This window comes from Bowmanella yangjiangensis, assembly GCF_018531185.1.
Taxonomy (GTDB): domain Bacteria; phylum Pseudomonadota; class Gammaproteobacteria; order Enterobacterales; family Alteromonadaceae; genus Bowmanella; species Bowmanella yangjiangensis.
The window spans coordinates 1,322,713-1,380,383 of sequence record NZ_JAHDJU010000001.1 but is presented as its reverse complement, the minus strand read 5'-3'; the positions used below and the strand labels follow the sequence as shown (position 1 = coordinate 1,380,383).

Here is a 57,671-nt window from a genome sequence, read left to right as displayed (position 1 = left end):
AAATGAGGCCGCATTATGCCCCTGCGAACCGTGAAGCCTTAAGGAGAGCCTGGTGCAAAAGCTGCAGCTATTGGCCAAACGCGCCATCCCTGCCCTGATATTGCTGTACATCAGCACCCTGCTGGCGCAAAGCGCCCATCCCTTGCTGATTAAATGGTCCAGCCAACTCAGTTATCTGCCGTTGATCGCGCTGGCGATTGCCGGCCTTATCGCATTGCAGTTTTCCCGCAGTCGTATGGCGCTATTCAGCCTGATGCTGATGCTACCTTACGCCGCCCAGTTGTGGCCCGAGATCACCTGGCTGCACTTACAGGCCCCGCCACTGTCTTTACTGCTGATGGCCTGCATGGTGTGGCTTATCTGGGATAAAGACCGCGGATTTGCACTACCCAATGCATTATTGAGTGTCGCCCAGATAAGTCTGGCTGCGGTTGTTATTTATTTTGTATTCCAGCAACTTAGTGCTCAACCACTGGATTGGCTGGCAAATCTAATTGCCTGGCTTCCGCAGCACCATCTGTCGGCCTTCAGCCCGTTGGAAACGGGGCTATATGCAGGCTTACTGATTATAGCCCTTGTCCGGGTTGTACTAAATCCAAGCAACAACCATTGTGCGCTGTTTGTCAGTCTGTTGCTGCTGCCCATGTTGCAATATCCCGGTAAACAACAACTTTTAGTCGGGCAGTTAGCCATAGTCGCAATAGCCATCGTGTTCTTAATCGGCGTGATCATGGACAGCCACAATATGGCTTTTCGTGATGAGTTAACCGGTATCCCTTCACGTCGCGCCTTAATGCAATATGTGCAAACCCTGGGCAAAAAATACGTTGTGGTGATGGCGGATATTGACCACTTTAAGTCATTTAATGATACCTATGGCCATGATGTGGGCGATCAGGTACTGCGCCTTGTTGCCAGCCGTATGACCCGAGTTACCGGCGGAGGCAAAGCCTTTCGTTACGGTGGTGAGGAATTTACTATTATCTTCCCACGCAAAGAGCCTGGCGAGATTAAGGCCCATCTTGAAGCCCTGCGCGAAGACATTGCCAATTACCAGATGGTGATCCGAAGCCCGGACCGTCCGGCAAAGAAAACCAAACAAACCGCTCAGTCTCGCCGCAAGGCCAAGCAAAAACCCGCGACTTCATCAGGCAAGCAAAGCGTGCAGGTGACCTGTAGTTTCGGCGCAGCGCAGCGCAGTCAAACCAGTAGCGAGTTTATGGCCGTAATGAAACAGGCCGACCTGGCCTTATATGACGCAAAAAAAGCCGGTCGGAACTGTGTCAAGATTCGCGCCTGAATCAGGGCGCGGGGTTTTTAGGGCTGTCAGAAACAGCAAAATAGCGGGACAAAAACTCGGCCTGCAAGCCTATACTCGCTGCCCAGTATGGCCAGTTGTGACCTCCAGGCTGTTCAATGTAAGTGTGAGCAATGCCTTTATCCAATAAAGCCTGATGCAAACGCCGGTTGGCAGCCACAAAGAAATCTTCCACACCGCAATCTACAATCAAGGCCAGGTTATGTTGTTTAAAGCCGTCAATCCTATTAATGATGGCTTTTTGCATCCAGACATCCTGATGCACCAATGGATCCCCGAATACCTCATTGAGTCCCCATTTGCCTTCAAAGCCACGAGGATCAACACCACCACTGGTGCTGCCAGCGGCAATAAACTGCGTGGGATAAGCCAGCGCAATATTCAACGCGCCGAATCCGCCCATACTCAACCCTGTGATAGCCCGGCCACTTCGCTGAGCTAAGGTACGATAATGACTGTCCAGGTAGGCAGGTATCTCCTCACCAATATAGCGCTGGTAGTTACTGTTGGGTTTAAACGAGCTGTCCACATACCAGCTGTTGATATTGCCGTCCGGCATCACAATCAGCATCTGATGTTTATCGGCCAGGGCTTCAACCTCTGTGCGCTCGGCCCAGTTTTTATAGTCACCACCATGGCCATGCAACAGATATAACACCGGGTAAGATTTAGTAGAATCTTTGTAACTGTCAGGCAGCACCAAAGTGGCTTTATGGGCTTTAGCCATACTCTGACTGGGGATCTCTACAACCTCAACCTCATATGCCTGCGCCGCTGAAAACCACAGGCCTGCCAAAAATACCGCGGAATGTTTGAATAAGGTTTTCTTCATATGACAACTCCTTGTTGCAGTGAAATTACAGCAATTCCTTAGCATAACTTTCGGTATGTATATCCAGCACTTCAACCGATAACGAAAGCTGGGTCAGATTCAATGCCATGACCCTTGCCAAGACCGCATTGCTTAAGCGGCTTTTCTGCTCATCAGTCCGGCCGGATAAAATTCGCAGGCTGATATGAATAAAATCCGCAACTTGATCCCCAACCAAATAGTAATCACAGGCTAGAGCACGGCTTTTAATGGCGGAGGGCGTAAACAAATCGGAGTCTACGGCGCCCTGATAAACAGCCTGTAATATGCTTTCCGGCATAATACGGGCTTCTAAAGCCTTGGAATATTCAACAATACAATGCGGCACGTGGAGATCTCAGGTCGAAAAACGGAGCCACAACATAAATCCAATGACAGCGTTTGGCAACTGACATAAGCTGTACGGCCGCGGATCAAAAATCAAACAATTAGGATCGCTATGCCGCAGCTGGAAAAACTTCGCCACGCCCTAGGTCGTCACTTACAAATGGACGATTCTGCCTGGCATGCCGCCAGTGAACTGTTCAAAATCAAACCCTGGCAGGCCGGTGAACATATTTTCCGCGCCGGTGAAACACCCAGACGCCTGTATTTTATTCTCGAAGGCTTTGGTCGTTACTACTACCTGACACCACAAGGCAAAGAGTGCAATAAGTCGCTGACCCGTCCTGGCAGTCTGTTTGCCAGTATGCACAGTTTGATCGCTAATCAACCCAGCCCATTTTCCACTCAGGCGCTAACTGACAACTTCACCGCCTGTATCAGTTACCGTGACATGACAAAACTGGCGGACAATTACAGCGCTTGGAATCATTTAACCCGCATGTTGCTGGAAGGGCTGGCAATAAAAAAAGAGCGCCGTGAAGCCAGCTTTTTAATGCAGGACGCGCAGCAGCGCTATCAGGGATTCTTGCGTGAATACGGCAACGACGCCCAGCATTTCCCCCTCTATCAAGTCGCCCGGTACTTAGGTATTACCGATGTCGCACTGTCTCGCATTCGCGCCCGTATGGGCTTAACCGAGGTTAAGGAAAGCGCCTGAGGTCGTTGGCATACTGAGTCCTGTTTATCATTAAACGGGCAATTAAAATGCGAAGACTGTTACCCCCACACTTGTTTATGCTGTTGGCATTCGCCATGCTCCCCCTTTGTTATGTATTCGAGGGGCCTCACTGGCTGTCCTACCCTGTCAATCTCATCGGCATTCCGCTGCTGATTGGCGGTCTGGCCATCGCCGCTTGGCATAAAAGGTTGTTTGCCCGTCAGCACACCAATGTTCAGACTTTTGGTCAGCCGGATAAACTCATTCAGTCCGGCCTGTATCGCTATAGCCGTAACCCCATGTATCTGGGCATGCTAGTGAGTTTAAGCGGCGCGGCGCTACTTTGCTTTTCCTCCCCAATTGCCTGGGTATTAGTAGGTATATTCTTTATGGCATTGCAGTATTGGTATGTGCCTTTTGAAGAGAAGCAAATGGTCATCCGGTTTCAACAACAATACCAGGCCTATTGCCGACAAACGCGACGCTGGTTTTAGCCACACCAAAAAAGCAAAAGAATCAGTAGGTTATAACACTAAGACAAGGTAACAACCTTGCCTTATCCAAGATACTCAGAACGCCCGGTGAAAACTCAGGTGCTGATACGTTGCCAGAAGCTAATATCGACCGACTCAGGGTCGAGCTGCTCCACCATTGCCAACGTTATCACATTTTCCATCCACATAGCACAGACCTGCTCGGCACGCGCCTGACTGTCTGCCAGCGCCAAATCCACATAGTGACCTTCCGGGCCTTTAAGCAGAAAATGCCCCAGAATCCCTTCCTGGCGAGACATAAACTCTTTGGTTACACGGGCATGACTGGCCAGCAACTGCGCTTCGCTCCCCCCCTGTTTAAGCTTAAAGCATGCCCATTCCAGACCGACAAACGAACTAAAATTTAGTGAATTCATTATTTCTCCTTAGTTGTGGAGAAAGCAGCTTAAGGTAGGTCTACTGACAGCCTTGTGTCAGTGGCTTAAACGCGTTTACCGACTAAATAATCAGGCAGGGAAATATGCTCGGGCACAGGCGAATTGGTTTGTGCTGACTCCAGGATAAGCAATTTGTCCACACGAAAATCACGATAGGCACTACGCAGAAAGCACCAGGCGCCCAAGGTCCATTTACCGCCCCAGTAAAACAGCCCTAAGGGCAAAATTTGTCGGTTGCTTCGCTGGTCTGAGAGGGACAGATATTGAATAACTAATTGCTGGCCATCGGCAATGGCCTGATAAAGCTTATCCCAAACATCAAAGTGGGCTCCCTGTACTGACTCTTCGGGCACTCGCACAAAGCGCCTGTCAGCTACTTGCCGCGTATGCGCTGTCGGAACCGCCGCCTCAATTTTCACCTGCAACGATCGGGCTGCCAGCCCTAACTGATGCCCTGAACGTGATGCCACTAACTTAACGCCTAGCATCAGTGCTTCCAGCTCCTGTGGGCTGAGTGTCAGTGGCGGCAGTTCAAAACCCTCTACTAGCTGATACCCCACGCCAGCTTCCCCATATACTGGGATGCCAGCCAACGACAGGTCATCCATGTAACGGTAAATAGTGCGTACCGATAATCCCATACGCTCAGCCAGCTGTGCCGCAGTGATGGGCTGATGGGTACGCAGCAAATGAGTGAGCTGAAAAAGCCGGTCGGATTTGTGCATCATGATAACGAGGACGCCAATGTATGGCTGGCATAATGCCATAAATCACTATTGGTGGAGATAGCTTTGACCCTATTGGTCCTTGGCGCGAATTAGATTGCCGAGCGAAGACTCTCTTTCTCATATCCCGGTATCATTCAAATACTGGGAGGTACCGCTTACTTGAATGGCTGATGAATGGCTGGCCCTTCCCCCTGATTAATATGCATCCTTTTACTATTTATCATTCATCCAAATCGTCAGTTTGTTTTGTCCAAGCGAATAATCCGTATATACCACATCAGCCCCATGTCCATCTGCAATACCTTTTAATGTTTCGAACTCTCTTTCTCCCAGATTCAACTCTAATTTACTGGAATAATAACAAGCAGAAAAAAACTGCTCAGTTGTCCAATCTGGTGGTAACTGCTTTGAGTTAATAGCCATAGCATGGCTCATATTTGATACTTCTGGAGAATACACATCGAGCTCTTCAAACTCAATTTTAAAAGCCACCAACCTATTAACCATGCAATCCTTGCTGTTTTCATCGGCAAGTAAAACCAGCTTTTTAGCGGGCGAACAACCGACCAAAATCAACAATAAAAAAACAATTACAACGCGCATTCCAAAACTCTCTATTTACATTTGTTCAATTTTGATATTTTGCACGACCAATACCATCCAGTAGCAGCTATTTACCTATTTTCTCGCCGAGGCAGATAACTTAACCACAATAACGCCATGATGAAAAAGGATACAGCACCACCACCGCCGGATGAATCTGTCGATACAGGCGGTTGAGTCGTGGCTTTTGCGACCGTAACCTGCACCTCGCTTTGCGCGGTATTGCCGTTGCTATCAGTCACCTGGTAGGTGAACTTATCCGTACCACTGAATCCGGCATTGGGTGTATAGCTATAGCTACCGTTTGCATTCAGGGTCAAAGCGCCGTTGCTGGTTGTTTGCATGACGGTATAGGTCAGTGTATCGCCGTCAATATCCTGATTGGCTAATTGCCCTTGATAGGCTGTTCCTGCTTTTGTACTTACTGTCTGTGCTTGTGGGCGGGGCGGATCATCAACGGCTTGCACGACAAAGGTAAGCGTTTCGGTTTTGCTAGCACCCAGTTTATCGGTTAGCACCAGTGTTGCCTGGGTTTCACCGAAAAAGTCAGAGCTAGGGGTAAACTGTATTCTGTGTTCGCCAAGAAGCTCCAGGAGCCCTTGCAGGCCTGAGACATCGCCTAATAATAGCGTTACCTCTGAACCTTCGTCATTACTGACATCCAAAGTAAAGGTTGTGGAAGTGTCTTCGTCGAGCACAAATTGGGTAATCTCGAGGCTAGGCGCCAAATTCTCAGCCTTGACCTCAATTGACACCCTTCCTTGGCTCTTGGCACCTTTATCATCAAGCACTTCAACGTCAAAATAATCTGCGCCAACAAAGTCGTTATTCGGCGTGTACTCAAACGCGCCCTCCGGACTTACCGTTACCTGACCATATTGAGGGGCTTTAGACAAACTAAAGTTTATTACGTCTTGCTCTGCATCAGATGCCGTAAGCTGTCCTGTCAGCGTTGAGTTTTTCACTGTCACTCCTGTCATCGGTGACATCACAGGCGCGTCATTGACCGGCAAAACGTCAACCGTTAACTCGTACTCATGGAAATTACCATGCTCATCAGACAGCTTAATAGACAGGGTATCCGAGCCAGAAAAGTTCGCATTAGGTGTATAGCTGAGTGATTTTTGCTCTGGCAAGAATTCCAAGCTCCCTGAATTAGGGGTAACAAGAACCTCAACATCAATACTATCCCCTTCCTTATCTGCTCCAGACAAGTCCCAAGTATATCTGTTATCCTCTTCAAGGGAGATAGACAAATCCAACAATTCTGGAGCTTGGTTAAATTGCCAAACTGCAACCTCATGTATGTTAGATACCAGAACATTATTTGTATCTTGATCATCTCTATCTTGGAAGATCAAATCAGCAAACCCTCCCTTCTTACTTACGACAAGTTCTAAATTTCCATCGGGTCTTATCTCGTATATATCTGTAGAACTGTCTGGGAATCTTTTTGCATTCTGAACAATTAGATATCCATCAAACAAAAAAGGCAAAGCGTAAATTTGACCATCTTGCTCTAGTACAACTTCAAGTTCAAAAGCATCATTAATACGGTAAATCACTGATGAAAAATTTGAATTTTCAAGAAAATTAACAGAGAAATATCTTCCTGAACTCACCAAAGAACCATTTCCCATTACAGGAAAACTATTTGTAGACTCAGGCAGCTTAACCGAGTTAACTAAACTAATTTCCGAATAGTCATCATTAAATTCAAAAAATTTCAACTGCTTTTCATCAGACCAAAGCATAACCATCAAGAATAATCGATCTGAAAATTCTAAAAACCTGTAATCTCCTCTTGCGACAAGAGATAAAAATTCATCATCAGATACAATATCTAAAGGAGTTTCCAATATCGAATAATCCGACTCAACATTATATCTTTGTATACCTGACTTTCCACATAAAGAAAACAAATAAGACTTAAAAACAACAGATCTATAGGATTCAAGATAATACTGACAATCGTGACGAACAGAAACTAATTCACTTAGACTACCAGTCTCTATATCACCATAACTCTTCGTTTTATAATAATCCATAGCTAGAATATTACCATTAGAATATCGCAGACTAGGAACTTGGCGAAAATCCAATATGTTATCAACTATCTTTATTTCACCCTTTGAGTCTGCAAGACTCAAAACATGAAGATTTCTTGACTTTTGCACATACTGTTTTCCATTTTTAAAGAAAGCACTTCGAACAATTCCGCCTTGATTAAAGTATAGTTTTGTTTCTCTTTCAGCCAAATATATTTCAAAAACACCAATATCATCGGAAACTCCAGCAAACCCATCGGATGTTTTAACTATTCTTCTAATATAATTATCTGGAAAATGAATATCTGGCAGTGCAATTTCACCAACGATATGGGTCTCACCCGAACTTAGCACTCTAATGGCAATAACAGAATCACCAACAAGGTAAACATTACTGTCATCGACAACAATTTTCCTATCCATATAATCAAGATTAAACTCGCTATAAAGCAAATTAAATTCATTTTCCTTAATAGAGTAAGAGCTCAGAATCCCTTGATACCTATTAAAAACAACAATATTATCCTTCCTTATAAATCTAACTTCCTCACCATAATAAAAAACGGATTCAAACTCATGAAAAACTTCAGTGTAATCATCATTATGCACACCCACTTTCAAATACCTAAGTGAGTTACTCACATCTTCATGGCTACGGACAAAGTCAGATAAATAGATATTCCCATCTTCATATTTAATATTACACTCGTATATAAATTGAATAGAAGTATCTACGTTTTTATAACCAGTAACTTCATACTTCCCTTTAGATTTCTTTACCGTATATAAACTAAACTCTGCGTCATTGGAATAGGCTTTTCTACCCAATATATAAAACTCTTCATTTGCTGAGGTAATACATGAATTATCAGAAAATCCTTGCTCAATACTAAAAATCAGCACCAACTCTCCAGATGCATCTATAGAATAGACTTCAGTTGCATTAATAGTGAGCACTACAAGTTCATCTTTAAATTTCCCTAGCCCGGTAATAAAATCCATCTCATAAGTAGATACCGGCGTCGAGTTTTCTGTAAGACGTCGGTCAAAAACATCAACATGGCTAGAAGATGATGCAATAAGAAAGTTTCCAATGCTCACCACATTCTCATATTCTGCAGTTCCCCAACGACCTTTCTCCACGAACGAAAAGGGCTGTGTAAAAGCTGTAAATGACGATAAACAGATAAGCAGGCCCAGCGCCAGGCCTAAAAAAGAAAGGCGCGTTAACATCCCTGTACTCCCTTTGAAGGTATAGATTTATTTTTATACACAGAAGTTATATAGCCTTGAGGTTATTTTGTGAACAGAAAGTTTTGGATAGCGAGGACGTTGGAAAGGGGTTGCCCTGGGCGTAAAAGGTAATATTCCAGAGCGATAGATAAGATGGCCGGCTAGCGTTGCTTCATCGCCGCTACGGCCAGGCCGGAGCCGATAAAGGTCACCCCTGCTCCAATATTCAGGGCGTTTACCACTTTGGGGCGGGCCTGCAGCCAATGGCTAAGCCGGGCTGCAAAGATCCCCATTAAGGCAAATCCAACGGCGGTTAACAGGGCAAACCAAGCGCCATAAACCAGCATCTGTGCAGTAACAGAACCGAGTTCAGGGTTTACAAACTGGGGCACAAAGGCCAGTACAAACATGCCGGGTTTAGGATTCAGCGCGGCGGATAAAAAGCCTGTACTGAAGATGGTGGTCAGTGACTGCTTTTTTACCGGCTCTAAGCTAAACAGGCTGCGTGAGCGAAGTACCTTAATCCCCAGCCAAATCAGATAAGCGGCCCCGACAATCTTCACCGCGTAGAACGCCAGAGCCGAGGTTTTAATCAGCAGAGTCAAACCAAAGGTAGCGGCCAGCACATGAAAAAGGATCCCAGTACCGGAAGATAAACCAGAAAAAATCGCCGCCAACTTGCCCTGACTCAAACCGCGGCCAATGGCGAGCAGATTATCCGGGCCAGGAGACAGTACCAATAAAATACAAGCCAGACTGTAGGTCAGCCACACATCGATGGGAAACATCATACCTTCCTTGTTAATGAATAGATTGGGTGGACCTTTTGAATAGGGATTTGGTTCCCGCGTTATGCTCAACCATCCACCTATGCTTCATATTCAGGGCTAGAGCGTAGGGCAAAGCCCACCCGAAGCAAACTAGCTTAGCTCAGTAAGATAAGAGATTCTTAGGGGCATAAAAAAGGCGCCTTTGGCGCCTTTCTATTGTCTCTTAGCGGTTCAGTTTAACCTTTTTGGTAGTACTGATTTGCGCATGAATTCTGCGGTTCGCTTTATGCGCCGCTTCATTATCGGCGTTGTCCAGTGGGCGGCTCTCACCGTAACCAACAGTTTGAATGCGATCAGCCGTGATACCGTATTGTTCCACCAGCAGACGTTTCACCGCATCAGCACGACGCTCAGAAAGTGTCTGGTTATAGGCCTCAGTTCCGACCAATGAAGTGTGGCCTTCAATAGTCACGCGGGTATCTGGATACTGCTGCATAAAGTCAGCAAAGTTCTTTACCTGTTGAGACTGCGGATTGGCAATTTTGTAGCTGTCATGAGCAAACAACATATCCAAGGCGCTGGAAACGGTTTTCTCATCAAAGACAGTACAACCAAAAGCATCCACTCTGTCTGTGCTTGGCGTATTGGCACAGCGATCCTGACTGTCGTTTACACCATCACCATCGCTATCCACCTCAGCCACGGTCTGAGCAGCAGAATTCGCACCAGCGCTGCTGCCACTGCTATTGCCGCCAAAGGTGTAAGCCAGGCCCAGTTTCACGCCAAAATCAGTGAAGTCCTGACCGAAGTCATAATAAGCTGCCGCTTCAGTAACCAGTTTCCAGTCCTGGCTCAGATCCCAGTGACGACCCAGGCCAAAGTTCACCAGACGGTAGTTCTCACCCAGATTCTGGTGCTTAAAACCAGCAAACAGGTAGGTTTGCTTTTTATCAAAATAATGCAAAGCATCGATACCAAAACGATCGCCATCACGATCGTTCAGGCCAGACTCGGAATCAAAATTCAAACGAGACCATTCCAAGCGGGCGCCCCACTCAGGGGTAAAACGAAAACCTAATTCGGCACCAAACCCGGACGCATCCTCAAAATTATCCATAGCGTTGGGTTTGTCGTTATCAACTTTATAGTACTCACCAAAGCCTGCAACCCAGGCACCGTACTGCGGTGCTTCCTGAGCAAGCAAGCTGGAAACAGGTAACAGACTAAGCAATGCAGCCTTAACAATGGCGTTCAATTTCATGATGATCCCTTTACAGTGCGCGTAATAAGCAGAAATACCAATTAACCAAGCCGGTATCAGCCTCTGTTGTAATAATTTTCGTGCAAAAAACCGACAAACCGAAAAATTCGGCGCGAGATTGTATCAAAGCTGACCACTAGAAGGGAAATAATTACAAATCAATAAGTTGTACATAACGTCTGCAGCGTCAGAAAGACGGTCTCAAAAAGCGCAAAAGACGATATTTTGAGCTATTCGTGCAACCCCTTAGCAAACACAACGCCTTTCCCATTCAAATGAACTTGGCTACCATAGCGCCCCTTCAGTTCGGAAACATAAGATGCAACTACTTCACGCCACTTTGTATGATCAGCCTCTGAGTCTGGAAATTCGCGATAACCAGCAGTATCTGAGCTATTCAGGTACGGTAGTCAGCACATCGTCTCATGAAGAACTGACCGAGCATCATTTTGTCGCTGCCAATGGCGTAAGGGTAGCACTGCAACTGACCATGCTTGCCGGTACCCCAAAGATGCGTTACCAGCTGAGCCTGGATGGTGAGGAGGTGCAAAGTGAGGAGTTTTTGCTACCTTCGGAGCCAGCCAGCAAAGGAACCATTGGCCTACTGGCGCTGGGGTTTAAGCTGTTTAAAAGTGCCAAGGTGGTGAAAGCTGCTCTGGCTGCTGCCTCTGTGGCTGGCTATAGCTGGCTGTTTAGTATCGAGTTTGCCCTGGTGTTAGTTGCCTGCCTGGTTGTACATGAATATGGCCATGTGCGGGCTATGCAATATTTCGGCATCAAAACCAAAGGCATTTACCTTATCCCCTTTGTTGGCGGGCTGGCGCTGTCTGATGACAAACTTACCACCCGCTGGCAGGACGTGGTGATTTCCATCATGGGACCGGTATTTGGATTGCTGATGTCGCTGGGTTGTCTGCTGCTCTATGCCCTGACCGGCCAGGAGCTTTTTGCCGGGGCGGCAGTCATAGGCTCATTGTTAAATCTGTTTAACCTGCTGCCTATCCTGCCTTTGGATGGCGGCCATGTGATCAAAAGCATCAGCTTTTCCATGCGCTCCTGGCTGGGCTTGAGTGTGTGTATCGCAGGTATGGCGCTGGGACTGGGTATTGCATGGATATTCGGGCTGGCACTGCTGGTTTTCTTCATCTTCTTTGGCGCGATTGAAATCTTGCTCGAATGGCGCACCCGCCACCAATCTGTGTTAGTTCCTTTGGACAGCTATGGCCGGATATTTTCCGCGCTCTGGTACATACTGACACTGGCCGGCCATGTTGCGGTGATTTACGCCTTTGCCGATGCAGAGCATCCTATTTTGCAGTTGCCCATGCAAATCCTGGCGAACTGATCGCAAAGGCCACTTCGGCCATCCCATTTTGAACTTAGTGCATGACATACAGCAAGGCATTGAACATCTATGACATTTGAAGCGTTAGGCCTGACACCGGCCCTGCTGCACAGATTGGCAGAACTCGGCTATCAAACCCCCACCGAGATTCAAAAGCTCGCCATTCCCGTGGTACTTTCTGGAAAAGATTTACTCGCCTCCGCGCAAACGGGCACGGGTAAAACCGCAGGTTATGCGCTGCCGGTTATTCAACGCTTACTATCAGGCCCCAGTGTACGGGCTAATCAGACCCGAGCACTGGTTCTGGTGCCGACCAGAGAACTGGCCATCCAGGTCAGCGACAATATGAAATCCTACGCCGGACAAAACCGTTTAAAAGTGCTGGCGGTATACGGCGGGGTGAAAATTAACCCGCAGATGCAGGCGCTGCGCTCAGGCTGCGACATTTTGGTGGCGACACCAGGGCGTTTGCTGGACTTACACCAATGCAATGCTATCGGTTTTAAACAGCTGCAGATTCTGGTGCTGGATGAAGCTGACCGTATGCTGGACCTGGGATTTTTACCTGAGGTAAAAAGGGTGTTGCACCTGCTCCCGGGTAAGCGCCAAAGCCTAATGTTGTCGGCAACCTTTTCAGAAGATATCCGCCAGCTGGCCGCCACCTTATTACAGGCCCCAGAGGAAGTATCGGTTCACCCGTCCAACAGCGCAGCAACAGAAGTTGAACAGTGGCTGATTCCCGTTGATAAGGCGCGAAAAAATGCGCTGCTGATTACCCAAATCCAGCAACATAACTGGCAGCAGGTCTTGGTGTTTTGCCGCACCAAGCAAGGGGCGGATCGCCTGACCAAAAACCTGACGGCGCAGCAAATCTCTGCCGCCGCTATTCACGGCGACAAAAGCCAGGGTGCCCGAATCCGTGCGCTCAACGATTTCCATCAGGGTAAAGTAAGGGTGTTGGCAGCGACCGATTTGGCCGCACGCGGACTGGATATCAAACAATTACCCGTCGTGGTCAATCTCGATCTGCCACATATCACCCAGGATTACGTGCATCGCATTGGCCGGACAGGTCGCGCCGGTGTCGCCGGTCAGGCGATCTCTTTGGTATGTGCTGAAGAGTTTGCTGAGCTAAGTGCCATCGAGCGGCTAATAGGCCAGCTAATCCCGCGTCAGCCCGTGGCGGATTTTGAACCCAAACAGCCCTTACCTGAGTCCAAGCTGGACTTACGCCCCCTGAAACCGAAAAAGCCCAAGAAGCCAAAGAAACCTAAAATCCCAAAACCAGAGTAGACGCGCAGATCACAGGCCACTTTCGCTTCATTTGGGCGATGAATTCGTATTCATTGCCCAAAATCTAGACAACCGGCTTTCCGTACTCAATATTGGCAGTAAGTTTGTTGGGTAAATGCGTATAGGCGACAAGTGAAACACATGCTGCGGTGGGGCGTCCTCTTAACGACGGTATGGCTGATTAGTCTGACTGGCCATACACAAGAGCTTACGGCTGGTGATTACCAGGAGCCCTATCGTCCTCAGTGGCACTTTTCCCCGCCATCCGGCTGGATGAATGATCCCAATGGCCTGGTCTATCACCAGGGTGAATATCACCTGTTTTACCAGTATTATCCCGATGCCACCCGCTGGGGCCCAATGCATTGGGGTCATGCCGTCAGTCGAGATTTAGTACATTGGCAACATCTGCCAATCGCACTGGCACCTGATGAGAAGGGCTATATATTTTCCGGTAGTATCGTGGCAGACACCCTTAATACCAGCGGTCTGGGTAAAGATGGGGTTATCCCTTTGGTCGCCCTCTTTACCTACCATGATCCAAAAGCAGCAGCACAAAACACTCGTAACCATGAATCACAAGGACTGGCTTTTAGCCTGGACAATGGCCGTAGCTGGCAAAAGTATGCCAACAACCCGGTCATACCCAACCCTGGCGAAACCCAGGATTTCCGTGATCCTAAGGTATTCTGGCATGCACCCAGTCAGCATTGGGTCATGGCATTATCGGTGACAGATCATGTGCAGTTCTGGCGCTCAAAAAATCTGATTGATTGGCAGTATCAAAGTAGTTTTGGCAAGGGACTGGGCGCCCAAGGCGGTGTATGGGAGTGCCCAGATCTGCTGCCCTTTACCCTGCCCGGCTCTGATCAGACCCACTGGGCACTGCTGCTGAACCTAAACCCCGGCGGCCCACAAGGGGGTTCGGGGATCCAATATTTTATCGGTGATTTTGATGGTAAGACCTTTTCTCTGGATCCGGACTTTGCCAACACCTTGCAGTCCCAGGAGGCCGTATGGCTTGACCATGGTGCTGATAACTATGCCGGCGTAACCTGGTCAGGGGTAGAAGACGGGCGCACCCTATTTATTGGCTGGATGAGCAACTGGTTGTATGGACAACAGCTCCCAACGCATCCCTGGCGAAGCAGTATGACTATGCCAAGAACGCTGGATATGGTCAGTACCGCACAAGGACTAAGGCTTAAATCTCGTCCAGTTGCAGAACTGGAATCCCTGCGCCAGCCCTTATCCCTGACTGAACATCGTGAGGCCAACCGCCTGACCATGCAAAGTCAAACCGACATCATGCAATCGGAATGGTGGTTTGAATTCAGGCTGCCTGAGCAGGAAAGCATCCTTGAACTTATCTTCAGCAATGAATTGGGCGAAAAGCTAGTGCTGGGGGTAGATAAAGGACAGTTTTACATCGACCGCTCTCAAGCTGGACGCGCGGATTTTTCTGAGGTGTTTGCCTCCAGGCATAGGGCACCGCTGACAATCTCAGACAACGCGTTGTCAATCAGACTGTTTTTGGATCACAGCGCCGTGGAAGTCTTTGTCAATGATGGACAACTTAGTATGACCGAAAGGTTTTTCCCTACGCGCCCTTACACATCCTTAAGTATTTCTGGTCGTGCTGAACTTAAGCAAAAGCAAAGCTACAAGTTGGCGAGTATTTGGTAATGAGGTTGAACTAAGGCAATCACCTTACCCTACCGAGCCTTAACGGGCTGTCTAATCAGTCTCTCTCGGTTATCTTGTCGCCACCGAAACGCCAACACGTCATATTTCGGCAATATAACTGTCATCCTATGGTCATTTCACCACGGTTAGATTTTGTTCTCTAAAAACAACAGCATGAGAACACGAATGACACTAAAACACGCGCTACTCACCTTAACCTTAATGTCGATACTGACAGGCTGTTCGCTGGATGGCGACGATGGCAGCCAAGGGCCTGCCGGCACACCGGGTCAGGACGGTACCCCAGGTCAGGATGGTAATGCAGGTAAAGATCTGCCCAGAGACCTGAACATTGACGTGGTTGGGCGTTTCAACACCGGCATCTACGGCAAGTCTGCGGCTGAAATCGTGCAGTTTCACGTTGCCTCTAAATCGGCGTTTGCCATTAATGCCGCCGACAACCACATTGAAGTTATTTCACTGGTCAGCCTGCCCACTGCCGCTGTAGGCAGTCCGGTGAATGACAGCAGTCTGTCATCCACCGCCTTTACCTTCCCGGATACCGTGTCAGTAAAAAATTCGGCAGGCACAACTGTAAATCTTCTTCTGGGTGAAGCTAATTCCATTGCCATTTATGATGACATTCTGGCCATTGCCGTGGCCGGTAAAGAGAAAACCGCCACAGGTGCAGTCTTATTCTACACCCTGGATGGCACAGGTCAGGGCAGTTTCGTAAAAGCCGTCGCGGCCGGTGCATTGCCGGATATGCTCACCTTTACGCCGGATGGCAGCAAGCTTCTGGTTGCCAATGAGGGAGAGCCCGACACGGATTACAACCTTGATCCCGAGGGTTCTATCAGTGTCATCAGCATGACTGGCGGCACGCCCGCCGATCTGGCAGATGAGATCAACCTCAGCACAGATATGACCTTCAGTTCGGATCTTCTCAGTGCTGAAGATTACGATACGGATGCTAAACGTCGCAGTTTACTTAGCGCCAGCGGGGTTAAGTTTGCCGGTCCACTCGGCACCACAGTGGCACAGGACCTAGAGCCAGAGTACATTGCCGTTGCCGCGGATAGCAAAACCGCTTATGTATCACTGCAGGAAGCAAATGCCATTGGTATCTTGGACCTGACTAAGATGAGCATTGAAGTCAAAGCACTGGGCCTTAAAGACTGGGGGTTATACGGCATTGACTTTACCAATGAAGATGAAGTGGCATCGTTCAGAACCCTCCCCAATGTATACGGTATGTTCCAGCCGGACAGCATCGCCACGTATAGCTGGAATGGCGCGACCTTTATCCTGTCGGCTAATGAAGGGGACTCCAGAGACTGGGATGCCTATTCAGAAGATATCCGGGTGAAGGATATTGTCGACCCGGACAAATTCAACCTGACATTCTCCACCGCATTACAGGCGCTATATGATGAAACCGGCGGTAAAGACGGTCTGGGACGTCTGAAGGTGACTTCCGCCAGGCTCGATCCCAATAACGACGGAGTCGTGGAAAAACTCTACGCCTATGGTGCTCGCTCTTTCTCAATCTGGGATCAAAACATTAACCTGGTATTTGATTCTGGTGACGATTTTGGCCGAATCAGTGCCGCCGTGTTAGGTAACAACTTCAACAGCGCCCATACTGAGAATAAGGGTGACAACCGCTCAGACGATAAAGGCGGTGAACCTGAGGCCATTGATGTGGGTGAAATTGAAGGCCGCACTTATGCCTTTATTGGCCAGGAGCGTTCCGGCGACTTGTTTGTTTATGATGTTACCAACCCATTTCAGGCAGCCTTTGTTGCCCATTACAATAATCGTAATTTCGATGTCGATTTTGAACTGGATGACGACTTGGATAATCCCTGCGATGAAGGCGAAGGCATGGATTGTAGTGAAGTACCCAATGCAGGCGATCTAGGACCGGAAAGTATCAAGTTTATCAGTGCAGAGCACAGCCCCAACGGCAATCCACTTCTGCTGATAGGTAACGAAGTCAGTGGTTCTGTAACGGTTTATCAAGTCACTGAAAAATAACCACCCAAAAGGCCAACAGCTTGCTGGTCTGTTGGCCTTACCGTACACCGCTTTGATACACTTAGGCCCAGAATGTTATGGTTTTGGGTTTTCTCTCGCTTGGATAACGATCTCAAATTACAGGCACAGCAACGTCTTCAGTATTGTCATCAGCTAGCTGAACAGCAATTACAGCGGCGTTTTCCCTTGCCCACCCTGAGCTTTGACCAACGCGGTCGAATTGCCGGCAGCGCTCGCCTGCAAAGTAACCATATTCGTTTGAATGCCGTGTTATTGGCGGACAATCCAGATGAATTTATGCATGAAGTGATCCCCCATGAATTCTGCCATTTACTGGTTTGGCAGTTGCATGGGCGAGGCTCACTATTTGGACGGGTGCGTCCACATGGCCCGCAGTGGAAAGGCCTGATGAAGTCTTTGTTTAACCTCAATGGCTCATCTACCCATCGAATGGATATCAGCAAAGTGGCAGGGCGGCAATTTCCTTATCATTGTCAGTGCGGCCCTGTGCAACTGTCAATTAGACGCCACAACCGCATTCAAAAGGGCGTTGTCTATCATTGTCGCCGCTGCCAACAAGCCTTGGTGGCGACACACCATTAAGCTTGATTCAACGACTAGGACAGAGATTTCAGACGGTTCTTGGCTTCAATCCACTGCGCCATATATTGGGTACTTTTAAGGCTGTGATGACGCAGCATGCTGCCAAAGAAATTAGCCTGACGCAGTGCCTCCAGATTGCTCGCAACATGCTCCATACAGGCCAACAATCTGGGGCCGTGCTCCGCCTGAGAAAAGCGCGCTGGTAACAATTGACCAGCATATTCGCTTAGCACCTGCCATTGTGCTTTATGTTGATAGAGACCAATGGCCTGCTCAGCAAAGGCCTGGGCATCATCTGCCACCAGCAATCCAGGCGGTAGCGCGCCATACATGCCCTCTGCCCCTACACTGCTGGTTACCGCCGGCGTTTTACACAACGCCGCATCGATCAACTTGCCCTTTAATCCTGCCCCAAATCGCAGCGGAGACAGCATCACTCTCGCCTGCCCGACGACGCTCAGCGCGTCTTCGGCCCAGCCTTTAACAAGAAAACCTTGTTTTGGATTATGCAAAGCCGTTGCTTTGGGTGGCGGATAAGCACCATAAACATGCAACTCTGCCTGCGGAAGTTGTTGACGAATAAGCGGCCAGATCTGCTCTTTCAAATACAGCACGGCATCCCAGTTAGGTGCATGACGAAAGTTGCCAATACTGACAAAGTGTTCGCGCTGTTCAAACTCCAAAGTTTTAAGCACAGACATTTGCCCTTGCATAAAGGGACAGTAATGCAGAATCTCAGCCGGAATATTGAAGACATCACGCAGCAAAGACCATTCAAATTCGGAAATAACCAGGGTGATGTCACAACGTAAAATGGCGGCGATTTCACGCTTAGCCAGCTCATTGTATAAATGCGCGTTGCTCAGTTCCTCACCTTGTTTAACTGCCATATGCCTGGCATGGCGGAGAAAATGCAGGTCTTCGGAGTCAAGAATACGCAAGGCACCGGGACAATATTGCTCCACCCGCCAGCCAAATTGTTCTTCCATCATAAAGCGGTCGAACATCACCACATCCGGGTTAAGATGGCGAATGTAATCATCAAAAGACGCGCAGTTAAGGCTCAGAGTAACCGCCTCTACGCCCAGCTCAGCCAAGTCTACCGCATGCTGGCTGCTTTCTGCAGCCGAACCATACACCACCTGATAGCCGGCCGAACGAAACACAGATAACAGTTGTAACATGCGGCTGCCGGCAGCCGAAGAATTAGGCTCTGGCCACACATAGCCAATCACCAACAAGGTTTTACTATTGCCCGGCAAGATACATCTCCACTCTGTTTCGCCCTTGATGCTTAGCGTGATACAGCAGTCTATCAACCTTTTGCAGCAGTATCTCTACCGGCGTACCATCTGCCTGCATCGCGCCAATACTCACCGTGATATTGTGGGTAGTTCCATTGACACTAATTCCCTGCAACTCCAGAGTACTGCGCAGTCTTTCCAGGGCTTGGCCAGCCTGCTCAATACTGACGCCAGGCATCAGCAGGGCAAACTCTTCTCCACCAATACGGGCCAGCACATCAATTTGTCGTAGCTGCTTTTGTAGTAATGCCGCCACCCCCGCTAACACCCTGTCTCCCACAATGTGGCCATGCTGGTCATTGATTCTTTTAAACCAATCCAAATCCATCAGAGCCACAACGTATTGAATGCCAGTGCGCTCACAGCGCTGGCGTTCCTCTTCCAGCCGACGCATAAAATGCACCCGGTTGTATAAGCCAGTGAGGTCATCATGGATGGCTTTTTCACGCCAGAATGCCTGAATTCGATTGGCGTCATTCAGCTCTTGCTGATGTAGCATTACCGCCAGCGATACTAAAGCAATGCAGAATACAAAAGACATCAACAATACAATGCCAGCGTTTTGCTCCGCCAGTGCGAAGGGGCCGAGATCCATTGATGCCATCATTAGAGAGGTTATGACACTCAACATAAGCGCTATACCCAAATGATAAGGACAGCCACGCAGTGCAATGAAGGTCAGTAATGGGAATATCAAATAAATCACACCGGGCAGCCATAAAAATGCCACCACCACGGCCAATAATGCACACAACTGAACAAGCAGAATTGATTTTGGCCAGCTCAACGCCTTCCATGAAAGGTTTTGCAGGCTCAGGTACAGGGGATAAACCAACAATACTCCCAGGCTATCAGCCAGAAACAACGCTTGGAAATAGTCCATTCCTTGCTCGAGTCCGATATAGCCCCCCCACCAAAGGTTGACGCATAGCAGCAGCGAGGTCATTCCCATTGGCACAATACAAGCGAACAGAACAAAAACTGCCACATCCCAGCTTTTACGCAGGCCTTGCGGTAAAAATCGCTGTACTAAAAAGGCAGTGAAAGCAGATGACAATGTATCGATGAAGGCTGCCACAACGGCATGATATGCGCCGTGATTTAACATAGCGGCATCCATCTGGGGCAGGTTGGCAGCCAGACTGGCAATAAATACGAAAGGAATTGCCAGCAAACCGGTACGCATAAACATTATGAGTCCGATACCGGAAGGCAGCCATAACAAGCTGATGTTGCCGGGAGGAAGGGACAAGATGGTCATGCCCAACAACGCGGTCAAGTAGTAGCAGACGGCCGCAGATAGCAACCATTTGAGTCGAGGAAACTTCAGAGTACCACCTTTCAAAACAAGAGAAATTTGGCGGACAAGCCCTTCCCTGATACCTGACGACATATTTAAGTGTAATGGCACCTTGCCATAGCTGCCAATACCAGCAAAGAGGTATTTGAAAAACCAAGAAAACTTTTTACATCTTTTTTGTTATAAATTTGCTTTGCTGGCGACTAGCATAGGGTGCTCAGTGATTTTGAAGCTTAACTTCATCGACACACCTTTCAGGAAAACGCCCAGTATAAGAAATCAAGGGAGACAATTTGTGGCAACACTTTCCAATGCATTAATCAACGTTTTTGTGGCCCCCAAAAGCCTGTTTGAGGACTTAAAAGAAGCCAAAGGCTGGGGATGGATTGCACTTATCTTTTCAACCGTTTTTTACGCTCTAGTCACCTACTGGCTATATAGTGGCATGAGCTCGGAATGGATTGTCGAACAACAAATTGCGCAGATGGGGGATGTCAGCCCCGCCGAAGCAGATCAAGCTCGCAACTTTATGCAGGACAGTGCACCTTACACTGCACCTATTGCCGCCATTAGCATTATTTTGGTTACCCTGATAATGAATGCCTTATATGCCGGCTATCTGAAACTGGTCAGTCGCACCGATGAATTCAGCTATGGTGATTGGTACAGCTTTAGTCTGTGGGCCATGATGCCAATGTTTTTCAATGCCTTGGGCTTGGCACTGTTGGTTTTACTGGCAGACAGCCCTGACCTTCCGCTGAACTTCGCCAACTATGCTTCTTTAAATCAACTTGTACTGAACTTACCTGTTGAGCATGCTCTATACGCATGGACCGAAGCCTTAAACCTGTTCAGTGTATGGGGCATAGTGGTTGCTGCTGCAGGTTTACAGATCTGGGCGAAAATGAAGCCGGTTACCGCTTATGTGTTCGCCGGACTGCCCTTCACCCTGATCATGGGTATCTGGCTACTGTTCGCCTTGATCTAAGCGGATTCCAATATGAAAAAATTAGTCATCCTGACCGCCATTATTGGCGGTCTGGGAGCCTTGGTTGCCTATAAGCATTTTGCCGGCAATCAGGGCCAGGTAACGGTAGAGGCTGCCTCTGTCAGCCAGGGAGTACTGAGTGATACCATTCTGGCCTCAGGAAATCTGGTGTTTAAATCACAAATTCAGATCCGCTCTGAAGTAACAGGCACGGTTCAGAACGTACTGGTAGAGGAAGGTCAGCAAGTACAACAAGGCGAGGTGCTGATGCGCCTCGACCCTACCGCTTTTAATGCCGATGTGGAAAGTTACCAGGCTGCGGTTGATGCGCGGCGCATAGAAATTCAGCGCACTCAGGCGGTAGAAGCCGATCTGCAGCGCCAGGTTGAACGCAATCGCAGTTTACTGGCGCAAAAGCTGGTTCAGCAGGAAACCGTGGATGCCCTGCAAAGCCAACTGGATATTGCGCATATCAATACAGAGGCTGCCCAGGCACAACTTGAGCAAGCCGAAGCCGCATTGGTTTTGGCCAAAGACCGACTGCGCAAAACCGTATTCGTCGCCGCCATGGATGGGCTGTTAGCCTCGGTAGATATTAAAACCGGCGAAACCGTGATTGCCGGCACCACCAATATCGTAGGCTCAGATCTCATGGTGTTGGCTGATCCCAGTGCCATTTTGGCCGAACTTAGGGTCGATGAGGCGGATATTTCACGGGTTGCCTTAGGACAAACAGCAGAAATTTTTGCCGCAGCTCTGCCCAAAACCCCCATTACCGGCGAAGTCATTTCCATCGGCACCTCGGCTAAGCGCCTATCCAGCGGCGAAGGACTGGCTTTCAGGGTCAAGGTATTGCTTAACCCTGGTGAGCATAAATTGTATCCCGGAATGAGCTGTCGGGCAGAAATCATCACCAGTCAGGGGGAAGCAACGTTGAATGTACCTGTCGCTGCTATTCAGGAAGAGCAAGGTAAGTCTTTTGTTTGGCGCGTAGATGATGATAACCGGCTTGCCAAGGTGTGGGTGACTACCGGTATGGCTACCGACATCCAGCAGGCTGTGTTATCTGGCTTGCAGGACATGCACAAAGTGGTGGTGGGACCATCGCGGCTATTCAGTCAGCTTAAGGAAGGACAGCAGGTGCAACTTAAGCAGGGTGCTGACAGTGACCTATGATGATCAGGTAATCAAGCTGAGCAATATCAGCAAACGCTATGAGATGGGCGGCGAGCAGTTTTACGCTTTGCGTGACATCAATCTGCATATCACTCGCAACGATTATGTGGCGATCATCGGTCCGTCGGGATCAGGCAAGTCGACCCTGATGAATATACTTGGCTGTCTGGATATTCCCAGCAGCGGCGAATACCTGCTGGACGACCAGCCCGTGGCGAGTATGGATGAGGCTGAGCTGGCGAAAATTCGTAACCAAAGCGTCGGTTTTATTTTTCAGAGTTTCAATCTGTTACCTCGCGCCTCTGTGCTCGCTAATGTCATGCAGCCACTGGTATATCGCATGCTACCAACGTCGGAACGGCAGAATATGGCTAAACAAGCCCTGCAGCGAGTCGGACTGGCAGATAAGCTTGGGCATTTCCCCAACCAGCTATCCGGTGGTCAGCGCCAGCGAGTAGCCATCGCGCGCGCGCTGGTCACCAAGCCAGCGATTTTACTGGGTGATGAGCCGACAGGTAATCTGGACAGTAAAACAACCCAGGACATTATGAAGCTGTTTGATGAACTGCATCGGGAAGGCCATACCATAGTGCTGGTAACCCACGAGCAGGAAATTGCCGACCATTGTCAAAGGGTCATTCGCCTGGTAGACGGCAAGGTGGCCAAAGACAGTCGCAATGACGCTGCACAGAGGGAGAGACTGCATGTTTAGCGGACTACATGCCGCCATTGAAGGCACCCGGGCAGCGCTTGCTTCCATTCGTGCCCATGCCATGCGAAGTGCGCTGACCACCTTAGGCATTGTTATCGGTGTGGCGGCCGTGATTACCGTCGTGGCGGTCATGGAAGGTTTGAGCTCCAGTATTGATGCACAGCTTGATGATCTTGGTAGCGATATGGTGACGCTACGAGCCACCACGTCGCAGGAACAAGCCATGCTGGGGTTTTCCAACAAACTGAGCTACGACGACTTTCTGGTGCTTAAAGCCAAGGTCAAAGACGTGGAAGATATGAGTGCCAGTATGCAGGCGTTTAGCTTTGGTAGCACCGTCAGCTACGGCCGGGAAACCATCCAAACCCAGGTAATAGGCACCGACTCTGGCTATCAAAAGGTGATTAAAGTCTTCCCCCAACAAGGACGTTTTATTCGCAGCACGGACGATGACAGACGGCGCCGAGTGGTATTTATTGGCGAGTCAGCACGGAAGAAGCTAAAACTTCCGGACAATCCCATAGGTGAATTTATCAGCCTGTCTGGGGAATGGTTTCGCATTATCGGTGTAGCAGAAGAGCGAGGCTCACTGTTTGGTTTTGATCAGGACAACTATATTATTGCACCGTTCTCTACTATGGCATCCCTGGCTGGCGCCAGAGTAACAGAGAATATTGATATTCTGTTCAGACCCGCCCCTGGGGCGAATCTGGATAATATTCAGGCCCAAATCCGGCAAATTCTGCGCAAGCGCCATCATCTTTCCGGTGACGATAAGGATGACTTTGAATTTATCACCGCCAAAAAAACCAAGGAAAGCTTCGCGGCGGTGACGACCTCGGTAACCTTGGTCGCCGGTGGCGTAGTAGGTATCAGTCTGCTGGTGGGCGGCATCGGTGTGATGAATATTATGCTGGTATCGGTTACCGAGCGGACACGCGAGATTGGCATCAATAAAGCGCTGGGAGCCACTCCCAACTTTATTATGCTGCAGTTTCTGGTCGAAGCCCTGGTCTTATCATTATTTGGCGGCATTATTGGCTTGTTGCTCGGCTGGGGGCTGGCAGCCTTTATCTCCATGCTGATGCCCAGCATGCCGGGCGCATTGGTACCGGGTTGGGCGATTGCCCTGTCCTTTGGTTTTACCACGGCGATCGGCGTGATTTTCGGCCTGATGCCAGCGGTGAAAGCCGCTAAGCTCAATCCCATCGACGCCTTGCGTTACGAATAACACTTATAAAAATGCCGCGCATAGCGCGGCATTTTTTTCGACCTACATTACGTCTTGTATCTGCTGTAACAATTTATCAGGAGAAGCAAAGGAGTTAATTCTCAAAACCTCCTTACCCTCTTTAATGATCACCAGCGTTGGCATTTGATTAATACCGTAGCCGATTGCCGCATCCAGACTAGTGTCGATGGCAAGAGGATGTTTAACCGCGAACTTCTCTCTGTATTCATTCAAGTCAGTCTGCTCGGTCCATAGCCGAGATACGATACCCAGGCTATGCGCAGTAGGATATTCCTCGCTTAGTTGGTTGAAAAACTGCTGGCCTGCGATGCAATTCTGGCTTTGCTCAGGTCTGGAGTCTTTGAGATACCAATCACACCAGGTGGCAGTAAAATACAGCATCTGCGAGCCCTGCTTCTGGATGTCCAGATTTTGTTGCTCACCGTCAATCAGCGTAATCGCCGGTAGCTCTCCGGGCTGGCGAGCCGCGATTAATGAAAGACGTTTATCCAGTGTGGCATCGGCATCATGGCCTTTATGCACTATACGTCCATCACGAGTGACCAAAATATGCCAGGGCGTGCCCATTAACCCGAAAGCCTGCGCCAGTTCCCCTGAATTGTCCTGAAGGATTGGCATGGTGAGTTTAAATCTATCGATGACCTCAGCCAGGGCATCCGGTGTTTCATTTACACCCAAATTAATAGATACAAACTTAATCTTATCGCCGAATTCTTCATAGGCATGCTGAAAATGCGGCATCTGCTGCATACAAGGTACACACCACGTCGCCCAGAATTTGACATACATGGGCGATTCACCAACTACGTCAGCATAAGACAATAATTCCCCGCTCACCGCCGTATAGTTTTTACTCTTTAGTACTTCCAGGGCTTCGCTTGCATACAGCTTACCTGCGTAGAGCAACGGCAGTAGCAAAGGAATATATTTAAAACTGGTCATAAAGTGTCCTTTTAAATAAACATCTATGACCAGTGTAGTGAAATGCTAAGCGTGGAAATTGTAAAAAACAGACATTCCCCTCTCTATCCACACAGGCGCAGATCAAAGCGGGCTTAAGACGCTATCCACCTGAAAACTGTCAGCCAGCGCAGGAAACTGATAGAGGTTGGCTCGTTGGCGCCATTGTGTGGCAAGCTCAGTATTGCCTGCCGCTTCCCAGGCCTGGGCAAAATTAACAAAGGCAGGTAAAAGTTCGGCACGATTCTCCAGACGCTGCTTCCATAACGCCATATACAAAGGCGGAATGTAGGCTTGGTCGTGATATTCCATAAAGGTTAAGCGGTCGCTGCCCTTGTAGGCCTGCATCTGATGATTGTTACAAGTCCTGGCTTTAGCCATGGACCATACCTCACCAGTTTGACGCCAACCGTCAAGCTTCTCAGGTAGTTCTTCTGCTTCGGTCACAAAAACCAGATTCGGTGCATCGCTATACGGGTGGCAGACCATTTCGGCCATATCTGTAGACAGCGGATACTCATCCACGAAGCCGGCAAAATGTGCCAATTCATGCACAAACACCGAATAGGTGTCGCCTTGATCAAGATACATAATGCCATTGTGTACATTGGCCTTGCCACGCGGTGCCAGCACCATCAAGTGGGTAAAATCCTCAGCCAGTGGTAATCGGGACAACTGCCTGACATCACACCCCAAACGTCGATGGCTTTGCCAGTTTTCATCACACTTTACTTGTTTGGGCTTCACCCAAACCGGCTCCAGCAGGCAAATGGGGAGAGATTCGAGTCGCTCATCCTGTTTAAAGGACTGGCTCAATTGCGCCATCTGTTGCATGTTCTCTAGTGACATCACCACAGGCTGTAGGCGGATCACACATTGATTCCTGGCCACGGCCAGCCCATTACCTTTGCGCTGCCAGTAACGGTTTATCCAAGTTAGATAGTCCCCCGCTGCTGCAACGCCGTTATCTCGGGCATGGCTAAGCCAACTTTTAGCCTGCTTGTACTTACCAATCCGCCACTCCAGCTTGGCCAACAGCAGTGCGCTGTTAGCGTCCCGCGGAGCGGCCTTTTCCAGCCAGGCTTCGGCTTGCTCTGGTTGCTCCTCAATCAGCAGCCATTGATACAATGAAATAATCGCGGGCAAGTAATCCTGCTCAGCAGCCAGCTCCAGCCAGCGACGTTTGTTCTCAGCAGAATCACTGAGTAAGGCCATTTCATGCTGAGCGGCAGCAAAGCCCCCCAATGCTGCCTTTGCCATCAAACGTTTATGTGGCGCTTCTTCTGTCTCGTTTAATGCCAGACGATAATAAGAACGTGCATCACCAAGCTGTGCTGCTTGCCTAAGCCAATAAGGATCCTGATTTTGCTGTGCATATTCGCTCAGTGCGCTGAGCGCTTCATCAGAGCCTACATTCACAGCTCGGAACAAAGAGGCAGGGTCACTCTCCCCCTGCTTGAGCATTATGGGAATATATTGTTGCTGGCTGGCTACCGACAAACAGGCACCGCCAACAGCAATAATCAACAAACGCAAATACTTCAACATACTTTGCTTATCGTACCGGTTCGTCTTGCAGTGTTTTCTCGCGTAACAAATCTAACTCTAGTCTGGCATAACGGTGCTCGACAAACTCGTAAACATTGGTACTTAAAGAAAGCTTAAAGTAGTTTGACGCCACCCCTTTCTGACCTTTAGCCATATGGTATTTACCCAGATAGAAATAAGCTTCACACAAGCGATTAGCCAGCTCCTGCTGACTGCGCACACCCACCAGTAACTCGGACAATAACTGACGTTCAGAGATATCCCCCAAATACAGATCCACTAAGGCAACCGCCCAGTTGTCCTGTTTTAATTTGCTGCGGCTATCCCGCAACGTTTTAAGCGCCTGGGTTGCATCGACTTCCGTCTCAGCCAGATAAGCCCACACAGCGCGATAAGGGTCACTTTCATCACGATGATAAAAACGATTTAAGTCGTCAACCGCCAGTTCTGGACGACCACCGTAATACAGCGCGATGCCGCGATTCAGAAATGCAAAGTCGTGATTGGGGTCAATATCCAAAGTCGCATCAAAGGCTTCATAAGCCTGGATAAATTCCATATTCTGGGTGTGGTGAATTCCCATGAAATTATAGGCTTCGGCCATATCAGGGCGCAGTTTCAGCGCCATACTGAAATCAAATTGCGCCAGGCCATCTAAACCGACACTGTCATACAACATGCCTCGCTGATAAAGCAGATCGGCACGCTGCGAATTATCCAGCTCGACCTGAGCCAAAATCTGACTGTACCTTGCCAGCGCCATCTGGCTACGCATATTCGCTGGCATAGGTTCAACCAAAATAAGGTTGCCCATCTGCCCATTACCTGACTGACCATTAGGTACTGTGCTGCAGGCATTGCTACCGATGACGGCAGCCACTAATAAAAATAATCTTGATAGCTTAATGATCATCTAACCTGTCGCTTTCCTTTTAGGTGCGTCTTAATGCGGGAGGCCTGTTAAGACTCCGGCCCAAATACCGGCAGCCAGTTATACCTGTTCTGGCTGTCCGCTTAAAGCCCCTTGCTGTATCAAATTATTGTTGCAGGCATACGTAATGCCAAGGTCATAGCACAAATTAAAACGAAAAATGGCACCCCTTGGGTGCCATTTATTTTTCTTAATCAATCAGTTATGAAAGATTATCAGTCCTGAGGCTGCTCTGCCTGAGACTCAGCAGGGGCTGCAGGTTTTTCCAGCAGTTCCTTAATGCTCAGACGGATACGGTTCTGGCGATCGATTTCCATGACCTTAACATCCACCATCTGACCTTCGGTCAGGTAATCACTCACCTTGGCCACACGCTCATGAGCGATCTGGGAGATATGCACCAGACCTTCTTTACCTGGCAGTACTTCAACAAAGGCGCCGAAGTCTACACAGCGGGTTACTTTACCATGGTAAGTTTTGCCCACTTCCACATCAGCTGTGATGCCTTCGATCATATCGATAGCAATCTGTGCCTTAGCGCGCTCGGTTGCGAAAATCTTGATAGTACCGTCATCTTCGATCTCGATGTTGGTATCAGACTTCTCGGTGATAGAACGAATAACCGCGCCACCTTTACCGATAACTTCACGGATTTTGTCCTGATCGATCTTGATGGTGTAAATGCGTGGAGCAAACTCAGACATCTCTTCACGGTGTGAATTGATGGCTTTATCCATCACACCCAGGATATGCAAACGGGCTTCTTTGGCCTGTTTTAGAGCGATTTGCATGATCTCTTTAGTGATACCTTCGATCTTGATGTCCATCTGCAACGCAGTAACACCCTCAGCAGTACCAGCCACTTTAAAGTCCATGTCACCCAGGTGATCTTCATCACCCAAAATGTCAGACAAAACAACGAACTTGTCGTCGCTCTTTACCAGGCCCATAGCGATACCAGCAACAGATGCCTTAATTGGTACACCGGCGTCCATCAGTGCCAATGAGCTACCGCATACGGAAGCCATAGAAGAAGAACCGTTTGACTCGGTGATTTCAGACACCACACGTACCACGTACGGGAATTCTTCTTCAGACGGCATTACCGCTTGAATACCACGCTTAGCCAAACGACCATGGCCGATTTCACGACGTTTGGGTGACCCCATCATACCGGTCTCACCAACACAGTATGGAGGGAAGTTATAGTGCAGCATGAAACGGCTGTTGGTTAAACCACCCAGCTCGTCAATCATCTGCGCATCACGCTCTGTACCTAAAGTCGCGGTTACCAGTGCCTGAGTCTCACCACGGGTGAATAAGGCACTACCGTGAGTACGAGGCAGGATGCCGGTGGCTACGTCCAGAGCACGAATCATCTGTGGGTCACGACCATCAATACGTGGCTCACCGTTCAGAATACGTGAACGCACTACGTCACTTTCCAGATCGTGCAGCAGCTCTTTCAGTTCTTTTGCGTCTTGCTCTGGGCTTTCTTCCAGAATCTGTGCAGCCACTTTATCTGTCACTGCAGTAACTGCGTCTTTACGGGCCAGCTTGTCAGAAATTTGGTAAGCGGCAGTCATATCAGCTTCGGCCAGGGCTTTCACCTTAGCTTTCAGTTCTGTATTTTCTGCTTCTGGCTGCCAATCCCACTTAGGTGTATTTACTTCAGTGGCAAATTCGTTCACCGCGTTGATAACGGCTTGCAGCTCGTCGTGGCCGTACATTACCGCGCCCAGCATCACTTCTTCAGACAATACGCTGGCTTCAGATTCAACCATCAATACCGCACTTTGCGTACCAGCAACTACCAAGTCTAGCTGGCTGTCAGCTTGCTCAGAATTACGGGTATTGAGGATATATTGACCGTCTTTATAACCTACACGTGCCGCACCGATTGGACCATTAAATGGAATACCGGAAATAGCCAACGCAGCAGATGTACCGATCATGGAGATCACATCAGTTGGGATATCAGGGTTAGCCGACATCACAGTGATAACAACCTGAACTTCGTTCTTGAAACCTTCTGGGAACAGCGGACGAATAGGACGGTCAATCAGACGAGCAGTTAAGGTCTCGTTTTCAGAAGGACGGCCTTCACGCTTAAAGAAACCGCCAGGGATTTTACCGGCAGCGTAGGTTTTTTCTTGATAATTGACCGTCAGAGGGAAGAAATCCTGATCGGCTTTGGCTTCTTTTTTACCTACTACGGTAACTAATACCGCAGTGTCATCCATGCTGGCCATAACAGCAGCAGTAGCCTGACGGGCAATAACGCCGGTTTCCAGTGTGATCTTGTGCTGACCATATTGGAAGGTTTTAGTAATTGGAGTCACTTAATTTTCCTTACATTAAGCCTGATGCCCAACAAAGTGACTGCGACTGGAAACTATTGATTTCACCAGTACAGCCCCTTGTCTCATGGCAGAGGCTTCTTACATTGAATGTTCATATATTCGCTTTTTAACGCGGCGCATAGTATAGCGAGGAAGATTTACCAATTCCATTAAACATTTATTTAGCTTGGGGTCAGTTTAAGTCGATATTTATGAGTAACTTGAACGTTGCTTGCACTTACAAATTGCTATACATCGAGCTGGAGTGCTTCTCCATATTTCGCTAATAACCCAACACGGTCCGCTTTTTTAAGACCTTTCACCACCAAAGCATAGGAATGGTCAATCATACGTTGAATTTCCCCAACGGGGATACTGCCGTCCAGTAGGATAGTGTTCCAATGCAATTTATTCATGTGGTAGCCTGGAATGACCGCACTAAACATGTCTCTGAGCATCATGGCCTGCTGAGGCTCGCATTTGAGATTCATGCGCCCTTCCCCCTGTTCACTTGCCAGGGTCGCGAACATCTTGCCGCGAATTTTCATCACGGCAACATCCGGCCCGAATGGAAAATCCTCAACGGCTTCAGGCTTACCAAGTAAATAACTACGAGCTTGCAGATAGTCCATGAGCTATCCTCAGTGGGTTTTGAGAGTCAAATGCTGGCGTGAAACAGACAAAGTTGCAACTAGGTTGGCACAGTTTGATTAGGCCTTACATTGCATTAACCCTGTGACAGCGAACCAGATCAGATTCGCAAATGCAAAAAACCCGGCCTAGCCGGGTTCTTTTAATTTGGTGCGGATGGCGAGACTCGAACTCGCACGTCTTGCGACACCACCCCCTCAAGATGGCGTGTCTACCAATTCCACCACATCCGCGAAATTTTAACGTTTTTAGTTAGGCACGTCGGTAGGCTGTGTTTTCTCAACAGGTACGTCGGTATCAGCTGGCTGAGTAACAGGCACTTCCAGATTTTCCCACTCGTCTACCTGCTTTTCTTTCCCTGCCGTCATTGCACCCAGAATCAAACTGATTGCAAAAAACAGCGTCGCCAGAATGGCAGTGGAGCGGCTCAGGAAATTACCAGAACCAGAGGCACCAAATACAGTGTTAGATGCGCCAGCACCAAAAGATGCGCCCATATCGGCACCTTTACCGCGCTGAATCAACACCAGCCCAATCAAGGCTAATGAAATCAGCAGATAAATCACCATTAATACTTCGTAAAGCATGCTTTACCTCAATTCAGTTTGCCGCTTGGCAAATTGCTAAAAAATCCTCGACTTTCAGACTGGCTCCACCTATCAGGCCACCGTCCACATCGGGTTGCGCAAAAATCTGCGCTGCATTAGCGGCATTTACGCTGCCACCATACAATATTCTTATTTTTGCTGCCGCATCCTGGCAGGACTTGCCCAGATGGACACGAATAAACGCATGAACTTCTTGTGCTTGCTCAGGCGTTGCGGTGTTTCCCGTACCGATAGCCCAAATGGGCTCATAGGCAATCATCACATTTAACAGGTCTTGTTGACCAATAACCTGTGTGACGGCATCTAGCTGGGAAGCAACATAATCAAACACTTTGCCGCTTTGCCGCACTTCAAGGGGCTCACCAACACAAACAATAGGTGTCAGACCTGCCGCTAACGCAACTTGCACTTTATCAGCGACAAGTTCGTTTGACTCAAACTGTTCCGCTCTGCGTTCAGAATGTCCCAATATGACGTATTGGCAACCGACATCCTGCAGCATAGCAGCGGAAATCTCGCCAGTGTGGGCTCCGTTTGGATACACACTGAGGTTTTGAGCGCCCAGTTTAATCTGTTCTGTATCGAAACCACTCAGTAAAGTAAAAGGAGGGCATACAACCGAATCCATATTCTCTAACTGAGATTGTCCTAATGCTTCCTGCATTTGCTTAACCAGAGACAGGTTACCGTTCATTTTCCAGTTACCTGCCACTATGGGGCGTCTAATCTTCGCAGCCATTGTGACTCCTGGCTCGTCTGGCGAGTCAATTCAAAGCGCGCGAGAGTGTAACCAACCGCAAAACAAGTTACAAGTGGCTCGCGCGTCAAATGTTACTATGCGGTTACTTTTCGTACCGACTCTGCAATAGCCTCGGCCCACTTGCTCGCCAGTTCGTCTTTGGTGGCTTCAACCATAACCCGAATTAGTGGCTCAGTACCGCTTTTCCGCAATAACACGCGCCCATCATCGCCCATATCTTGCTCCGCCGCCTTTACAGCAGCAAGCACATCCGTATGTTCCAGCGGTGAAGAACTGCCTTCACTGTATCTGACGTTAATCAGGGTTTGTGGGAATTTCTCCATACCACGGCGCAGTTCATACAGACTCATACCGGCACGTAACATAGATGTCAGCACCTGCAACCCCGAAACAACACCATCGCCGGTTGAAGCAACTGCGAGGTTAAGCACATGACCGGAGCTTTCTCCGCCGATGTTCCAGCCTTTTTCCTGCAGCAGCTCCATTACATAGCGGTCGCCTACCTTACTGCGAGCAAAGGGAATTGACAGGCGACTTAATGCGACTTCAAGGCCAAGGTTGCTCATAAGCGTACCAACAACACCACCGCCGTTCAGGCGACCTGACTTAAGAGCATCCCTGGCAATGATGTAAACAATTTCATCACCATCTACCACGTTGCCTTTATGGTCTACCATCATAATGCGGTCACCATCACCATCCAGAGCAAACCCGAGGTCAGCTTTTTCGGCCAGGACTCGCTCCGTGATAGCTTGCATTGACGTGGCTCCCACGTCGTCGTTAATGTTCAAACCATTGGGGGTAGTGCCAAGTTCGACCACCTCTGCCCCCAACTCTCTGAGCACATTCGGTGCGATGTGATAAGTAGCACCATGGGCACAGTCCACCACAATCTTCATGCCGGTTAATGACAGGTCTGATGGAAAAGTACCTTTGCAAAATTCAATGTAGCGACCAGCTGCGTCATTAATGCGAGTGGCTTTGCCTAATTTGTCAGGGGCAGCACAAACCATTGGCTGCTCAAGCATATCCTCAATAGCCTGTTCGATATCATCGTCTAATTTGAAGCCATCGGCTGAGAAAAATTTAATGCCGTTATCATAATAAGGATTATGTGAAGCACTGATCACAATGCCGGCTTCCGAACGGAATGTTTTGGTCAGATAGGCAATAGCCGGTGTTGGCATAGGCCCCAACAAACCGATATTAATGCCTGCAGCAGACAAACCAGCTTCCAGCGCCGATTCGAGCATATAACCAGAAATACGGGTATCCTTCCCAATCAACACCTTGTTAGTTCCGCGACCAGCCAGCACTTTACCAGCTGCCCAACCTAGTTTAGTAACAAACTCAGGGTTGATGGCGCTCTCGCCTACTTTGCCGCGGATACCGTCGGTACCGAAATACTTTCTTTGACTCATAGTGTTCCTTGTATTGCTTTGCCGGATAATTTCCGGTCTTTATATTGAATCTGGGTCAAGCACAGCCATCGTTACTTTTAACACGTCCACTGTCTGTTTCACATCATGCACACGGATAATCTGTGCACCTTTCATCGCGGCAATTGTCGCGCAGGCGAGACTGCCTGCCAAGCGTTCATCTACGCCTCGACCAAGAAGATTTCCTAACATCGACTTGCGCGACATCCCCACCAAAAGCGGCAAGCCCATGTGATGGAAGCGCTCCATCCCTTGTAGCAACTGATAATTATGCTGCAAAGTTTTGCCAAAACCAAAGCCGGGATCGAGCAGAATACGGCTACGTTCAATACCCACATCAGTGCAAGCTTGAATCCGGTCATCCAGAAATGAAAAAATGTCCATGAACAAATCTTGGTAATGGGGTTCATTTTGCATGCTACGAGGCTGACCTTGCATATGCATTAAACAGACCGCAGCATTCGTCCTTGCCGCAATTTCAAGCGCTCCAGTTTCCTGCAATGCCCGCACATCATTGATCAATCCAGCACCGGCGCGGCAGGCTTCCAACATGACTTCAGCTTTACTGGTATCAACCGAAACAACAGTATCAAATCGCTGTGATATAGCCTCTACAACCGGCACCACCCGCGCCAGTTCTTCCTCAACCGACACATCAGCAGCACCAGGGCGGGTAGACTCGCCGCCCACATCGATAAAGGCTGCACCATCAGCCAGCATTTTCTCTACCTGATATAAGGCGCTATCCAGTTTATTGAAGCGGCCCCCGTCAGAAAAAGAATCAGGCGTAACATTGAGGATCCCCATTACTTTTGGGGTGGAAAGGTCTACAAATTTGTCAGCAAATTTCATTGGATAAATGTTCCCAATAAGAAAAAGGCGCTATGTAGCGCCTTTTAATGATAACGATGCAGTTTAGCTGGGTAAGTCGCCTGGCTTACTGATGTCCGCATCTGAACTTTTCTTCGTTTCGGCCTTGCTTTCCGGTTTGTTTGACGTATCACCCTTAGGCTTGTTGTCATTATCCCAATCTGCAGGGGGACGAACTTCGCGGCGCGCCATCAGATCATCAATCTGTTTAGCATCGATAGTCTCGTACTTCATCAGCGCGTCTTTCATGGTATGCAGGATATCCATATTTTCGCGAAGAATCTGCTCAGCACGGTCATAGTTACGATCAATCACGGCTTTGATTTCAGCATCAATGGCACGCGCCGTATCATCTGACATATGCTTGGCTCGCGCCATACTGCGTCCCAAAAAGACTTCCCCTTCTTCCTCGGCGTACAGCATTGGACCCATCTTGTCCGATAGACCCCATTGGGTCACCATCTTACGCGCCAAATCGGTAGCACGCTCAATGTCATTAGAGGCACCAGTGGTAACCTTTTCACCACCGTAAATAATGTCTTCGGCGATACGGCCACCATAGAGACTAGAGATCATGCTCTCCAAATGCTGCTTGGTGTAGCTGAATCTGTCCTGTTCCGGCAAGTACATGGTCACGCCCAATGCACGACCGCGCGGGATAATTGATACCTTATAAACCGGATCATGTTCCGGTACCATGCGACCAACAATGGCGTGGCCGGCTTCATGGTATGCCGTCATTTCTTTTTCGCTTTCCGACATCACCATTGACTTGCGTTCAGCGCCCATCATGATCTTGTCTTTGGCTTTATCAAACTCTTCCATGGCAACCAGGCGCTTGTTAGCACGAGCAGCAAACAACGCCGCTTCGTTAACCAAGTTAGCCAGATCGGCACCTGAGAAGCCAGGCGTACCACGCGCAATAACACCCGCATCGACGTTATCGGCAATAGGTACTTTACGCATATGTACTTTAAGGATCTGTTCACGACCACGAATGTCGGGCAAGCCGACAACAACCTGACGGTCAAAACGGCCGGGACGAAGCAACGCAGGGTCCAACACATCTGGACGGTTGGTCGCGGCAATCACGATTATGCCTTCATGGCCTTCAAAACCATCCATTTCAACCAGCATCTGGTTCAGGGTTTGCTCACGTTCATCATGACCACCACCTAAACCGGCACCACGCTGACGGCCCACCGCATCAATCTCGTCGATAAAGATAATACAAGGTGCTGACTTTTTAGCTTGCTCGAACATGTCGCGAACACGGGATGCGCCCACACCGACAAACATTTCTACGAAGTCAGAACCGGAGATAGTAAAGAATGGCACCTTGGCTTCACCGGCGATGGCTTTTGCCAACAAGGTTTTACCTGTACCAGGAGGGCCAACCATCAAGACGCCTTTGGGAATTTTTCCGCCCAGCTTCTGGAATTTGGACGGGTCACGCAGGAAATCCACCAATTCAGATACATCTTCTTTAGCTTCATCGCAACCTGCCACATCGGCAAAGGTTGTTTTAATCTGGTCTTCACCCAGCAAACGTGCCTTGCTCTTACCAAACGACATAGCCCCACGACCGCCGCCGCCCTGCATTTGACGCATGAAGAAAATCCATACACCGATCAGCAGCAACATCGGGAACCAGGAGATGAAAATGTTGGCCAGCATTGACGGACGCTCAGGCGGCTCATTGATCATACGCACATCATTCTTGATGAGGTCAGTCACCAGGCCGTTATCGCCAACAGATGGAATAAAGGTGGTAAAGCTTTCGCCACTGCGGGAAACGCCTTTGATCTCCCGACCATCAATGCGCACTTCACGCACCATTCCCTGATTCACCTCATTGATGAACTGGGTGTAATCATATTGGCGTCCAGAAGATTCCCCTGGGGTAAAACTCTGAAACACCGTCATTAATACGACGGCTATAACCAACCACAAAATTAAATTTTTTGCCATATCGCTCAACGCTGTAACCTCTGTAAAAACAGTTCTTATCCGGACCGGTTTTCCTAACCGGTATCCTACTCAGTAGTACAAGCCAAACCAACCAGGATGTAACGCCTATGAAACCCTTACCCTTCATGTGGCAATGCCGCATTAGGGTCGGCTCCAGAGTCCGGCAGGCTTAGCCTACCAGAGTTCGACGCTCGAAACTATGTAAACCGCCTCAATATCCCCTTGAAACCGGTTACCTCTTGGCCCCCTTTATTTACGGAAGCCTTCCCCGAACTTAAGGGTGAACTTTGTTCAGAGAAATAAAAGCCATATCAATCTATAACACCAGCGCCTTAGCAGCCCTGTAGTCACTTCAACTCTGTCGAAGACATCTCAACTCTCGTCACAGACAAGGTGTATTTAAACCTGGTTAAATGCTCTACTACAAAGCGTAGGCGCCCCACCGAATTACACCATTTTATCTGCAGCTGAGTCCCACTTTAACAACGTCCCCTGACAAAGCGCACTGCCTCTACCTCGTTTTGAGCTTTAGCTGATGTCACCTTTTTTGGCATAACCTGCTAATGTCATTAGGCATGCGCTTAAGATGGCGGTAGAATACCGTTTTTCAACCCTTTAGACATACCAATTAACGCTGGTGTGTTTTAGTTAAAAGATAAATTTGTAACCTAATGATTCTTTCTACCAAACAGAAGCAATACCTCAAGGGTTTAGCCCACTCGCTCAAGCCTGTTGTTCTACTTGGCAACAATGGCTTAACCGAAGGCGTATTAGCTGAAATTGATAACGCCCTCAATCACCACGAACTGATAAAAGTGAAAGTAGCGACAACGGACCGCGAACAGAAACGCTTAATTTGCGATGCCATTGCTCGTGAAACAAAAGCATTGAACGTACAACTTATCGGTCACAATTTGGTGTTATACCGGGAAAGTGAAGAGAAAAAGATCCGCATCCCCAAAGGCTGAGTCAGCTCGGCCTTCCGCCTTCGAATTATAATTCACCTACTCGTGGCCATTTTAGGGAAAAGCTTAGCCTTTCTTAGCTGTCGCTACATAATTGATAAAACTGTTTCAATTAATAGATAATTTCGTCAATCACCTTCCCTGAGACTCAGTTCGTTGCGGTTTGCGCAACCTGATACTTCTGAATCAGGGAATCAACATCCCCTGCCACGCGCAGACTATCAAGGGCCCATTGCAGGCGCTCACGGAGTGGCTCGGGAAAGGACGTGTTCAGAGCTAAATAGTTCCCCTGAACATCGAGAGGGAACTCCAGTACCGGGATCAAATCTTCAATGACAAAACCTGAAGGTTGAATTTGATAGTGAAGCGTCAAAGGTGAACCAATAATTAGATCAAGTTTTCCTTTTATAAACAATTGCATGTCAGCATTTTTATAGGACACATTTAGCAAGTTTCTACCTTTCTCGAAGCCATGTTTTAACAACACTGCTTCATAAATATCATTAGGCTGAATTCCTATGGTATAGCGCGTAGCTTCGCTAAGAGAAGTAAGGGAAATGTCGTCACGATGTTTTAGCCGGTAAAGGTAAGACGTTGACTTCACGAGTGGCCCCACCCACTTAAACTGCTGCTCACGCTCTTTATATCTGGCGGTAGAAATTAGGCCACTTAATTTATGCTGCCGGGTTAACTGAAATGATCGACTCCAAGGCAACAATTCCAACTCACAAGCAACCTCAGCCCGTTCGCACACCATCATGGTTAGTTCAGCATTAATACCCACCACCTTACCCTCCTGTATAAACTGGTAAGGGGGAAAATGCTCTGTGTAGATGGTAATAGACTCAGCCCAAGCAGGCCGCAGCATTGCCAGCATCACGAACAACGCTGTCCTGACAAACATACTCCATCCTTTTGCGACTAAATTCGATTGCAACAAAGCGCCCAGCCAAACAAGAATTATTTTCATGTTAGCACGAAAAATCTATGGCAGTTGAAAAGCCTCGGTGCTCAGCAAAAAATCAGCTCACTTCAGGGTATCAAACCGTTGATAAAGTGAGGATATGGATACAGCAAAGCAAAAAGTAGATACACAGAATAACGGCAGCGTTGCAAATTTGGAACTGCAGAAGGGGGGACTGAATGCAACCATTCTGCCCTACGGGCCGCCGCCGAATGCGCGGCGTTCAAAAATGCTCCTGGCATTTTTGTCGAACCAAGGGTTCAAACCATGGCCGCCCTGCACGGGAAATAAAAGAAAAGCCCCGTCCAGTTGGAAGTGTTTATTCAGTTTTGGAATTTACATCGGGAGGGATTACAGAATACGTCCTGTATTCTGCCTTACGAGCCGCCGTTGACTGCGCGGCGTTCAAAAATGCTCCTGGCATTTTTGTCGAACCAAGGGGTCAAACCATGTCCGCCCTTCACGGGATATAAAAGAAAAGCCCCGTCCAAATGGACGGGGCTTTTCTTTTATATGGCGGTGAGGGAGGGATTCGAACCCTCGATACGTTGCCGTATACACACTTTCCAGGCGTGCTCCTTCAGCCACTCGGACACCTCACCTAAATTTTATCAGTCTACTTTGGAGTAAAACTCGGGGTGTGACTTACACCAACGAACAAGCAAGCCGAGCTCCCCCGTTCAAGCGCCGCGTATGTTAGGGAATTCATTATTGTTAATCAAGGAAAATATCGAGCTGACCATGTCGTTCGCTAAATAATTAAACAAACGGCTCATAAGTCAGCGCTATATCAGCCTCAAGCATTGCCTTTTACTTTCATGCTATGCGCCGCAGCGAAGTCCAACATGCGGTTCAAAGGAATCATCGCCTTAACCCTCGTAGCCTCATCCACGAAGATTTCATGGCCACTATTATCCGTCAGGGCTTGTCCAATGGCATCCAACCCATTCATTGCCATCCACGGACAATGCGCACAACTCTTACAGGTTGCACCATTTCCACCGGTAGGCGCTTCAAGGAATACCTTACCAGGTGCCGCTTGCTGCATCTTATAGAAGATACCTTTATCGGTAGCAACAATCAGACGCTCATTGGGTAAGGTTTGCGCCGCCTTAATTAACTGTGATGTTGACCCTACTGCATCAGCCATCGCGACAACGTTAGCCGGAGACTCTGGGTGCACTAATATGGCGGCATCAGGGTATTGCTGCTTTAACGAAGCCAGCGCCCTGGCTTTAAATTCGTCATGAACAATACAGGCACCTTGCCACATCAACATTTCAGCACCGGTTTGCTTCTCAATGTAAGCCCCCAGATGACGGTCGGGGCCCCACAGAATTTTCTTACCCTGACTATCCAGGTGCTCAACGATTTCTAATGCAATACTGGAAGTCACTACCCAATCAGCTCGGGCTTTCACCGCGGCCGATGTGTTGGCATAAACCACCACAGTATGGTCAGGATGCTCGTCACAAAAAGCACTAAATTTATCGATCGGACAGCCTAAATCCAGTGAACAAGTCGCTTCTAAGGTTGGCATCAGAACGGTTTTTTCCGGACTGAGGATCTTGGCCGTCTCACCCATAAATTTAACGCCAGCAACAATCAGAGTTTGTTCTTTGGCGTCTCGGCCAAATCTGGCCATTTCTAATGAATCAGCGACACAGCCGTTGGTTTCTTCGGCCAACGCTTGAATAACCGGATCGGTATAGTAGTGCGCGACCAGGACGGCATTCTTTTCTTTCAACAAACGTTTGATACGCTCTTTGTATACCTGTTGCTCCGCTTCATCTAAGGCTCTGGGCTTAGGCGGAAATGGATATTCGAGAGTATCAATGGTTTGAGTCTGAATCATGGTGCGGCTCGGCATTGCTACGGGGCTGCGGATTATACAAGCTTTACAAAAGAATTGATACGGCGTGACGGTTGTCAAAGAACTATGACATTGAAGCATATAAATACGAGCGTCATGTTCTATATATAAAGGCAATGTAATGAGGAGGAAACATGTGGATTGAAGGCACTGTTGCAAAACGCAAAGACTGGAATGAAAAGCTGTTCTCGCTGTTTATCCGCGCTGATATTCCCACCTTTATTCCGGGTCAGTTTATTAAGGTCGCTTTGCCATTCGAGGATAAGCGCATAGGTCGGGCCTACTCGTTGGTGAATCAACCAGGCGATTTGCTGGAAATACTGGTTGTCGCTGTCGAAAATGGCAAACTCTCCCCTGCCCTGGCGAACCTTAACGTTGGCGACGATATACAGGTCAGCGACAGAGCCAGTGGCTTTATGACCTTGGATGAGATACCTCCTTGCCGTGATCTCTGGATGTTAGCTACTGGTACAGCCGTTGGGCCTTTTATTTCAATGTTAAGAAGTGCTGAAGTTTGGGCATCCTTTGCTAACATTGTGCTGGTATATGGTGTGCGCAATGCAGATGACCTGGCTTATCTGGATGAGCTTCGCAACATGGAAAAACAACGACCACAGTTTTCTTTATACCTGAGTGTCACCCGTGAATCATTTCAAGGAGCCTATAAAGACAGAATTACAGCCTTAATAAGTAGTGGTGAACTCGAGCAGACAACAGGATTGACCATCAACGCTCAAAATAGCCATTTTATGTTATGCGGAAACCCGCAAATGGTCAGTGAAACGCAAACCATATTAAAAGAGTTGGGATTAAGTCCTCACCTAAAACGACAACCAGGGCAAATAACCATCGAGAAGTATTGGTGAGACAAAAAAATGTGGCTGCGAACAAACTTAAAAACGTCTTACAGAACGTCTTTAATTGCATTATTCTCGCCAAGAAAAGCACATTTTTTGGCCATTACGGTGTCATTTTTGCGCAAAGCGCCTATAAATAAAGCATTCGGAAAGAAAAATGAAACTTTCTGGGAGAATTGGGTTGCACCTGATTCTGAAATAAGTATTATATGCGCCCGTTGCAGCAGACAACGAAAACAAGTGGGTCGTTAGCTCAGTTGGTAGAGCAGTTGACTTTTAATCAATTGGTCGCTGGTTCGAATCCAGCACGACCCACCACTTTCTCAAAGCATTCAGGCAAAGAGAAAATCTGCTACCTTCCATAAGATTGTGGGTCGTTAGCTCAGTTGGTAGAGCAGTTGACTTTTAATCAATTGGTCGCTGGTTCGAATCCAGCACGACCCACCACAATCTAAAAAACCAAACAATCCAAACTCCTATCCTACTTGATACAACCATTTTTGGGTCGTGTTGGGTGAGAATCAGCCGGTTCGACAAATTTTTCTGGAAAAAATTTGAACATCGCGTCGTTAGCGATGGCCCATAGGGCAAAATACAGGATGTATTTTGTAATCCAGCCCACCACAATCTAAAAAAACAAGCAATCCAAACTCCCTATCCTACTTGATACAACCATTTTTGGGTCGTGTTGGGTGAGAACCAGCCGGTTCGACAAATTTTTCTGGAAAAAATTTGAACATCGCGTCGTTAGCGATGGCCCATAGGGCAAAATACAGGATGTATTTTGTAATCCAGCCCACCACAATCTAAAAAAACCAAGCAATCCAAACTCCTATCCTACTTGATACAAGCTTTTTGGGTCGTGTGGGGTGAGAACCAGCCGGTTCGACAAATTTTTCAGGAAAAAATTTGAACATCGCGTCGTTAGCGATGGCCCATAGGGCAAAATACAGGATGTATTTTGTAATCCAGCCCACCACAATCTAAATCCATCTGCTCCTTTAAAGCACCGCGACCCTCTCGATACAACTTGAGTGGCCATTCCAGGGCTAACGCCTTCCGAGCGTAGGATCCTTCACAGTGAAGTGTGAACTGCACACAGAGGGAATAGAGAGAAGCTGGTTTGCCGTCTACCGGGCATAAAAAAACGCCCCAGAGTGGCACTCTGCGGCGTTCAATGAGATTTGCAACTTACAGTTAATTGGCTTTAAGCGTACGAAGCCTAGGTTCTGCCAACTTTCTGGCCGAAGAGTCAGGATATTCCCGCACAACCTGCTCATAAAGCTGCTGTGCCCTGGCAAGATTTGACTGATTCTGAGCAATCATTCCTAACTTCAGCAAGGAGTCGGCACGCTTGTTGGAATCAGGAAATTCGCTAATAACCCGTTCAAAATGGCTAGCAGCACCACTCCAATCCTGTTTGTTAAACAGTAATTGCCCCAACCAGTACCTGGCGTTAGCAGCAAAACCGGAATTCGGATAGGCTCTCAGAAAGGCCTCAAATTCGGGAATGGCTTGATCGTACTGCTTGTCCCGTAGAATCAGATTTACCGCTCTGTCATAAGCTTCTTGCTCGCTCATTGAGCCAGCCGCCGGCCCTGTATCAGCAGCAGAAGTAGAAAAGTCTGACTGACCAGCAACAGGTCTTTTCATAACCGCATCAATGCGTTTATCAATTTCAAGATACAGCTCGCGCTGACGCTCTAGAATTTGCTCAAGCTTGTGGCTATGTAATTCCACTACCCCGCGCAAATCGTTAACCTCGTTCTGCAACTGGTCTAACTGAGCTTGAACAGAATGCTGAGCATTGGTCCTGGCATCCACCATTCTTTCCAGCGCAGCCATACGACTTTCCAAACTGCCGGAAGTTACATCGGTCACGGGCGCAGGAGCCGCACAAACGGCGGCTCCCATAAAGGTTGCGACTAAGGCTACGTGGCGCTTAATCATCGTCAAAACTTAACGATAAACCAATACGCCGCGACGGTTCTTAGCGAACGCCGCTTCGGTCAGGCTTGGATCCAGAGGTTTCTCTTCACCGTAAGACACCACTGAAATCTGAGAGCTGCTTACACCGGCGTTTTGCAGGTAGGTAGCAACAGACTTAGCACGACGCTCACCCAATGCAATGTTGTACTCAGGGGTACCACGGCTGTCACAGTGGCCTTCAACTGTTACACGCTGACCAGGGTTTTTGACGAGGAATGCCGCATGCTTGTCCAGAATACCGTAGTACTCAGAACCAATGGTAGAACGGTCAAAGTCAAAGTACACGATTTGTTCATTTTGCAGTGCATCCAACTCTTCACGAGCCAGCTCTTGAGGAGTTTTCACACGCTCAACAGTACCGGTTTGCACGTTAGAAGATTCTTGTCCTGCGCTGGTTTGAGTCTGATTTGTTGACGCTTGATCATCAACCTGGCTGCTGGAAGAACAAGCCATCAGAGTGATAACTGGCAGAGCAATGATGACGCCCTTGAATACTTTGTTTAGTTGCATTCTCGTGATCCTTATTGTTTTCAAAGGTTTTAACAAATTACATTAAAAACGGCGACCAGCTTGGTGATTTAACCTGTCCATTAGCCGCAGGTAACCTTGCCTTAAAGCGCCCATCCAACGATACAAGCGACAGTACCTGCTTTCTGTTATGCAGGGTACTGTATATTATCATACTGCCGTTCGGCGCAATACTGGGTGACTCATCAAGATAAGTCTTGGTCAGCACCTGCATCAAACCGGACGACATACTTAATCTTGCAATGTGATAGTTACCATTAGTGCGATTAACCATCACCACTTCCTTGCCGTCGGGCGTGACCGTAGCCCCCAGGTTCATCTCTCCCTCAAAAGTCAAGCGGCGAACCTTGCCCGAGCCTAAATTTACGCTATATAACTGAGGTTTACCACCCCGTTCTGAGGTAAAGATGATGTTTTGCCCATCGGGTGTCCAGCTTGGTTCGGTGTCGATATTACGACTGTCTGTCAGGCGACGAAGCTGTCGGCTGGCCAAATCCATAATATAGATATCTGGGTTACCATCTTTAGACAGTACCATCGCCAATTTCTTACCATCTGGCGAGAACTGGGGTGCCCCGTTAATACCAGGGAAATCGGTGATCCGGGTGCGGCTCATGGTATAAATATCCTGAATATATATCTGTGAGCGATGATTCTCAAAACTCACATACGCCAGCTTACTGCCATCAGGAGACCACACCGGCGACATCAAAGGCTCTTTCGAGCGCAGTAAAACGGTTTCGTTGAATCCGTCATAATCTGCGACTACCAACTGATACGGGAAAGGCTCTTGGGCTCTGTCGCGCACAATAACGTAAGCAATACGGGTTAAAAATGCACCACGTTCACCGGTTAGTTTTTCATAAACGATATCAGAGATACGGTGAGCATGCTGCCGGAAGCTATTTCCGTCTATAGCATGCTGACGATTGGCCAGAATATGATCGCTACTGCCGACCAGTTTACCGTTACTCAACACTTGGGCTTTGCCACCGGTAATCTGGCCACGCAGTACATCAATCAGTTCAAAAGATACCAAAAAACGGTCAATTCCCTGCTCTTCAACTTTACCCACCAGAATTGCCTCAATGCCCTTACTGGCCCAAGCGGCATAGTCCACCTCACCATCTCGGCTCGGCATTTGCGGCATATTGGCGGTTTTAATCGGATTGAATTTACCACTTCTGGCCAAGTCGGCGGAAATTACCTCGGACAAACTCAGCGGCATAGGTCCCTGCCCTTTCCATTGGAAGGGCACTATAGCAACAGGCCTGGCCGTATCAATACCTTCGGTAATGACAATTTCCAGCGTTGCATTAGCATTCAGGGCACAACATAGATATGCCACAGCAGCAAATAACAGTTTTTTCATCACAGATTTGGCTCTACGGTTAAGTTAATATCTCTAAGCTTTTCATATACGTCCGGCTCGGGCGATACGGGCAATGTCTCGGCCTTATAAACGGCGGTTTGTGCCGCCCGGCATAAAATCGCATCGCCATTTAACACCCGAACCTGCGTCACCAGTCCATTCGAAGCAAGACGAATGTTCAGTCGGCAGGATTTCCCTTTCATGGATTGATCCACTATCAGGTTGCGCTGAATAGTTTGTTTAATCAGCGCCGTATATTTTTGCAATTCAGTTAGCACTTGCTGGCTACGACGGCGCTGCTGAGCAGCCTGTTCCGCCTGCAATTGTTCCTGCATCTGCCTTTCCATCTCAGCGCGTTCTTGTGCTTCCCGACGCTTACGCTCATCTTCCGCTTTCTTTTCACGCTCGCGTTTTTCTTTGGCAGCCTTCTCCGCCTTTAAGCGCTCTTGCTCCTTACGCTTACGCTCGGCTTCAGCTTGCTCCGCACGCTTTTTCTCTTCTGCCTGTTTACGTTTAGCCTCGGCCGCAGCCGCTTCAGCCTTGCGCTTTTCATCGGCCTTACGCTTTTTATCTAGTTCAAGTTGGCGCGCCCGCTCTTTTTCTTGCTGACGTTTTTTCTCCGCTTCCCTGGCTTTACGCTCTATATCCGCCAGTCTCTGTTGTTCAGCGCGCTTCTCTGCGTCCTTCTTGTCCTGTATTCGCTTAGCTTGCGCATCAATTACCGCCTTATCAATAGCGACGGCCTGCACCACATTTACCTGAGGTAAATCCGGGGTTGGCATAGGTGTATGAAAATTCACACTGACAGCGAGCAGCACAACAAGTACCAAATGCAGAGCAACGGATTTCCATAGGGAAATCTTCAACTTGTCCATCTACTGCTCCGTGGAATCCGTCATCAAACCAACAGAAGGCACGCCCGCTTGTTGTAACAGTACCATCAACTGAACCACTTGGTTGTATGCCACTCTGCCATCGCCCTTAACAACAACTGGCGCCTCAGGTTGCAGCTTTAACTGTTCAGCCACCAGAGCAGCCAATTCATCTGCTGCCATGGGCTTATCGGGATTTCCACCAACATTTAAAAAGTACTCGCCATCCATATTTACAGACGCAATGATTGGTGGCTTAGAGTCGTCAGACAGTGCTTCTGCAGAGGCTTTGGGCAGCTCTACTTTTACGCCTTGTGTCACCAAGGGTGCTGTCACCATAAAAATGATCAACAGTACCAACATGACGTCAATATAAGGAACGACGTTAATTTCCGAGACGGGGCGGCGACGCTTTCTCTCGTACATATCCGCTCCTAGGCTGCGCTTTCGCTGGCGTGAGACTGGCGATGCAGAATACTGGAAAACTCTTCCATAAAGTTGGCATAGCTGTTTTCCAGCTTCTCAACCTGATGGCTGAAGCGGTTGTAGGCAATAACTGCCGGTATGGCAGCGAATAAGCCCATAGCCGTTGCAATCAAAGCTTCCGCAATACCAGGGGCAACCATGGCCAAGGTGGCCTGCTGCACTTCTCCCAAGGCGATAAAGGCAGTCATAATGCCCCAAACAGTACCAAATAAACCGATATAGGGGCTGATAGAGCCAGCCGTGGCTAAAAAGGGCAAATGGCTTTCTAATGAATCAACTTCTCGGGACAATACAACCCGCATGGCCCGGTAAGTACCGTCCATGACGGCTTGTGGTGAGGCAGCAGCACTTTTGCGTAAACGGGCAAATTCTTTAAAACCGGCCACAAACAAACTCGCCATACCGGATACTTGATTTCGTGCTGAAATTTCCTGGAACAAGCGGTTTAAATCACCACCAGACCAAAACTTATCTTCAAACTTTCGAACTTCGGCCTGAGCGAACTTCAGCGCTTTGCTACGTTGAAAGATAAATGCCCAAGACACAACTGACGTCGCCAGCAACAACAGCATAACAAGTTTGACCAACAAGCTGGCTTGCATAAATAAGCCAAATACAGACATTTCACCTGACACTGGACAGTTCCCCTAAAATAAATTCCGGTATGCCGATAGGTTTCATCTCAACCAGGTTGACACAAACCACCTTCACCGACGCGCGCACTAATACGTTGTTATTCTGATCTAAGATCCTTTGCTGGAATAGCAAGCTGGCTCGTTTTATCTCAGTTATCTGAGATTCAACCCGCAGTAGTTGGTTAAACCTGGCAGCCGCCTGATAATCCACTTCCACCCGTTTGACGACAAAACCTATGGATTGTTCCAATAACTTGTCTTGTTCTATACCTAAAGCCCGCAACCATTCGGTTCTGGCACGCTCTAAAAACTTCAGGTAGTTGGCATAATACACTATGCCTCCAGCATCCGTGTCCTCATAATACACACGGATTTCATGAATATGCGTCGTCACCGCTAGTTATTCCAAAAGTTATCATTCAGCCCCTAGCATACCAAGACCGACTACCCTCTGTAACGGGTAAACTGTCGCAACTGATGTTTTTTTATACCAATAAACAAAGATGCTAAGCCCTTATTCTATGTGCATTGAGCGCGAATTGGTGTCTTGCACAGTCTCAGAAAATCCATCTTTATGATATATAACTGCATATCTATTTACCTACACTGCATAAAGCCATAACCAAAGGTAAATCCGATAGTATTTTTAATAGATTGTAAAATAGACAAAACAGCAAGGTCGCGTTTTTAAAGGCGTTAGAAGTGATTATTTCAGAAAAATTACAATAACAAATTTAAACAACAAGTTTACACATTAGTTTTACTAATGATAAATGACAGAAAAACTCAATTGTGCAATCACCGTAAAGCCGTAAAATACACTTCGTATTCTGAGCTAGCGCACGATGTTTCATCTTTGAGAGCCAGATGCATTTGTCACATCTCCTGTTGACATGTTCCCTGGAAGAGTTTTCCTTTTCCTTCAACACTTGTTGCTTTTGCCCACCTTTTAGGTGGGCTTTTTTTTGCCTGTTTTAAACGTAAGGCGTAAGGCGTAAGGCGTAAGGCGTAAGGCGTAAGGCGTAAGGCGTAAGGCGTAAGGCGTAAGGCGTAAGGCGTAAGGCGTAAGGCGTAAGGCGTAAGGCGTAAGGCGTAAGGCGTAAGGCGTGAAATTCTGGCTTAACGTATTGATACGTCAATATTTATCCAGACTTTCCCAACTCGGGCAAAATAGCTAGGCGGTTGTTATCTGTTGTTGGTTTACCGCTTCACAGAGAGTCGGACCTGAGCCCGACACCTCTGAGTCACTCCCAACCTCTAACCTTGAACATCAAAGCCCAAATGCAGGAAGGCTCTTTGGGTGGCTATACGTCCACGGGGGGTGCGCTGTAGAAATCCTTGCTGAATTAAGAAGGGCTCTATCACATCTTCTATCGTATCTTTCTCTTCACCAATCGCGGCAGCCAGGTTATCTAACCCCACAGGCCCACCGGAAAACTTGTCGATAATGGCATTCAGTAGTTTTCTGTCCATGTAATCAAAGCCTTCCTTGTCGACATCCAACATGTCCAATGCTTTGGCCGCTACTTGGGCAGAGATAACTCCATCGGCTTTGATTTCTGCATAATCCCGCACCCGGCGTAGCAATCTGTTGGCAATACGTGGGGTCCCTCTGGCCCGTCTGGCCACCTCAAGCGCGCCTTCTTCCTGCATGTTTAAATTCAGGTAATTGGCCGAACGCTGCACAATCTGCGTCAGATCGCGCACATTGTAAAACTCCAGGCGCTGAACAATACCGAAGCGGTCACGGAGCGGCGACGTTAACGAACCGGCACGGGTAGTAGCCCCAACCAGGGTAAAAGGTGGCAGGTCGAGTTTGATAGAACGGGCCGCTGGCCCTTCACCAATCATAATATCCAACTGATAGTCTTCCATGGCCGGATAAAGAATCTCTTCCACTACAGGGCTCAGACGGTGAATTTCATCAATAAACAACACGTCATGGGCTTCAAGATTGGTGAGCAGCGCCGCCAGGTCTCCGGCTTTTTCCAGCACAGGACCGGAGGTGGTTTTAATATTCACCCCCATCTCATTAGCAACAATATTTGCCAATGTGGTTTTGCCAAGTCCAGGTGGGCCGAAGATAAGTAAGTGATCCAGCGCATCCTGACGCTTTCTGGCAGCTTGAATAAAGATTTCCATTTGCTCACGCACATGATCCTGGCCAGTATAATCGGCCAACATTTTGGGACGTATGGCACGATCTACCGCTTCATCTTCTTCTCTGGCAGTAGGCTGGATCAGTCTGTCGGCTTCTATCATGTTTTAGGCATCTCACTCATGCGTGGCTGAAATGTGGATGGCAACGGCATTAAAGCATAGAACGCAATGCGTCGCGGATTAGCTGCTCAGAACTTACACCCTCTTTGTACAAAGACTTGACGGTTTTTTCCGCTTGCGCTGTTTTATACCCCAAAGCAACTAAGGCACTGATTGCCTCATCTCGAGGATCATCCGATACCACAAAAGTATTCTCTACCGGTCCGGTTTGTGAGGCAAGGGTAAAGGCTTGCTCATCGTCGCCAAGGAAATGCTTCAACCTGTCCTTGAGCTCAACTAACAGACGTTCAGCGGTTTTACGCCCTACCCCAGGCAGTTTTATCAGTGCACTGACATCCTGATTTTGCACGCAAATGACAAATTGGCTGGCCGACATACCCGATAAAATGGTCAGTGCCAGCTTAGGCCCAACACCATTGGCCTTGATAAGCTCTCTGAACAAAGCCCGTTCGGCTTTGCTGGCAAATCCGAACAGCAGCTGAGCATCTTCCCGCACCACAAAATGGGTGTATACCACAGCCTCTTTGCCAAGCTCCGGAAGCTGGTAAAAACTGGTCATGGGCATCTGGATTTCATAACCCACACCACCCACTTCAATAAGTACTTCAGGGGGCTGTTTCTCAATTAGTGTGCCGCGAATTCTGCCTATCATTGTTATTTCCTACTATTTATATCTTGCGCCACTCAACCTGGCTTAGCGGCGCAATCGGCCCCTTACCGTTTTACTCGCCTGCCCGGCCAGCTTTATCAAGCTTTGGCTGGTATGACCGTGGCATAACGCCACCGCCAAGGCATCCGCCGCATCTGCCTGAGGTTTACCGGGTAATTTGAGCAAGTAGGTGACCATATGCTGAACCTGCTCTTTGACTGCACTGCCTTTGCCGACCACCGCTTGTTTGATTTGCCGCGCCGAGTATTCAGAGACCAACAATCCCTGATTGGTCGCCGCCACAATTGCCGCGCCCCTGGCTTGGCCAAGCTTGAGTGCAGAGTCCGGATTTCGCGCCAGAAACACCTGCTCAACCGCCATCTGGGTGGGTTGATACTGAGTGATTAGCTCGGTGATGCCATTGTAAATAAGCTGCAGGCGCTCGGGTAACGCGCCCTCTGGCAAACGAATACAGCCACTGCCTAAATACTCAAATTTGCCGCCTACCTGACGTATTACGCCATATCCGGTGATCCTTGAACCTGGGTCGATACCCAAAATGATACTCACTGGTCTTGCTCCCAAGTGCAGGCCAGTTGTTGAATTGCCTTACGATTGGTTTGCGACCACACCTTATCCACTGCATCCTGCCAGGGTAGCCACAGAAAATCACTGTGCTCGCTAAGTTCAATGGCTTGGTTGGGTTTCACCTTCAGGCTAAACACGTATTCAGTGTTGGTGGTCACGCCTGGCGCGTATCTGTGACGCCAGGCTGGACGGATTTCATATTCGTTGGTAATAGCACAATCCACCAGTTGATAACCAAGGTGCGCAACATCAATACCCGTTTCTTCCAGCACTTCGCGCAAAGCGGTCTGGAAAGGATGCTCATCCGGCTCCATAGAGCCGGTGACCGATTGCCAGAAATTGGCATCATCCAGACGCTGCATCACCAGCACCCGGTGATGCTGGTCGTATATCACCACCAGCACCGAGCGCGGCTGTTTAAAACTCATTGGCTGGTTTTAACAGTCTGGATAGCCAGTTCTTTCAGTGCATCAGGATTGGCAGGGGACGGCGCGTCAGTCAACGGACAAGCCGCGGTGGTGGTTTTGGGGAAGGCCATCACGTCACGAATAGAGCTTGCGCCCACCATCAGCATCACCATACGGTCTAAACCAAAAGCCAAGCCAGCATGTGGCGGCGCACCGTAGCGCAGCGCTTCAAGCAGGAAGCCGAATTTAAGCTCAGCTTCTTCATCGCTGATACCCAAAATACGGAACACTTCTGCCTGCATGGCCTGGTCGTGAATACGCACCGAGCCACCGCCCAATTCCACACCGTTTAGTACCATATCGTAGGCATTGGATATGGCATTTTGCGGATCGGCAGCTAGTTGTTTTGGGGTCATACCACGCGGCGCGGTAAACGGATGATGCAGGGCGTACAAATTGCCATCTACTTCCTCGAACATTGGGAAGTCCACCACCCATAAAGGGCGCCACTCACCTTGTAGCAGGTTCAAGTCTTCACCCAACTTGAGACGCAGAGCGCCCAGGGCTTCGGTGACCACACGGGCAGAATCAGCGCCAAACAACAGGATATCACCGGTTTCAGCACCCGTGCGCGCCAACAAGGCATTCGCCACTTCTTCACCGAGGAATTTAAGAATAGGAGACTGCAAACCTTCAAGACCTGCGGCCTTGTCGTTCACTTTTAACCAGGCCAGGCCTTTAGCACCGTAGATCCCGACAAAATTACCGTAGTCATCCAACTGCTTGCGAGACAAACTAGCTCCACCGGGAACTCGGATAACACTCACACGGCCTTTGGCATCATTAGCCGGACCACTGAATACCTTAAACTCGACATCCTTAACCAGGTCTGCCACATCCACCAGCTCCAGTGGGTTACGCAAATCCGGCTTATCACTACCGTAGCGCTGCATGGCGTCGGCATAGGTCATACGCGGGAAGTCACCGAGATCTACATTCAGCAGGTCTTTGAACAAGCCGCGAATCATTCGTTCGGTAATGGCCATCACGCCATCTGCATCGAGGAAAGAAGTCTCGATATCAATCTGGGTAAACTCAGGCTGGCGATCGGCGCGCAAGTCTTCGTCACGGAAGCACTTAACAATCTGGTAGTAGCGATCCATACCCGACATCATCAGCAGCTGTTTAAACAGCTGTGGTGATTGTGGCAGGGCAAAAAACTCACCTTTATGGGTGCGACTGGGTACCAGGTAATCGCGAGCACCTTCCGGCGTCGCTTTGGTCAGGATCGGGGTTTCAATATCCAGGAAACCCTCGTCTTCCAGATAACGACGCACCGCACCTGTTACTTTAGCGCGGAACATCAGGCGCTGAGTCATGACAGGGCGACGCAGATCCAGATAACGGTATTTTAAACGCTGCTCTTCAGAGTTTTCCTGATTAAAATCCAGTGGCAAAGGGGCGGCTTTGTTTAGCACTGTCAGCGCTTTGCCCAAGATCTCAATTTCCCCAGTGCTCATGTCTTTATTGACCTGACCTTCCGGACGGGCACGCACTAAGCCTCGGATCTGCACACAAAATTCGTTACGCACTTTATTGGCTTGTTCGAAAACCTCTGCCAAATCAGGGTCGTACACGACTTGTACTACGCCCTGGCGATCACGCAAATCGAGGAAAATAACGCCACCTAAGTCACGTCGACGATTTACCCAACCTGTCAGGGTTACTTCCTGACCAACAAAGGATGCATTGATATTGCCGCAATAATCTGTGCGCATGAATAAAACCTTGTCCTACAAAAACGGCCCTGAACTGGCCGATAAAAAAAGCCGAAACCAAAGGCCGCATAGTATACCCAAACCAAACGAATATGCGAGGTGTCACGCAGGCTTCTGTCATCACCTGATACTTTGTTAAACTGCCTGGCCGTTGTCGTCAGTCTGGAATGCCATGCCATCTTCTTCATTGCTATTTGCCGGCTGCCCCATGTGGCATATGGATGCTTGGTCTGGCAGCATTTTCCCCGCCGCCACGCCATCGGCACAAAGCCTCTACCATTACAGCCGGTTGTTTAATTCTGTTGAAGGTAATACCAGTTTTTATCAGATTCCCGATGAAGCCAATCTGCGGCGCTGGCAGCAAAGTGTTCCCGAGCGCTTTAAATTTTGCTTTAAGTTTCATCAGAGCATTAGTCACCATCAATTACTGCAGGATGTAGAGCAGCAAACTTTAGATTTTCTGGCCCGGTTTCGGCCTATGGCGACACAAATTGGCTGTTTGATGTTGCAACTACCCGCCCATTTTGGTCCCCGCTACCTGCCACGTTTACAGCACTTTTTACAACGACTGCCGGACGACTTTGTTTACGCGGTGGAAGTGCGCCACCCGGCGTTTTTTGCCAAAGGTGACGAAGAGCGCCAATTCAACAGGTTACTGCTAGATAACGGAGTCAATCGCGTCATTATGGATACCCGTGGGCTATTCAGCGCCAAGGGTAATACCGGCCTGCTGGGTGAGGTGAAAATGAAAAAGCCACGGGTGCCGGTCAATGTGATTGCCACCGGAGCGCACCCCGTAGTGCGGTTTGTTGGCCATCCGGATATGCTTGCCAACCGTCAGTTTTACCAAAGCTGGCACAGTAAACTGCAGCAATGGCTGGATGAAGGCAGAACTCCTTTTGTGTTTTTCCACCTGGCAGATAACAGTGATGCCCCCTGGCTGGCCGAACAGTTTTTTCAGGATTGGCCTAACAAGAACTCACCTTTCACTGTCAACCTACCACGTCAGGCCAGCCAGAGTAGTCTGTTTTAGTTAGCGTCTGTTACAGTTTTCATACAGGTCAGTGTTCACAAGCCTGCTCGTCTGCCATAGGCTTACCTGCAGTAATAATGAAAAGGCATGTAACAAATGCCATCAAGGACACCTAATGAAGATAAAACTCTTATTCAGCCTGATGTTTGGCGTCAGCACTTTGGCAAATGCAACAGAAGGCTATTACCGTTTTCCAGCGCTAGCAGGCGATACACTAGTATTTACCGCGGAAGGCGATCTATGGGTAGCGGGTATCAATCAGCCACAGGCCAGACGCCTAACCACCCACCCTGCAGAAGAAACCATGGCGGCCCTCTCCAAAGACGGCAAATATGTGGCCTTTGTGGCAAATTATGACGGCGCCAATGAAGTTTACATGCTGCCTATTGAAGGTGGGCTGGCCAAGCGTCTGACGTTCGAACAGACGCAGGTAAAAGTGCACGGCTGGACAGCCTCAGGCGAGGTACTGTACAGCACCACGGGACGAGCCGGCATGTCATTTAGCTGGAACCTGTTAAAAGTGAACCCTGATAATCTTAAGGTCACTGAACTGGAAGTAGCCGACGCCGTGGACGGGGTGTTGGATGACACAGGCAAGCATTTGTATTTCAGTCAGTTTGGGTTGCAAGTGTCTGCCGATAATACTCGTCAATACCGGGGCGGTGCGACCGGCGAGCTTTGGCATTTCATACCAGGCAAAGACCAGGAGGCCACCGCGCTGACCGCCAGCCATGATGGTTCTGTACGCCGTCCTATGCTGCATAACAACAAACTGTATTTTATTTCTGATAGCAGCGGTAACGATAATATCTGGCGCATGAACCTGGATGGTTCCGGCACCGAACAAGTTACTAAGTTCACCAATTTAGCCGTACGTCATGCCAGTCTCAGCGGTGATAACCTGGTGTTCCAGTTGGGTGCCGACTTGCAACTGCTGAACCTCGCCACTGGCACAACACAAAAACTGCCATTGGATCTCACCTCGGATTTTCCCAACCTGCGTGAACACTGGGAAAACAAGCCCCTGCGTTACCTGACCTCCACCAGCCTAGCCGGCGAACAAGAAAAAGCCGTATTGACCGCCAGAGGGCGTATTGCCATATCCGGCATTGATAAGTCTCGTCTGGTTGAGATCGCCACCCCGAAAAACTCACGCAGCCGCAATGCTCTGCTTAGTCACGACGGAAAGTGGGTATACGCCTTTAATGATGCCAGCGGCGAGATGGAAATCTGGCGCTACGCCGCCGACGGCTCAAGCGATGCCAAGCAACTAACCCAAGATGGCAACACCTATCGCTGGAATCTAAGCTTGTCGCCTGACGGTAATTCGTTGGTCCACGATGACAAAAAAGGCAATGTTTGGCTGCTGGATATCGTCAGTGGTAAAAACCGCAAAATACTCAGTGGTTATGCGGGCCTTTCACCTATAGCCAGCCTTAGTTGGTCGCCGGACAGCAGTCTGCTGGCCATTGCTGGCACAGGTTTAGGAAAAGATCGTGGGCAAATCACCCTGTTTGATGTCAAAAAGCAGCGTTCGCAAATTCTCACTTCCGAAAAATACGAGTCGTATGCGCCAGCCTTCAGCCAAGATGGCAACTGGTTGTATTTCCTGTCTAACCGCCATTTTGTTGCTACACCAAACTCGCCCTGGGGCGATCGCAATATGGGCCCGGCCTTCGACCGGCGTAGCCAGATATTTGCTTACGCACTCGATGCTAAGGCACGTTTCCCTTTTCAGGCCAATGATGAGCTGTTAGCCGGCTTGGAAAAAAACATCGATGAAGATAAAAAGGATAAAGACAGTAAAGAGGACAAGAAAGCGTCACAACTGGACTGGCAGGGCATTAGCGAGCGGCTTTGGCAGGTCAGCGTTCCCGCCGGTAACTATAAGGGGCTGCAAGCAAATAAGGACTACTTGTATGTCCTTGACCAAATCAGCGAACCCGGCAGCAAGCCGGTGATAAAATCCATTGAGATCAACCCGCAAGCTAAGCTGGAAACCTTTAAAGAGGGCGTAGCAGAGTTTGCCCTGTCCACTGACGGCAAGAAAATGCTGGTGCGGCAAGACGGTGCAGACAATGCCAATATCTTTATCGTGGATGCCAAACAGAAATTTCCGAGCGATACCAGCCAAAGTAAACTCAATAGCCAAGACTGGCAAATGCTGCTGAATCCCAGTGAGGAATGGCAACAGATGTTCCATGATGCCTGGCTGATGCACCGTGACTCGCTGTTTGATAAGCGTATGCGCGGTCTTGATTGGGCAGCAGTGAAAGATAAATACCAGCCTTTGCTGAAGCGGGTCACCGATCGCTACGAACTTAACGACGTATTTGCCCAAATGATGGGTGAACTTAATACCCTGCATTCACAGGTATACGGCGGAGACGTCCCCAACGCCAGCGAGCGTCCTCGTGCCGCCTCCCTGGGGGCCAGGTTCACACAAACCAGCAAAGGACTGGAAATCTCACATATCTTCCAGCATGACCCTGAGCTGCCGGAACGCGCTGCACCGCTGGCGAAACCTGGGGTTGATGCCAAACCGGGCGATATTATCCTGGCCGTCAATGGACAGCCTGTTAAGCAAATCAGTGAACTGGTCAGTGCCCTTAGAAATCAGCACAGCAAGCAGGTTTTACTGGAACTTAAGCGCGGCGGAAAATCTCACCAAACCGTGGTAACACCGGTTAGCAACAGAGATGCCAACCAACTACGCTATCTGGACTGGGTGAGCCAGAATCGCCACAAAGTGGAGCAAGCAAACCCTGATTTTGGCTATCTGCATATTAATGCCATGGGCGGTAATGATATTGCCGAATTTGCCCGCGAATTCTACGCCAATTACAACAAGAAGGGCTTGGTTATCGATGTTCGGCGTAACCGTGGCGGCAATATTGACAGTTGGCTGATTGAGAAGCTGATGCGTAAGGCCTGGGCATTCTGGGAAAACACCCAAGGAGAAGCGTCAACCAATATGCAGTCTGCATTTAGAGGGCATTTGGTGGTGCTGGCTGACCAGTATACTTATTCGGACGGCGAGACATTTACCGCCGCCGTTAAGACCCTCAATCTAGCACCTGTTGTGGGTAAACGCACAGCTGGTGCGGGCGTATGGCTGACCGGTCGCAATCGTCTGGCCGATAACGGCATGGCGCGGGTGGCCGAGTTTGCCCAATATGCCATGGACGGACGCTGGATTGTGGAAGGCTACGGTGTTGCACCAAGCATAGAAGTCGATAATCTCCCCCATGCGACATTTAAGGGCCAGGATGCCCAGCTTCGCTATGCCATCGACTACCTGGAAAAACAGCTGAAGGCCGAGCCGATTCCAGAACTAAAAGGCAAGCCACTGCCGGATGTAAACACCCCCGCAGCGGATGTGCTGAAGTAACGCACCAAGCCGGTCACTGACCGGCTTTTTTTGCCCTTTTCTCATTCAAGCTGCTATACAAACCACCGTCTCAGACCTTCTTAATGACGCCCCAACCAGGCTGAACAAAAAATAATCAAGATTTTTTAACCTTTTAATTACATCTTAACTATACTCGCTTTAAGGTCTGCTTCTGTCGACCTAAGCGTATGATTCATAAGCAAGGATGTCACCGCTGTCATGCCTTTAGCAATGCGGTTCAGACCAAATTTAAGCGCAAAAATGCTGCGACAACATTTTCGTTTTCGACATTTTTGACAAGAGGATCCAGAACAAAACAACGATATCCGGCAAGCAGCTGCACACAGGACACCGGGAAACACACTATCACTATCTGGTTAAAGGTTTGAGCACTGTGCTCAGGCATTAGGTTTCAGGTAA

The 57,671-nt window shown here is 48.7% G+C and carries 50 protein-coding genes and 4 tRNA genes; 18 read left to right on the top strand and 36 right to left on the bottom strand.

Annotation, left to right across the window (positions count from 1 at the left end; translation table 11 throughout):
* Nucleotides 1-52 precede the first annotated feature (52 nt).
* The gene (locus KJY73_RS06205) at nt 53-1,300 is read left to right on the top strand and encodes a GGDEF domain-containing protein (RefSeq protein ID WP_214341478.1); all 1,248 of its coding nucleotides are present in this window, start codon (nt 53-55) and stop codon (nt 1,298-1,300) included.
* A gap of 1 nt (nt 1,301) precedes the next feature.
* Here the strand turns inward: KJY73_RS06205 and KJY73_RS06200 are convergent, their stop codons facing one another.
* Nucleotides 1,302-2,150 carry an alpha/beta hydrolase gene (locus tag KJY73_RS06200; protein ID WP_214341475.1) on the bottom strand — a complete coding sequence of 283 codons (849 nt, stop codon included), beginning with the start codon at nt 2,148-2,150 and terminating at the stop codon, nt 1,302-1,304.
* Nucleotides 2,151-2,175: 25 nt separating this feature from the next.
* The gene (locus KJY73_RS06195) at nt 2,176-2,517 is read right to left on the bottom strand and encodes a 5-carboxymethyl-2-hydroxymuconate Delta-isomerase (RefSeq protein WP_214341465.1); all 342 of its coding nucleotides are present in this window, start codon (nt 2,515-2,517) and stop codon (nt 2,176-2,178) included.
* A 111-nt stretch (nt 2,518-2,628) separates the two neighbouring features.
* On the opposite strand from KJY73_RS06195, the gene KJY73_RS06190 reads away from it, so the two are divergent.
* Nucleotides 2,629-3,231, top strand: coding sequence for a Crp/Fnr family transcriptional regulator (locus KJY73_RS06190; RefSeq protein WP_214341462.1), 603 nt, complete (start codon nt 2,629-2,631; stop codon nt 3,229-3,231).
* A gap of 47 nt (nt 3,232-3,278) precedes the next feature.
* Nucleotides 3,279-3,725 carry a methyltransferase family protein gene (locus tag KJY73_RS06185; protein ID WP_214341459.1) on the top strand — a complete coding sequence of 149 codons (447 nt, stop codon included), beginning with the start codon at nt 3,279-3,281 and terminating at the stop codon, nt 3,723-3,725.
* Nucleotides 3,726-3,820: 95 nt separating this feature from the next.
* On the opposite strand, the gene KJY73_RS06180 is transcribed toward KJY73_RS06185, so the two are convergent.
* The 6 genes from KJY73_RS06180 to KJY73_RS06155 all read right to left on the bottom strand — a co-directional run bounded on the left by KJY73_RS06180 (nt 3,821) and on the right by KJY73_RS06155 (nt 10,805).
* Nucleotides 3,821-4,141: a hypothetical protein gene (locus tag KJY73_RS06180; protein WP_214341456.1), complete on the bottom strand. Its 321-nt coding sequence runs from the start codon at nt 4,139-4,141 to the stop codon at nt 3,821-3,823.
* Between the two features lie 65 nt (nt 4,142-4,206).
* Nucleotides 4,207-4,890 carry a helix-turn-helix transcriptional regulator gene (locus tag KJY73_RS06175; protein WP_214341453.1) on the bottom strand — a complete coding sequence of 228 codons (684 nt, stop codon included), beginning with the start codon at nt 4,888-4,890 and terminating at the stop codon, nt 4,207-4,209.
* Between the two features lie 213 nt (nt 4,891-5,103).
* Nucleotides 5,104-5,493 carry a hypothetical protein gene (locus tag KJY73_RS06170; protein ID WP_214341450.1) on the bottom strand — a complete coding sequence of 130 codons (390 nt, stop codon included), beginning with the start codon at nt 5,491-5,493 and terminating at the stop codon, nt 5,104-5,106.
* Between the two features lie 71 nt (nt 5,494-5,564).
* Entirely contained in the window at nt 5,565-8,774 is a 3,210-nt protein-coding gene (locus KJY73_RS06165) for an Ig-like domain-containing protein (RefSeq protein WP_214341448.1), read from the bottom strand.
* A gap of 161 nt (nt 8,775-8,935) precedes the next feature.
* Complete coding sequence (locus tag KJY73_RS06160; RefSeq protein ID WP_232848407.1) at nt 8,936-9,565, bottom strand: LysE family translocator; 630 nt, start codon at nt 9,563-9,565, stop codon at nt 8,936-8,938.
* Nucleotides 9,566-9,767: 202 nt separating this feature from the next.
* The gene (locus KJY73_RS06155; RefSeq protein WP_214341446.1) at nt 9,768-10,805 is read right to left on the bottom strand and encodes an OmpA family protein; all 1,038 of its coding nucleotides are present in this window, start codon (nt 10,803-10,805) and stop codon (nt 9,768-9,770) included.
* A gap of 319 nt (nt 10,806-11,124) precedes the next feature.
* Here KJY73_RS06155 and KJY73_RS06150 point away from each other — a divergent pair, with 319 nt between their 5' ends.
* The 5 genes from KJY73_RS06150 (at nt 11,125) to KJY73_RS06130 (ending at nt 17,772) form a co-directional block, all read left to right on the top strand.
* Entirely contained in the window at nt 11,125-12,150 is a 1,026-nt protein-coding gene (locus KJY73_RS06150) for a site-2 protease family protein (protein WP_214341444.1), read from the top strand.
* Nucleotides 12,151-12,219: 69 nt separating this feature from the next.
* Nucleotides 12,220-13,443 carry a DEAD/DEAH box helicase gene (locus KJY73_RS06145; RefSeq protein ID WP_214341442.1) on the top strand — a complete coding sequence of 408 codons (1,224 nt, stop codon included), beginning with the start codon at nt 12,220-12,222 and terminating at the stop codon, nt 13,441-13,443.
* A 141-nt stretch (nt 13,444-13,584) separates the two neighbouring features.
* On the top strand, nt 13,585-15,129 hold the full coding sequence (locus KJY73_RS06140; protein WP_214341440.1) for a glycoside hydrolase family 32 protein: 1,545 nt from the start codon (nt 13,585-13,587) through the stop codon (nt 15,127-15,129).
* Between the two features lie 186 nt (nt 15,130-15,315).
* Entirely contained in the window at nt 15,316-17,169 is a 1,854-nt protein-coding gene (locus KJY73_RS06135; protein ID WP_232848406.1) for a choice-of-anchor I family protein, read from the top strand.
* 72 nt (nt 17,170-17,241) lie between these two features.
* Complete coding sequence (locus KJY73_RS06130; protein WP_214341436.1) at nt 17,242-17,772, top strand: SprT family zinc-dependent metalloprotease; 531 nt, start codon at nt 17,242-17,244, stop codon at nt 17,770-17,772.
* A gap of 14 nt (nt 17,773-17,786) precedes the next feature.
* On the opposite strand, the gene KJY73_RS06125 is transcribed toward KJY73_RS06130, so the two are convergent.
* Nucleotides 17,787-19,034, bottom strand: coding sequence for a glycosyltransferase (locus tag KJY73_RS06125; RefSeq protein WP_232848405.1), 1,248 nt, complete (start codon nt 19,032-19,034; stop codon nt 17,787-17,789).
* Entirely contained in the window at nt 19,021-20,469 is a 1,449-nt protein-coding gene (locus KJY73_RS06120) for a GGDEF domain-containing protein (protein WP_269813741.1), read from the bottom strand. Before KJY73_RS06120 ends, KJY73_RS06125 begins: the two co-directional genes overlap by 14 nt.
* A 202-nt stretch (nt 20,470-20,671) precedes the next feature.
* Here KJY73_RS06120 and KJY73_RS06115 point away from each other — a divergent pair, with 202 nt between their 5' ends.
* From KJY73_RS06115 to KJY73_RS06100, 4 genes are read left to right on the top strand one after another with little or no spacing between them, the layout of a single operon-like run.
* A complete protein-coding gene (locus KJY73_RS06115; RefSeq protein ID WP_206593816.1) occupies nt 20,672-21,364 on the top strand; it encodes a YIP1 family protein in 693 nt (230 codons plus the stop codon).
* 12 nt (nt 21,365-21,376) lie between these two features.
* Nucleotides 21,377-22,540: an efflux RND transporter periplasmic adaptor subunit gene (locus KJY73_RS06110; protein WP_214341430.1), complete on the top strand. Its 1,164-nt coding sequence runs from the start codon at nt 21,377-21,379 to the stop codon at nt 22,538-22,540.
* Nucleotides 22,541-22,583: 43 nt separating this feature from the next.
* On the top strand, nt 22,584-23,252 hold the full coding sequence (locus KJY73_RS06105; protein ID WP_214343270.1) for an ABC transporter ATP-binding protein: 669 nt from the start codon (nt 22,584-22,586) through the stop codon (nt 23,250-23,252).
* Nucleotides 23,245-24,483: an ABC transporter permease gene (locus tag KJY73_RS06100; RefSeq protein WP_214341428.1), complete on the top strand. Its 1,239-nt coding sequence runs from the start codon at nt 23,245-23,247 to the stop codon at nt 24,481-24,483. Before KJY73_RS06105 ends, KJY73_RS06100 begins: the two co-directional genes overlap by 8 nt.
* A 42-nt stretch (nt 24,484-24,525) precedes the next feature.
* Here the strand turns inward: KJY73_RS06100 and KJY73_RS06095 are convergent, their stop codons facing one another.
* From KJY73_RS06095 to ftsH, 11 genes are all read right to left on the bottom strand, one after another.
* Entirely contained in the window at nt 24,526-25,446 is a 921-nt protein-coding gene (locus tag KJY73_RS06095; RefSeq protein ID WP_214341425.1) for a TlpA family protein disulfide reductase, read from the bottom strand.
* A 102-nt stretch (nt 25,447-25,548) separates the two neighbouring features.
* Complete coding sequence (locus KJY73_RS06090) at nt 25,549-27,012, bottom strand: tetratricopeptide repeat protein (protein ID WP_214341422.1); 1,464 nt, start codon at nt 27,010-27,012, stop codon at nt 25,549-25,551.
* Between the two features lie 7 nt (nt 27,013-27,019).
* Nucleotides 27,020-27,925: a lipoprotein NlpI gene (gene nlpI / locus KJY73_RS06085; RefSeq protein ID WP_206593821.1), complete on the bottom strand. Its 906-nt coding sequence runs from the start codon at nt 27,923-27,925 to the stop codon at nt 27,020-27,022.
* Between the two features lie 233 nt (nt 27,926-28,158).
* Complete coding sequence (pnp, locus tag KJY73_RS06080; protein WP_214341420.1) at nt 28,159-30,285, bottom strand: polyribonucleotide nucleotidyltransferase; 2,127 nt, start codon at nt 30,283-30,285, stop codon at nt 28,159-28,161.
* Nucleotides 30,286-30,533: 248 nt separating this feature from the next.
* The gene (locus KJY73_RS06075; RefSeq protein ID WP_214341417.1) at nt 30,534-30,917 is read right to left on the bottom strand and encodes an MmcQ/YjbR family DNA-binding protein; all 384 of its coding nucleotides are present in this window, start codon (nt 30,915-30,917) and stop codon (nt 30,534-30,536) included.
* Nucleotides 30,918-31,084: 167 nt separating this feature from the next.
* Nucleotides 31,085-31,169 (bottom strand) — tRNA-Leu (locus tag KJY73_RS06070).
* 15 nt (nt 31,170-31,184) lie between these two features.
* A complete protein-coding gene (gene secG / locus KJY73_RS06065) occupies nt 31,185-31,523 on the bottom strand; it encodes a preprotein translocase subunit SecG (protein ID WP_206593824.1) in 339 nt (112 codons plus the stop codon).
* 13 nt (nt 31,524-31,536) lie between these two features.
* Nucleotides 31,537-32,283 carry a triose-phosphate isomerase gene (gene tpiA / locus KJY73_RS06060; RefSeq protein WP_214341414.1) on the bottom strand — a complete coding sequence of 249 codons (747 nt, stop codon included), beginning with the start codon at nt 32,281-32,283 and terminating at the stop codon, nt 31,537-31,539.
* A gap of 95 nt (nt 32,284-32,378) precedes the next feature.
* Complete coding sequence (gene glmM, locus KJY73_RS06055) at nt 32,379-33,725, bottom strand: phosphoglucosamine mutase (protein ID WP_214341411.1); 1,347 nt, start codon at nt 33,723-33,725, stop codon at nt 32,379-32,381.
* Between the two features lie 39 nt (nt 33,726-33,764).
* The gene (folP, locus tag KJY73_RS06050; protein WP_214341408.1) at nt 33,765-34,595 is read right to left on the bottom strand and encodes a dihydropteroate synthase; all 831 of its coding nucleotides are present in this window, start codon (nt 34,593-34,595) and stop codon (nt 33,765-33,767) included.
* A 63-nt stretch (nt 34,596-34,658) separates the two neighbouring features.
* On the bottom strand, nt 34,659-36,593 hold the full coding sequence (gene ftsH / locus KJY73_RS06045; protein WP_269813715.1) for an ATP-dependent zinc metalloprotease FtsH: 1,935 nt from the start codon (nt 36,591-36,593) through the stop codon (nt 34,659-34,661).
* Between the two features lie 662 nt (nt 36,594-37,255).
* Here ftsH and yhbY point away from each other — a divergent pair.
* A complete protein-coding gene (yhbY, locus tag KJY73_RS06040; protein ID WP_188699145.1) occupies nt 37,256-37,552 on the top strand; it encodes a ribosome assembly RNA-binding protein YhbY in 297 nt (98 codons plus the stop codon).
* A gap of 145 nt (nt 37,553-37,697) precedes the next feature.
* Here yhbY and KJY73_RS06035 read toward each other — a convergent pair whose 3' ends face one another.
* From KJY73_RS06035 to nadA, 3 genes are all read right to left on the bottom strand, one after another.
* Nucleotides 37,698-38,453 (bottom strand): substrate-binding periplasmic protein, encoded by a 756-nt coding sequence (locus tag KJY73_RS06035; RefSeq protein ID WP_214341376.1) that lies wholly within the window; start codon nt 38,451-38,453, stop codon nt 37,698-37,700.
* A 574-nt stretch (nt 38,454-39,027) separates the two neighbouring features.
* Nucleotides 39,028-39,115 (bottom strand) — tRNA-Ser (locus KJY73_RS06030).
* 194 nt (nt 39,116-39,309) lie between these two features.
* Nucleotides 39,310-40,368 carry a quinolinate synthase NadA gene (gene nadA, locus KJY73_RS06025; protein ID WP_214341373.1) on the bottom strand — a complete coding sequence of 353 codons (1,059 nt, stop codon included), beginning with the start codon at nt 40,366-40,368 and terminating at the stop codon, nt 39,310-39,312.
* Nucleotides 40,369-40,520: 152 nt separating this feature from the next.
* Between nadA and KJY73_RS06020 the strand changes: the two genes are divergently transcribed.
* The 3 genes from KJY73_RS06020 (at nt 40,521) to KJY73_RS06010 (ending at nt 41,690) form a co-directional block, all read left to right on the top strand.
* Nucleotides 40,521-41,252 (top strand): ferredoxin--NADP reductase, encoded by a 732-nt coding sequence (locus KJY73_RS06020; protein WP_214341359.1) that lies wholly within the window; start codon nt 40,521-40,523, stop codon nt 41,250-41,252.
* Nucleotides 41,253-41,485: 233 nt separating this feature from the next.
* Nucleotides 41,486-41,561: transfer RNA gene (locus KJY73_RS06015), tRNA-Lys, on the top strand.
* 53 nt (nt 41,562-41,614) lie between these two features.
* Nucleotides 41,615-41,690, top strand: a tRNA-Lys gene (locus KJY73_RS06010).
* Between the two features lie 750 nt (nt 41,691-42,440).
* Here KJY73_RS06010 and ybgF read toward each other — a convergent pair.
* The 12 genes from ybgF to aspS form a co-directional block, all read right to left on the bottom strand.
* The gene (gene ybgF, locus KJY73_RS06005; RefSeq protein WP_214341357.1) at nt 42,441-43,193 is read right to left on the bottom strand and encodes a tol-pal system protein YbgF; all 753 of its coding nucleotides are present in this window, start codon (nt 43,191-43,193) and stop codon (nt 42,441-42,443) included.
* A 9-nt stretch (nt 43,194-43,202) separates the two neighbouring features.
* Nucleotides 43,203-43,742, bottom strand: coding sequence for a peptidoglycan-associated lipoprotein Pal (gene pal, locus KJY73_RS06000; protein ID WP_214341353.1), 540 nt, complete (start codon nt 43,740-43,742; stop codon nt 43,203-43,205).
* Between the two features lie 37 nt (nt 43,743-43,779).
* Nucleotides 43,780-45,132 carry a Tol-Pal system beta propeller repeat protein TolB gene (gene tolB / locus KJY73_RS05995; RefSeq protein ID WP_214341351.1) on the bottom strand — a complete coding sequence of 451 codons (1,353 nt, stop codon included), beginning with the start codon at nt 45,130-45,132 and terminating at the stop codon, nt 43,780-43,782.
* On the bottom strand, nt 45,132-46,007 hold the full coding sequence (gene tolA / locus KJY73_RS05990; protein WP_214341349.1) for a cell envelope integrity protein TolA: 876 nt from the start codon (nt 46,005-46,007) through the stop codon (nt 45,132-45,134). Before tolA ends, tolB begins: the two co-directional genes overlap by 1 nt.
* Entirely contained in the window at nt 46,008-46,430 is a 423-nt protein-coding gene (gene tolR, locus KJY73_RS05985) for a protein TolR (protein ID WP_206592902.1), read from the bottom strand.
* Between the two features lie 8 nt (nt 46,431-46,438).
* Complete coding sequence (gene tolQ, locus KJY73_RS05980) at nt 46,439-47,125, bottom strand: protein TolQ (RefSeq protein ID WP_206592901.1); 687 nt, start codon at nt 47,123-47,125, stop codon at nt 46,439-46,441.
* The gene (gene ybgC / locus KJY73_RS05975; RefSeq protein ID WP_206592900.1) at nt 47,115-47,519 is read right to left on the bottom strand and encodes a tol-pal system-associated acyl-CoA thioesterase; all 405 of its coding nucleotides are present in this window, start codon (nt 47,517-47,519) and stop codon (nt 47,115-47,117) included. The genes tolQ and ybgC overlap by 11 nt, the downstream gene beginning before the upstream one ends.
* 863 nt (nt 47,520-48,382) lie before the next feature.
* A complete protein-coding gene (ruvB, locus tag KJY73_RS05970) occupies nt 48,383-49,387 on the bottom strand; it encodes a Holliday junction branch migration DNA helicase RuvB (RefSeq protein WP_214341347.1) in 1,005 nt (334 codons plus the stop codon).
* A gap of 49 nt (nt 49,388-49,436) precedes the next feature.
* Entirely contained in the window at nt 49,437-50,057 is a 621-nt protein-coding gene (gene ruvA, locus KJY73_RS05965; protein ID WP_214341346.1) for a Holliday junction branch migration protein RuvA, read from the bottom strand.
* A 42-nt stretch (nt 50,058-50,099) separates the two neighbouring features.
* On the bottom strand, nt 50,100-50,624 hold the full coding sequence (gene ruvC, locus KJY73_RS05960; RefSeq protein ID WP_206592897.1) for a crossover junction endodeoxyribonuclease RuvC: 525 nt from the start codon (nt 50,622-50,624) through the stop codon (nt 50,100-50,102).
* Nucleotides 50,621-51,070: a dihydroneopterin triphosphate diphosphatase gene (gene nudB, locus KJY73_RS05955; RefSeq protein ID WP_214341344.1), complete on the bottom strand. Its 450-nt coding sequence runs from the start codon at nt 51,068-51,070 to the stop codon at nt 50,621-50,623. Before nudB ends, ruvC begins: the two co-directional genes overlap by 4 nt.
* A complete protein-coding gene (gene aspS, locus KJY73_RS05950) occupies nt 51,067-52,827 on the bottom strand; it encodes an aspartate--tRNA ligase (RefSeq protein ID WP_214341343.1) in 1,761 nt (586 codons plus the stop codon). Before aspS ends, nudB begins: the two co-directional genes overlap by 4 nt.
* Nucleotides 52,828-52,999: 172 nt before the next feature.
* Between aspS and KJY73_RS05945 the strand changes: the two genes are divergently transcribed.
* Both KJY73_RS05945 and KJY73_RS05940 read left to right on the top strand, forming a co-directional pair.
* Nucleotides 53,000-53,860 carry a DUF72 domain-containing protein gene (locus KJY73_RS05945; protein WP_214341340.1) on the top strand — a complete coding sequence of 287 codons (861 nt, stop codon included), beginning with the start codon at nt 53,000-53,002 and terminating at the stop codon, nt 53,858-53,860.
* A 115-nt stretch (nt 53,861-53,975) separates the two neighbouring features.
* Nucleotides 53,976-57,251, top strand: a complete 3,276-nt coding sequence (locus KJY73_RS05940) for a S41 family peptidase (protein WP_214341337.1) — start codon at nt 53,976-53,978, stop codon at nt 57,249-57,251.
* Nucleotides 57,252-57,671 lie beyond the last annotated feature (420 nt).

Bases quoted from the DNA above. Each gene is read 5' to 3' on its own strand.
- ruvA (WP_214341346.1), bottom strand. From the start codon at position 50,057: ATGATAGGCAGAATTCGCGGCACACTAATTGAGAAACAGCCCCCTGAA.
- KJY73_RS06140 (WP_214341440.1), top strand. From the start codon at position 13,585: ATGCTGCGGTGGGGCGTCCTCTTAACGACGGTATGGCTGATTAGTCTG.
- KJY73_RS06180 (WP_214341456.1), bottom strand. From the start codon at position 4,141: ATGAATTCACTAAATTTTAGTTCGTTTGTCGGTCTGGAATGGGCATGC.
- KJY73_RS06020 (WP_214341359.1), top strand. From the start codon at position 40,521: ATGTGGATTGAAGGCACTGTTGCAAAACGCAAAGACTGGAATGAAAAG.
- KJY73_RS06185 (WP_214341459.1), top strand. From the start codon at position 3,279: ATGCGAAGACTGTTACCCCCACACTTGTTTATGCTGTTGGCATTCGCC.
- tpiA (WP_214341414.1), bottom strand. From the start codon at position 32,283: ATGGCTGCGAAGATTAGACGCCCCATAGTGGCAGGTAACTGGAAAATG.
- KJY73_RS06155 (WP_214341446.1), bottom strand. From the start codon at position 10,805: ATGAAATTGAACGCCATTGTTAAGGCTGCATTGCTTAGTCTGTTACCT.
- tolA (WP_214341349.1), bottom strand. From the start codon at position 46,007: ATGGACAAGTTGAAGATTTCCCTATGGAAATCCGTTGCTCTGCATTTG.
- KJY73_RS06095 (WP_214341425.1), bottom strand. From the start codon at position 25,446: ATGACCAGTTTTAAATATATTCCTTTGCTACTGCCGTTGCTCTACGCA.
- KJY73_RS06075 (WP_214341417.1), bottom strand. From the start codon at position 30,917: ATGGACTATCTGCAAGCTCGTAGTTATTTACTTGGTAAGCCTGAAGCC.
- KJY73_RS06190 (WP_214341462.1), top strand. From the start codon at position 2,629: ATGCCGCAGCTGGAAAAACTTCGCCACGCCCTAGGTCGTCACTTACAA.
- KJY73_RS06150 (WP_214341444.1), top strand. From the start codon at position 11,125: ATGCAACTACTTCACGCCACTTTGTATGATCAGCCTCTGAGTCTGGAA.
- KJY73_RS06170 (WP_214341450.1), bottom strand. From the start codon at position 5,493: ATGCGCGTTGTAATTGTTTTTTTATTGTTGATTTTGGTCGGTTGTTCG.
- ybgF (WP_214341357.1), bottom strand. From the start codon at position 43,193: ATGATTAAGCGCCACGTAGCCTTAGTCGCAACCTTTATGGGAGCCGCC.
- nudB (WP_214341344.1), bottom strand. From the start codon at position 51,070: ATGAGTTTTAAACAGCCGCGCTCGGTGCTGGTGGTGATATACGACCAG.
- yhbY (WP_188699145.1), top strand. From the start codon at position 37,256: ATGATTCTTTCTACCAAACAGAAGCAATACCTCAAGGGTTTAGCCCAC.
- KJY73_RS06090 (WP_214341422.1), bottom strand. From the start codon at position 27,012: ATGTTGAAGTATTTGCGTTTGTTGATTATTGCTGTTGGCGGTGCCTGT.
- secG (WP_206593824.1), bottom strand. From the start codon at position 31,523: ATGCTTTACGAAGTATTAATGGTGATTTATCTGCTGATTTCATTAGCC.
- KJY73_RS06175 (WP_214341453.1), bottom strand. From the start codon at position 4,890: ATGATGCACAAATCCGACCGGCTTTTTCAGCTCACTCATTTGCTGCGT.
- KJY73_RS06135 (WP_232848406.1), top strand. From the start codon at position 15,316: ATGACACTAAAACACGCGCTACTCACCTTAACCTTAATGTCGATACTG.
- KJY73_RS06165 (WP_214341448.1), bottom strand. From the start codon at position 8,774: ATGTTAACGCGCCTTTCTTTTTTAGGCCTGGCGCTGGGCCTGCTTATC.
- pal (WP_214341353.1), bottom strand. From the start codon at position 43,742: ATGCAACTAAACAAAGTATTCAAGGGCGTCATCATTGCTCTGCCAGTT.
- nadA (WP_214341373.1), bottom strand. From the start codon at position 40,368: ATGATTCAGACTCAAACCATTGATACTCTCGAATATCCATTTCCGCCT.
- nlpI (WP_206593821.1), bottom strand. From the start codon at position 27,925: ATGATCATTAAGCTATCAAGATTATTTTTATTAGTGGCTGCCGTCATC.
- KJY73_RS06160 (WP_232848407.1), bottom strand. From the start codon at position 9,565: ATGATGTTTCCCATCGATGTGTGGCTGACCTACAGTCTGGCTTGTATT.
- tolB (WP_214341351.1), bottom strand. From the start codon at position 45,132: ATGAAAAAACTGTTATTTGCTGCTGTGGCATATCTATGTTGTGCCCTG.
- glmM (WP_214341411.1), bottom strand. From the start codon at position 33,725: ATGAGTCAAAGAAAGTATTTCGGTACCGACGGTATCCGCGGCAAAGTA.
- KJY73_RS06105 (WP_214343270.1), top strand. From the start codon at position 22,584: ATGGGCGGCGAGCAGTTTTACGCTTTGCGTGACATCAATCTGCATATC.
- KJY73_RS06100 (WP_214341428.1), top strand. From the start codon at position 23,245: ATGTTTAGCGGACTACATGCCGCCATTGAAGGCACCCGGGCAGCGCTT.
- KJY73_RS06035 (WP_214341376.1), bottom strand. From the start codon at position 38,453: ATGTTTGTCAGGACAGCGTTGTTCGTGATGCTGGCAATGCTGCGGCCT.
- KJY73_RS06110 (WP_214341430.1), top strand. From the start codon at position 21,377: ATGAAAAAATTAGTCATCCTGACCGCCATTATTGGCGGTCTGGGAGCC.
- KJY73_RS06145 (WP_214341442.1), top strand. From the start codon at position 12,220: ATGACATTTGAAGCGTTAGGCCTGACACCGGCCCTGCTGCACAGATTG.
- KJY73_RS05940 (WP_214341337.1), top strand. From the start codon at position 53,976: ATGAAGATAAAACTCTTATTCAGCCTGATGTTTGGCGTCAGCACTTTG.
- KJY73_RS06200 (WP_214341475.1), bottom strand. From the start codon at position 2,150: ATGAAGAAAACCTTATTCAAACATTCCGCGGTATTTTTGGCAGGCCTG.
- tolR (WP_206592902.1), bottom strand. From the start codon at position 46,430: ATGTACGAGAGAAAGCGTCGCCGCCCCGTCTCGGAAATTAACGTCGTT.
- KJY73_RS06120 (WP_269813741.1), bottom strand. From the start codon at position 20,469: ATGTCGTCAGGTATCAGGGAAGGGCTTGTCCGCCAAATTTCTCTTGTT.
- aspS (WP_214341343.1), bottom strand. From the start codon at position 52,827: ATGCGCACAGATTATTGCGGCAATATCAATGCATCCTTTGTTGGTCAG.
- KJY73_RS05945 (WP_214341340.1), top strand. From the start codon at position 53,000: ATGCCATCTTCTTCATTGCTATTTGCCGGCTGCCCCATGTGGCATATG.
- ruvB (WP_214341347.1), bottom strand. From the start codon at position 49,387: ATGATAGAAGCCGACAGACTGATCCAGCCTACTGCCAGAGAAGAAGAT.
- KJY73_RS06130 (WP_214341436.1), top strand. From the start codon at position 17,242: ATGTTATGGTTTTGGGTTTTCTCTCGCTTGGATAACGATCTCAAATTA.
- folP (WP_214341408.1), bottom strand. From the start codon at position 34,595: ATGAAATTTGCTGACAAATTTGTAGACCTTTCCACCCCAAAAGTAATG.